At 37.1% G+C, this 57282-nt stretch carries 59 protein-coding genes, 1 tRNA gene and 9 pseudogenes; 29 read left to right on the top strand and 40 right to left on the bottom strand.

Annotation, left to right across the window (positions count from 1 at the left end; translation table 11 throughout):
• Positions 1-4 precede the first annotated feature (4 nt).
• Both PNK_RS12795 and PNK_RS13570 read right to left on the bottom strand, forming a co-directional pair.
• A complete protein-coding gene (locus PNK_RS12795; RefSeq protein ID WP_059060995.1) occupies positions 5-184 on the bottom strand; it encodes a hypothetical protein in 180 nt (59 codons plus the stop codon).
• A 40-nt stretch (positions 185-224) separates the two neighbouring features.
• Positions 225-389, bottom strand: coding sequence for a hypothetical protein (locus PNK_RS13570; RefSeq protein WP_158021837.1), 165 nt, complete (start codon positions 387-389; stop codon positions 225-227).
• Positions 390-1302: 913 nt separating this feature from the next.
• Between PNK_RS13570 and PNK_RS12790 the strand changes: the two genes are divergently transcribed.
• Positions 1303-3240 carry a hypothetical protein gene (locus PNK_RS12790; RefSeq protein ID WP_059062640.1) on the top strand — a complete coding sequence of 646 codons (1938 nt, stop codon included), beginning with the start codon at positions 1303-1305 and terminating at the stop codon, positions 3238-3240.
• Positions 3241-3419: 179 nt separating this feature from the next.
• Positions 3420-5282, top strand: coding sequence for a coiled-coil domain-containing protein (locus PNK_RS12785; protein WP_059062638.1), 1863 nt, complete (start codon positions 3420-3422; stop codon positions 5280-5282).
• A gap of 384 nt (positions 5283-5666) precedes the next feature.
• Here PNK_RS12785 and PNK_RS12780 read toward each other — a convergent pair whose 3' ends face one another.
• A complete protein-coding gene (locus PNK_RS12780; RefSeq protein WP_059062636.1) occupies positions 5667-6917 on the bottom strand; it encodes an IS256 family transposase in 1251 nt (416 codons plus the stop codon).
• Positions 6918-6950: 33 nt separating this feature from the next.
• Complete coding sequence (locus tag PNK_RS12775) at positions 6951-7586, bottom strand: hypothetical protein (protein WP_059062634.1); 636 nt, start codon at positions 7584-7586, stop codon at positions 6951-6953.
• A gap of 292 nt (positions 7587-7878) precedes the next feature.
• Here PNK_RS12775 and PNK_RS12770 point away from each other — a divergent pair, with 292 nt between their 5' ends.
• Positions 7879-8508: a hypothetical protein gene (locus PNK_RS12770; protein WP_059062632.1), complete on the top strand. Its 630-nt coding sequence runs from the start codon at positions 7879-7881 to the stop codon at positions 8506-8508.
• Positions 8509-8627: 119 nt separating this feature from the next.
• Here PNK_RS12770 and PNK_RS12765 read toward each other — a convergent pair.
• The 5 genes and pseudogenes from PNK_RS12765 to PNK_RS12745 all read right to left on the bottom strand — a co-directional run.
• Positions 8628-9328: pseudogene (locus tag PNK_RS12765) on the bottom strand (IS256 family transposase); the annotation flags it as partial.
• Positions 9329-9560: 232 nt separating this feature from the next.
• Positions 9561-9824, bottom strand: coding sequence for a hypothetical protein (locus PNK_RS12755; protein WP_059062626.1), 264 nt, complete (start codon positions 9822-9824; stop codon positions 9561-9563).
• A gap of 41 nt (positions 9825-9865) precedes the next feature.
• The gene (locus PNK_RS13245; RefSeq protein ID WP_079992981.1) at positions 9866-10219 is read right to left on the bottom strand and encodes a hypothetical protein; all 354 of its coding nucleotides are present in this window, start codon (positions 10217-10219) and stop codon (positions 9866-9868) included.
• Between the two features lie 36 nt (positions 10220-10255).
• Positions 10256-10327: transfer RNA gene (locus PNK_RS12750), tRNA-Thr, on the bottom strand.
• Positions 10328-11106: 779 nt separating this feature from the next.
• The gene (locus PNK_RS12745) at positions 11107-11727 is read right to left on the bottom strand and encodes a DNA/RNA non-specific endonuclease (protein ID WP_059062624.1); all 621 of its coding nucleotides are present in this window, start codon (positions 11725-11727) and stop codon (positions 11107-11109) included.
• Between the two features lie 139 nt (positions 11728-11866).
• Between PNK_RS12745 and PNK_RS12740 the strand changes: the two genes are divergently transcribed.
• Positions 11867-12910 (top strand): F-box-like domain-containing protein, encoded by a 1044-nt coding sequence (locus PNK_RS12740; RefSeq protein WP_059062622.1) that lies wholly within the window; start codon positions 11867-11869, stop codon positions 12908-12910.
• A 3-nt stretch (positions 12911-12913) separates the two neighbouring features.
• On the opposite strand, the gene PNK_RS12735 is transcribed toward PNK_RS12740, so the two are convergent.
• The 3 genes and pseudogenes from PNK_RS12735 to PNK_RS12725 form a co-directional block, all read right to left on the bottom strand.
• Complete coding sequence (locus tag PNK_RS12735; RefSeq protein ID WP_059062620.1) at positions 12914-13447, bottom strand: hypothetical protein; 534 nt, start codon at positions 13445-13447, stop codon at positions 12914-12916.
• 57 nt (positions 13448-13504) lie between these two features.
• Positions 13505-13932: pseudogene (locus PNK_RS13240) on the bottom strand (IS1 family transposase); the annotation flags it as partial.
• Between the two features lie 70 nt (positions 13933-14002).
• Positions 14003-14365, bottom strand: a complete 363-nt coding sequence (locus PNK_RS12725; RefSeq protein ID WP_059062618.1) for a transposase — start codon at positions 14363-14365, stop codon at positions 14003-14005.
• A gap of 175 nt (positions 14366-14540) precedes the next feature.
• Here PNK_RS12725 and PNK_RS12720 point away from each other — a divergent pair, with 175 nt between their 5' ends.
• From PNK_RS12720 to PNK_RS13235, 3 genes and pseudogenes are all read left to right on the top strand, one after another.
• Positions 14541-15701, top strand: coding sequence for a hypothetical protein (locus PNK_RS12720; protein WP_158021836.1), 1161 nt, complete (start codon positions 14541-14543; stop codon positions 15699-15701).
• Between the two features lie 256 nt (positions 15702-15957).
• Entirely contained in the window at positions 15958-16836 is an 879-nt protein-coding gene (locus PNK_RS12715) for an F-box protein (RefSeq protein WP_059062613.1), read from the top strand.
• Positions 16837-17320: 484 nt separating this feature from the next.
• Positions 17321-17509: pseudogene (locus PNK_RS13235) on the top strand (IS1 family transposase); the annotation flags it as partial.
• Here the strand turns inward: PNK_RS13235 and PNK_RS13945 are convergent.
• The 4 genes from PNK_RS13945 to PNK_RS12700 form a co-directional block, all read right to left on the bottom strand.
• Complete coding sequence (locus PNK_RS13945) at positions 17498-17689, bottom strand: transposase (RefSeq protein WP_059062611.1); 192 nt, start codon at positions 17687-17689, stop codon at positions 17498-17500. The pseudogene PNK_RS13235 and the gene PNK_RS13945 overlap by 12 nt on opposite strands.
• A gap of 107 nt (positions 17690-17796) precedes the next feature.
• Entirely contained in the window at positions 17797-18072 is a 276-nt protein-coding gene (locus PNK_RS14085) for an RNHCP domain-containing protein (protein ID WP_079992977.1), read from the bottom strand.
• 367 nt (positions 18073-18439) lie between these two features.
• Complete coding sequence (locus PNK_RS12705; protein WP_059062709.1) at positions 18440-18979, bottom strand: dihydrofolate reductase family protein; 540 nt, start codon at positions 18977-18979, stop codon at positions 18440-18442.
• Between the two features lies 1 nt (position 18980).
• Entirely contained in the window at positions 18981-19439 is a 459-nt protein-coding gene (locus PNK_RS12700) for a MarR family winged helix-turn-helix transcriptional regulator (RefSeq protein WP_059062609.1), read from the bottom strand.
• A 157-nt stretch (positions 19440-19596) separates the two neighbouring features.
• On the opposite strand from PNK_RS12700, the gene PNK_RS12695 reads away from it, so the two are divergent.
• Positions 19597-20190: a type IV toxin-antitoxin system AbiEi family antitoxin domain-containing protein gene (locus PNK_RS12695; RefSeq protein WP_059062607.1), complete on the top strand. Its 594-nt coding sequence runs from the start codon at positions 19597-19599 to the stop codon at positions 20188-20190.
• Positions 20187-21056, top strand: coding sequence for a nucleotidyl transferase AbiEii/AbiGii toxin family protein (locus PNK_RS12690; protein ID WP_059062605.1), 870 nt, complete (start codon positions 20187-20189; stop codon positions 21054-21056). The genes PNK_RS12695 and PNK_RS12690 overlap by 4 nt, the downstream gene beginning before the upstream one ends.
• On the opposite strand, the gene PNK_RS12685 is transcribed toward PNK_RS12690, so the two are convergent.
• Both PNK_RS12685 and PNK_RS12680 read right to left on the bottom strand, forming a co-directional pair.
• A protein-coding gene (locus PNK_RS12685; RefSeq protein WP_158021842.1) for an IS1 family transposase occupies positions 21045-21772 on the bottom strand; the annotation gives its coding sequence in 2 pieces (ribosomal slippage) (positions 21045-21304 and positions 21304-21772; 729 coding nt in all). The two genes, PNK_RS12690 and PNK_RS12685, sit on opposite strands and share 12 nt — an antisense overlap.
• 388 nt (positions 21773-22160) lie before the next feature.
• Positions 22161-23063, bottom strand: a complete 903-nt coding sequence (locus tag PNK_RS12680) for a hypothetical protein (protein ID WP_059062603.1) — start codon at positions 23061-23063, stop codon at positions 22161-22163.
• A 343-nt stretch (positions 23064-23406) separates the two neighbouring features.
• Between PNK_RS12680 and PNK_RS13565 the strand changes: the two are divergent.
• Both PNK_RS13565 and PNK_RS13215 read left to right on the top strand, forming a co-directional pair.
• Positions 23407-24604 (top strand): annotated as a pseudogene (locus tag PNK_RS13565) (IS3 family transposase).
• Positions 24605-24644: 40 nt separating this feature from the next.
• Positions 24645-24809: pseudogene (locus PNK_RS13215) on the top strand (transposase); the annotation flags it as partial.
• Positions 24810-24841: 32 nt separating this feature from the next.
• Here the strand turns inward: PNK_RS13215 and PNK_RS12665 are convergent.
• The gene (locus PNK_RS12665) at positions 24842-25354 is read right to left on the bottom strand and encodes an IS5 family transposase (protein ID WP_059062596.1); all 513 of its coding nucleotides are present in this window, start codon (positions 25352-25354) and stop codon (positions 24842-24844) included.
• Between the two features lie 72 nt (positions 25355-25426).
• On the opposite strand from PNK_RS12665, the gene PNK_RS12660 reads away from it, so the two are divergent.
• The 3 genes from PNK_RS12660 to PNK_RS12645 all read left to right on the top strand — a co-directional run bounded on the left by PNK_RS12660 (position 25427) and on the right by PNK_RS12645 (position 27776).
• Positions 25427-26154, top strand: a protein-coding gene (locus PNK_RS12660; RefSeq protein ID WP_158021841.1) for an IS1 family transposase whose coding sequence is annotated in 2 segments (ribosomal slippage) — positions 25427-25895 and positions 25895-26154 — 729 coding nt in all. Because the reading frame shifts where the segments join, the coding sequence is not laid out codon by codon here.
• Positions 26155-26260: 106 nt separating this feature from the next.
• The gene (locus PNK_RS12655) at positions 26261-26668 is read left to right on the top strand and encodes a transposase (protein WP_079992975.1); all 408 of its coding nucleotides are present in this window, start codon (positions 26261-26263) and stop codon (positions 26666-26668) included.
• A gap of 589 nt (positions 26669-27257) precedes the next feature.
• Positions 27258-27776 (top strand): hypothetical protein, encoded by a 519-nt coding sequence (locus PNK_RS12645; RefSeq protein ID WP_059062592.1) that lies wholly within the window; start codon positions 27258-27260, stop codon positions 27774-27776.
• 140 nt (positions 27777-27916) lie between these two features.
• Here PNK_RS12645 and PNK_RS12640 read toward each other — a convergent pair whose 3' ends face one another.
• Both PNK_RS12640 and PNK_RS12635 read right to left on the bottom strand, forming a co-directional pair.
• On the bottom strand, positions 27917-28177 hold the full coding sequence (locus PNK_RS12640; RefSeq protein WP_059062590.1) for a hypothetical protein: 261 nt from the start codon (positions 28175-28177) through the stop codon (positions 27917-27919).
• Positions 28178-28796: 619 nt separating this feature from the next.
• Positions 28797-29021 (bottom strand): hypothetical protein, encoded by a 225-nt coding sequence (locus PNK_RS12635; RefSeq protein ID WP_059062588.1) that lies wholly within the window; start codon positions 29019-29021, stop codon positions 28797-28799.
• Positions 29022-29333: 312 nt separating this feature from the next.
• Between PNK_RS12635 and PNK_RS12630 the strand changes: the two genes are divergently transcribed.
• The 3 genes from PNK_RS12630 (at position 29334) to PNK_RS12620 (ending at position 31184) form a co-directional block, all read left to right on the top strand.
• Positions 29334-30374, top strand: a complete 1041-nt coding sequence (locus PNK_RS12630) for a site-specific integrase (protein ID WP_079992974.1) — start codon at positions 29334-29336, stop codon at positions 30372-30374.
• 206 nt (positions 30375-30580) lie between these two features.
• Positions 30581-30922, top strand: a complete 342-nt coding sequence (locus PNK_RS12625; RefSeq protein WP_059062587.1) for a type II toxin-antitoxin system RelE/ParE family toxin — start codon at positions 30581-30583, stop codon at positions 30920-30922.
• On the top strand, positions 30912-31184 hold the full coding sequence (locus tag PNK_RS12620; RefSeq protein WP_059062585.1) for a hypothetical protein: 273 nt from the start codon (positions 30912-30914) through the stop codon (positions 31182-31184). Before PNK_RS12625 ends, PNK_RS12620 begins: the two co-directional genes overlap by 11 nt.
• Positions 31185-31425: 241 nt before the next feature.
• Here PNK_RS12620 and PNK_RS13820 read toward each other — a convergent pair.
• Positions 31426-31572, bottom strand: a pseudogene (locus tag PNK_RS13820) (toxin-antitoxin system HicB family antitoxin); the annotation flags it as partial.
• Positions 31573-32054: 482 nt separating this feature from the next.
• Here PNK_RS13820 and PNK_RS12615 point away from each other — a divergent pair.
• Together PNK_RS12615 and PNK_RS12610 are read left to right on the top strand one after the other, a co-directional pair.
• Positions 32055-32318 (top strand): hypothetical protein, encoded by a 264-nt coding sequence (locus PNK_RS12615; RefSeq protein ID WP_059062583.1) that lies wholly within the window; start codon positions 32055-32057, stop codon positions 32316-32318.
• Positions 32315-32613, top strand: a pseudogene (locus tag PNK_RS12610) (Tn3 family transposase); the annotation flags it as partial. The gene PNK_RS12615 and the pseudogene PNK_RS12610, both read left to right, overlap by 4 nt.
• 606 nt (positions 32614-33219) lie before the next feature.
• On the opposite strand, the gene PNK_RS12605 reads toward PNK_RS12610, so the two are convergent.
• Complete coding sequence (locus PNK_RS12605; protein WP_059062581.1) at positions 33220-33669, bottom strand: DUF4158 domain-containing protein; 450 nt, start codon at positions 33667-33669, stop codon at positions 33220-33222.
• A 160-nt stretch (positions 33670-33829) separates the two neighbouring features.
• Here PNK_RS12605 and PNK_RS12600 point away from each other — a divergent pair, with 160 nt between their 5' ends.
• The 3 genes and pseudogenes from PNK_RS12600 to PNK_RS13555 all read left to right on the top strand — a co-directional run.
• Positions 33830-34396 carry a recombinase family protein gene (locus tag PNK_RS12600; RefSeq protein ID WP_059062580.1) on the top strand — a complete coding sequence of 189 codons (567 nt, stop codon included), beginning with the start codon at positions 33830-33832 and terminating at the stop codon, positions 34394-34396.
• A gap of 426 nt (positions 34397-34822) precedes the next feature.
• Positions 34823-35533, top strand: a complete 711-nt coding sequence (locus PNK_RS12595; protein ID WP_059062578.1) for a hypothetical protein — start codon at positions 34823-34825, stop codon at positions 35531-35533.
• A 74-nt stretch (positions 35534-35607) separates the two neighbouring features.
• Positions 35608-35925, top strand: a pseudogene (locus tag PNK_RS13555) (Tn3 family transposase); the annotation flags it as partial.
• Between the two features lie 17 nt (positions 35926-35942).
• Here PNK_RS13555 and PNK_RS14080 read toward each other — a convergent pair.
• Together PNK_RS14080 and PNK_RS12590 are read right to left on the bottom strand one after the other, a co-directional pair.
• Positions 35943-36053, bottom strand: a pseudogene (locus PNK_RS14080) (PIN domain-containing protein); the annotation flags it as partial.
• Positions 36053-36511 (bottom strand): helix-turn-helix domain-containing protein, encoded by a 459-nt coding sequence (locus PNK_RS12590; RefSeq protein ID WP_059062575.1) that lies wholly within the window; start codon positions 36509-36511, stop codon positions 36053-36055. The pseudogene PNK_RS14080 and the gene PNK_RS12590, both read right to left, overlap by 1 nt.
• Before the next feature lie 502 nt (positions 36512-37013).
• Between PNK_RS12590 and PNK_RS12585 the strand changes: the two genes are divergently transcribed.
• The 3 genes from PNK_RS12585 (at position 37014) to PNK_RS12575 (ending at position 38668) form a co-directional block, all read left to right on the top strand.
• Positions 37014-37679, top strand: coding sequence for a tetratricopeptide repeat protein (locus PNK_RS12585; protein WP_059062572.1), 666 nt, complete (start codon positions 37014-37016; stop codon positions 37677-37679).
• Positions 37676-38251 carry a hypothetical protein gene (locus tag PNK_RS12580; protein WP_059062570.1) on the top strand — a complete coding sequence of 192 codons (576 nt, stop codon included), beginning with the start codon at positions 37676-37678 and terminating at the stop codon, positions 38249-38251. The genes PNK_RS12585 and PNK_RS12580 overlap by 4 nt, the downstream gene beginning before the upstream one ends.
• Positions 38252-38359: 108 nt before the next feature.
• Positions 38360-38668 carry a nucleotidyl transferase AbiEii/AbiGii toxin family protein gene (locus PNK_RS12575; protein ID WP_231909316.1) on the top strand — a complete coding sequence of 103 codons (309 nt, stop codon included), beginning with the start codon at positions 38360-38362 and terminating at the stop codon, positions 38666-38668.
• On the opposite strand, the gene PNK_RS12570 is transcribed toward PNK_RS12575, so the two are convergent.
• From PNK_RS12570 to PNK_RS12560, 3 genes are all read right to left on the bottom strand, one after another.
• Positions 38652-38882 (bottom strand): hypothetical protein, encoded by a 231-nt coding sequence (locus tag PNK_RS12570; RefSeq protein WP_059062566.1) that lies wholly within the window; start codon positions 38880-38882, stop codon positions 38652-38654. The two genes, PNK_RS12575 and PNK_RS12570, sit on opposite strands and share 17 nt — an antisense overlap.
• A gap of 581 nt (positions 38883-39463) precedes the next feature.
• Positions 39464-40177: a hypothetical protein gene (locus PNK_RS12565; protein WP_158021835.1), complete on the bottom strand. Its 714-nt coding sequence runs from the start codon at positions 40175-40177 to the stop codon at positions 39464-39466.
• Positions 40178-40263: 86 nt separating this feature from the next.
• Positions 40264-40608, bottom strand: coding sequence for a hypothetical protein (locus tag PNK_RS12560; RefSeq protein WP_059062562.1), 345 nt, complete (start codon positions 40606-40608; stop codon positions 40264-40266).
• Positions 40609-40954: 346 nt separating this feature from the next.
• On the opposite strand from PNK_RS12560, the gene PNK_RS12555 reads away from it, so the two are divergent.
• The 4 genes from PNK_RS12555 to PNK_RS12540 are packed head-to-tail and all read left to right on the top strand — an operon-like array spanning position 40955 to position 43598.
• Complete coding sequence (locus tag PNK_RS12555; protein ID WP_059062560.1) at positions 40955-41608, top strand: tetratricopeptide repeat protein; 654 nt, start codon at positions 40955-40957, stop codon at positions 41606-41608.
• 41 nt (positions 41609-41649) lie between these two features.
• Complete coding sequence (locus tag PNK_RS12550) at positions 41650-42228, top strand: hypothetical protein (protein ID WP_059062558.1); 579 nt, start codon at positions 41650-41652, stop codon at positions 42226-42228.
• 58 nt (positions 42229-42286) lie between these two features.
• A complete protein-coding gene (locus PNK_RS12545; RefSeq protein ID WP_059062556.1) occupies positions 42287-42694 on the top strand; it encodes a hypothetical protein in 408 nt (135 codons plus the stop codon).
• A 25-nt stretch (positions 42695-42719) separates the two neighbouring features.
• Positions 42720-43598, top strand: a complete 879-nt coding sequence (locus tag PNK_RS12540; RefSeq protein ID WP_059062554.1) for a hypothetical protein — start codon at positions 42720-42722, stop codon at positions 43596-43598.
• Positions 43599-43936: 338 nt separating this feature from the next.
• On the opposite strand, the gene PNK_RS12535 is transcribed toward PNK_RS12540, so the two are convergent.
• The 12 genes from PNK_RS12535 to PNK_RS12480 all read right to left on the bottom strand — a co-directional run bounded on the left by PNK_RS12535 (position 43937) and on the right by PNK_RS12480 (position 57279).
• On the bottom strand, positions 43937-44608 hold the full coding sequence (locus PNK_RS12535; protein ID WP_059062552.1) for a hypothetical protein: 672 nt from the start codon (positions 44606-44608) through the stop codon (positions 43937-43939).
• Entirely contained in the window at positions 44587-45276 is a 690-nt protein-coding gene (locus PNK_RS12530) for a tetratricopeptide repeat protein (RefSeq protein ID WP_059062551.1), read from the bottom strand. Before PNK_RS12530 ends, PNK_RS12535 begins: the two co-directional genes overlap by 22 nt.
• 76 nt (positions 45277-45352) lie before the next feature.
• The gene (locus PNK_RS12525) at positions 45353-48616 is read right to left on the bottom strand and encodes a tetratricopeptide repeat protein (protein ID WP_059062548.1); all 3264 of its coding nucleotides are present in this window, start codon (positions 48614-48616) and stop codon (positions 45353-45355) included.
• Positions 48617-48968: 352 nt separating this feature from the next.
• Positions 48969-49187 (bottom strand): hypothetical protein, encoded by a 219-nt coding sequence (locus PNK_RS12520; protein WP_059062547.1) that lies wholly within the window; start codon positions 49185-49187, stop codon positions 48969-48971.
• Entirely contained in the window at positions 49159-50505 is a 1347-nt protein-coding gene (locus PNK_RS12515; protein ID WP_059062545.1) for an RHS repeat domain-containing protein, read from the bottom strand. The genes PNK_RS12520 and PNK_RS12515 overlap by 29 nt, the downstream gene beginning before the upstream one ends.
• Before the next feature lie 52 nt (positions 50506-50557).
• Positions 50558-50797, bottom strand: a complete 240-nt coding sequence (locus PNK_RS12510; RefSeq protein WP_059062543.1) for a hypothetical protein — start codon at positions 50795-50797, stop codon at positions 50558-50560.
• 8 nt (positions 50798-50805) lie between these two features.
• Positions 50806-51174, bottom strand: coding sequence for a hypothetical protein (locus PNK_RS12505; protein ID WP_059062541.1), 369 nt, complete (start codon positions 51172-51174; stop codon positions 50806-50808).
• Positions 51156-51875: an RHS repeat-associated core domain-containing protein gene (locus tag PNK_RS12500; protein ID WP_269446533.1), complete on the bottom strand. Its 720-nt coding sequence runs from the start codon at positions 51873-51875 to the stop codon at positions 51156-51158. Before PNK_RS12500 ends, PNK_RS12505 begins: the two co-directional genes overlap by 19 nt.
• 206 nt (positions 51876-52081) lie before the next feature.
• Complete coding sequence (locus PNK_RS12495) at positions 52082-52402, bottom strand: hypothetical protein (protein ID WP_059062537.1); 321 nt, start codon at positions 52400-52402, stop codon at positions 52082-52084.
• A gap of 82 nt (positions 52403-52484) precedes the next feature.
• Positions 52485-52784: a hypothetical protein gene (locus PNK_RS12490; protein WP_059062535.1), complete on the bottom strand. Its 300-nt coding sequence runs from the start codon at positions 52782-52784 to the stop codon at positions 52485-52487.
• Positions 52785-52787: 3 nt separating this feature from the next.
• The gene (locus PNK_RS12485; protein ID WP_162264048.1) at positions 52788-56111 is read right to left on the bottom strand and encodes an RHS repeat domain-containing protein; all 3324 of its coding nucleotides are present in this window, start codon (positions 56109-56111) and stop codon (positions 52788-52790) included.
• Between the two features lie 445 nt (positions 56112-56556).
• Positions 56557-57279, bottom strand: coding sequence for a helix-turn-helix domain-containing protein (locus PNK_RS12480; protein WP_231909318.1), 723 nt, complete (start codon positions 57277-57279; stop codon positions 56557-56559).
• Positions 57280-57282: the final 3 nt, after the last annotated feature.

Below are 57282 nucleotides of genomic sequence, written 5' to 3'. Positions count from 1 at the left end.
TTTCTCAGCTTTTTAGCGCGCCTATTCTTCTATAAGGAATAAAAGGAAAAATTTTCCTTTCAAGTAATTTATCTCTAAGCTCTTCAGCATCATATCTTTTATGTGCTTCAAAAATAGGAATCAATCCGTTTAGCACATATCTTTGATGAGTAAATTCTTCAATCCCATCTAGGAGCTTATCCACCTGTTGCCTTTCGTCCCCTTTAGCTGAGGTCACTTCAAAGTTAATGAGATTCTGTCAGTAGATGAGTTGTAACGCCTTTTCCTTTATAACCATAATCAATCAACCGGCCTCCTCTATTGCCTGCTGAAAAAAAACCATCTGCAGCTAGTCTTTCAAAATTGAGCAGACTTTGAAGCTCCGCTTGCTCTCTAACAGTCGCAAACATCTTTTCTAGTGTCCCATTTGCTTACCAAATTCCTAACCATCTATGAGTTGCTGATCTTGAAGCCCACTGATCTGCTTTTAGCAAATCGCATCACCTCGCTCCATAATCAAAATCCATAGAAGGCTTATTGCACACCTCTCTCCAGGGAGTATGAGGCTTACCTTTTCCTCTATTTTCAGGTTTTCTAGGCAAAAATATTTCTAATACTTGCCATTGATCGTGACTCAATCCTTCAAATCGATTCCCTTCATCTCTTCCTCTGATTTTCAACGAAAATAAGAGAAAGATAATCTATTCCTTAAAAAATTGCATTATCGGGATAGGTTCACTGTTTTATTTTCATGAATTGGAGTAAAATTTAAACTTACTGAAATTTTTTGCAAAGGTTGAAAAACAGGTAGTGATTTCAAATTATCATTATAATCACAAATAAAGATCTTGATCAGTAAATACCCTCTAGAGATACCCTTATCTATAAGAGATCTTCGAATTCTTTTTTTGGAGCCTTGTGAAATAATTTTATTTTGAGGATCTTCGAGAAATTGCTTTAAACAAGAAAGACATTGAAATTTCTCTTTTCCTTGAGAAGTTGATCCATTTTTCGAGCTGTGAGTGATTGGCTGTAAGGACAGATATCTTCATAAATGCTCCGATGGTAGAGCTATATTTACTCGCCTAACGTCTTAAAATCAATACCTATTTAGGACTACCGATTTTTGGGGTTTATCTAACAAATTTTCTTTTTAAATAAAGATATTTTATTTAGGATAGCTTTCTTTGTTATTTCTGCGTTATCAAACCTGGTGCTGTATAAATGAACTTAAGCCATTGATAAGATGTGATAAGCTTTATTGATTTCCAAAAATTTAAGATATTTTTTTCAATTTAGTTAGTAAATTAAAAGGATAAGTGTATGGTAGATACTATAGGGACTAGAATTAAAGATGATTATCTTAGCACTAGCAACGAAGCTGAAAAAGTCCCTCCTACAAGTCGTCGCTTAATTGAAGGAGTTGAGCAAACGCAGGAGATCGTTTCTCAAGATGGATTAATATCAAAGATTGGATTATCACTAGGAGATCGAATCGAATCTTCGGCTAGTAATAGTGAGGGAGCTTTAAAATCACGTGGTATATATCTTTTTGAGCAATATAGTGATGATGAAATAAATGATGTAATTTCTTGTAGTACTACAACAACTGAATTAAGTGAGGGGATAGAGCAGTCGCAAATTTCTTTCAAACAAGAAAATTCTTTTGACATCGCTAGCATAATGAAGCAGATGCAGGCTAGTATGGATGTTTCTATGAACGAAAAATTAAAGAAGCAGAAGAAAAAAGACAAAGAGAAGCGAAAATTAAGAGATAAAGAAAATTTTGAATCCAAAAAGATACTAGAAGAATCGATTCTACAGCTCCGTAAAGATCATAGTCAACTTCATAAAGATTTTAGTCAACTTCATAAAGATTTTAGTCAACAGCAAAATCAATATCAGCGATTAGAAACAAATTTTAATAAGTTAGAAAATCAAAATAAACAAATTCTCAATGACAATACTGAGTTGAAAAATCGAAATGAAAAATTAGAGAGCCTAAAGCAATATTTAGAAAGCGAAAATCTGAAGCTAAGTAAAGATAACATTGAATTAAAAGAAAAAGTTGCTTCTGATGCTAACACAATAAGCAATTTGAATCTGGAGATTGTTGATAAAGATACTAAAATAGGTAATTTGAATAACGAAGTTGATAATCTAAGCCAACAGAACACAGCTCTAAGCCAACAGACTAGAACTGATGCTAACACAATAAGCAATTTGAACCTGGAGATTGTTGATAAAGATACCAGAATAGGTAATTTGAATAACGAAGTTGATAATCTAAGCCAACAGAATACAGCTCTAAATCAACAGAACACAGCTCTAAGCCAACAGACTAGAACTGATGCTAACACAATAAGCAATTTGAATCTGGAGATTGTTGATAAAGATACTAAAATAGGTAATTTGAATAACGAAGTTGATAATCTAAGCCAACAGAATACAGCTCTAAATCAACAGAATACAGCTCTAAATCAACAGAATACAGCTCTAAATCAACAGAACACAGCTCTAAGCCAACAGACTAGAACTGATGCTAACACAATAAGCAATTTGAACCTGGAGATTGTTGATAAAGATACCAGAATAGGTAATTTGAATAACGAAGTTGATAATCTAAGCCAACAGAACACAGCTCTAAGCCAACGGAATACAGCTCTAAGCCAGCAGACTAGAACCGATGCGAGCACAATATATAATTTAACTTCGCAAGCTCTAACAGATGCTAGGACTATGCTTGATTTTAATAATCAAATAATTGCTTTAGAGCAACAAAAATTAGAACATACTGCGACAATCAATAATTTAACTACGCAGAATGCAAATTTAAACCGTCGACTAATTTCTGAAACTAACCGAGCAGACGTTTTAAACCGAAGAGTAGAAAATAGAGATGAAAGAATAGAAAATCTTACATCTGCTAATCAGGCTCTAATAGAACGCAACCGAAATACGAATCTTCTATTGAATATCGCTCTTGAAACGCAAGATTTAAATGTAGACCAAATACTACAAAGTTTTGGCCTTCAACAAGATGCATATATCAATCTTTCTCACAAAGACAAATTAGACAAAATTATAGATGCCTACAGCCTAAGAATTAATCAGGCTTTGAAAGAAAATGGTATTCCTTTTGATCAGTATCAGAACTTAACAAACGAGCAAAAAGTAGGTTTACTGACATCTAAAGTAAATTCAATGACGCAACCTTCATGGTTTTGGAGTTTATTCAATATTTTTGGACGAAGAAGATAAAAGATTAATTTTATTCTTTGCTAGAGTATATTGAAATGGCTTTGTTGAATAAATCAATTTAAAATTGTGGATATGAGTGAAAAAATTACAGATTATCAATAACTTAAGTTGATTTATTTAACACAGAGCCATAAATTTAATGATAAAATTTTTATATAGTTTTCAAATGGAGTCTATTAATGCGTAACAACTGTGCTATAGAAGCTAAGCGCTTTTATAATTCTGACTATACACAAATGAGTTATGAAGACTTCATGAAAAAATATCGAGATTCTGATGATAGGTCTTGTATTGATGCAAGGCGGTTTACAGAATTAGCTGTTCTCATTATCTCTTCTTTTTCTAAATCTTTTTCACAATTAAATGTAGCAATTCCTGCATTATGTGAATCAATAGCCTCTTCTAAAAGATATCGTAAATTTAAAAAAATGAATTCAGCTCATATAAAAGAGATGAAAAGAAAAGAAATCAAAAAGCGGCAAGCAATAAATGACGTGGTTTCTTGTAGTACTACAGCAACTGAATTAAGTGAATTTATAGAGCAGCCGCAAATTTCTTTTAAACAGGAAACTTCTTTTGACATCGCTAGCATAATAAAGCAGTTGCAAGCTAGTATGGATGTTTCTATGAACGAAAAATTAAAGAAACAGAAGAAAAAAGACAAAGAGAAGCAAAAATTAATAGATAAAGAAAATTTTGAATCCAAAAAGATACTAGAAGAATCGATTCTACAGCTCCATAAAGATCTTAGTCAACAGCAAAATCAATATCAGCGATTAGAAAAGGCAGAAACCGAGCGTCGTAGAGAGATGGATGAATTAAAAAGCGTGCAAGCCTATATTCGTATAGAGCAAACTGAGCGTCGTAGAGAGATGGGTGAATTAGAAAACGCACAAGCCGAGCGTCGTAGAGAGATGAATGAATTAGAAAACGCACAAGCAAAAAATAGCATAGGCATTAGGCAATTAGAAACAAACGTTCATGAATTAGAAACAAACATTGTTCAATTAGAAACAAACGTGCATAAATTAAAAAGCGCACAGAATGAATTAGAAAACGCACAAGCAAAGAATAGCATAGGCATTAGGCAATTAGAAACAAACGTCCATGAATTAGAAACAAACATTGTTCAATTAGAAACAAACGTGCATAAATTAAAAAGCGCACAGAATGAATTAGAAAACGCACAGAATGAATTAGAAAACGCACAAGCAAAGAATAGCATAGGCATTAGGCAATTAGAAACAAACGTCCATGAATTAGAAACAAACATTGTTCAATTAGACACAAACGTGCATAAATTAAAAAGCGCACAGAATGAATTAGAAAACGCACAGAATGAATTAAAAAGCGCACAGAATGAATTAAAAAGCGCACAGAATGAATTAGAAAACGCGCAAGCAAAAAATAGCATAGGCATTACGCGATTAGAAACAAACGTCCATGAATTAGAAACAAACATTGTTAAATTAGAAACAAACGTGCATAAATTAAAAAGCGCACAGAATGAATTAAAAAGCGCACAGGATGAATTAGAAAACGCGCAAGCAAAAAATAGCATAGGCATTAGGCAATTAGAAAAAGCACAAGCCGAGCGTACCATAGCGATTAGGGAATTACAAACAAACATCAGTAGATTAGCAAACTTACAAGCCCAGAATCCTATAGAAATGAATCAATTAGAAGCAGATATCAGGCCTATAGAAGAGCAAATTTTTGTAGAACTAGAAGAAAATATTGGAGTAGTTGAAAGAGCAAAAAGAGCTCTTCTGCTTAAAGTAGAAGAAAGTGATGACACAGAGCAGGAACAAGTAAACGAAGAAGTGATTGTAACAGACATTCAAGTAGAAAACCTTGAAGTAAAACAAGAAATTTCTGTTAGACAAGAACCTTTTGTATCTGAGCCACATTATCCTTTACAAGCGCCAATACAAACCAAAGAATCAATATCTATTCTCCATTATCTATTCAAAATCTTTTCTCGATTTCCCTTGGAAAGTATGAATAACTTATTCAACAGGTTAATTAATTTAAAAAAATAGAGATATGGCAAGAGAGTGGCTAGTTGCGATTGTCCCGAGTCGCTTATAAAATCAAAAACCGCTAGCCTGAAAGATCGCGTTGCTCTCGAAAAAATCTTCAAAGGGTATCTAGGTGATCATGTTACTTTTTAAAGCAACTGCTAGATACCCTCTCAGACTAACGGATAGTACTAAGCTGGCACGTCCTGTCCAACGATGTCAGGATCTGATGAAACACCAGTCCGCTGGACTAATGGTGGGATAACAATTTCCTGATCAAAAAGCTTACCTATTGCTTTCTACATTAATAACTTTCGCATTTTCATCGAATTTACCCTCGTGTTTGTAATTGGCAGAGATATTGTCAAAAGTTGTGTATGAGCGTTCCTCAATTTGTTTTGATTTTTACGCTATTTGCTCTTGATCTTTGACTTCTTCTCCGTCCTTAAATGGCACCCCTTTGATGACTTTGCTAATTAATTCATGACCTTTTAATCGTTTCCAATGCTTCTCTGCTGAGATTGCTAGTTTATAGACCATTGTAAGAGTTGCTAGTCTTGATCCACATCCTTTCGTTTGCCTAGTTCGATGCCGAATCGTCGCAAATGTCGACTCAATTGGGTTCGTTGTTCTGATATGTTGCCAATGCATGGCTGGAAAATCATAAAAAGTCATGAGCTCTTGCTTATCTTTTAATAAACACTCGCAAGCTTTCGGATATTTTGCCTCATAAACCTTGATAAAAACATCAAATGCTCTTAAGCCTTCTTGTTTGGTTGGGGCCATATAAATATCATGAACCAGCTTTTTAGCGTGTGTTTGCACTCGCTTAGGCATCTTATCTAAAACATTGGCTGTTTTGTGCACCCAACATCTTTGCTCGCTTGTTTCTGTGAATTCTTCTTCTAGAGCTGCCCAAAATCCTAACGCTCCATCTCCTATCGCTAGCTTAGGAGGAGTACTTAACCCTCTTATCTTCAAATCCTGCAACACTTCTTTCCAGGACAGCTTGCTCTCTCTTACCCCATCATGAATGGCAACAAGCTCTTTTTTACCATTATCTAACGCCCCAATGATCACAAGAAGGCAAGGACGATCTTCGCTTAAGCGAATGTTAAAATAAATGCCATCTACCCAAAAATAGACATACTGCTTCTCTCTTAAATCTCTTCCTTGCCATTCCTTAAAGTCTTTTTCCCAGCCTTCCTTTAATCTAACAATATTAGTTGGCGACAGCCCTTTAGCATTTTCTCCAAGGATAGCTTCTAATGCTTCCCCAAAATCACCTGTTGAGATTCCTTTAAGGTAAAGTGCTGGAATCAAAGCATCTAAGCTTGATGTTCTCCTTAGATAAGGCGGCAAAATCTGACTGCTGAACTTCTGATCTTTTCTTTTATCTCGAACTCTTGGTTGTTTAACTAAGACTTCGCCAATGCCCGTTTGAATAAAGCGCTCTGGTAGATAACCGTTACGGGTAACAACTCTTCTATTCTCTTCTGTCTTAAGTCCTTTAAATTGTTCGATATAATCTTGAATTTCATTTTCAATCGCCTGCTCTAGAAGCTTTCTAGCTCCTTCTCTTAGCACTTCCTCTAAAGAATTTTTAAATTCAATTGATGGTCGATTTTTATCTTCTAAAATGAGATTCTCTTTCATGAGCGTTCCTCTTTTGAAATTTTTGATTGGTACTCAAAACTTCATTGAGGTTACGCTCATCTTATCTCCAAATCCACAACTTTTGATAATATCTCCTTCAACCCCATCTAAACTCATGAAATGCTTTTCAATTGCTTGGTTTAAATGATGCTCATCTATTTCAATTCCATGTCTAGAAGTATAATTAACCATATCATCTTTCAATTCTGAAACATCGTTGCGTATCTGTGCCAGGTTTTGCGCATTGTTAGCTGTATCTTGTTCAACTAATTCACTAATGTGATCATGGGAGATTTCTTTTTCTTGAACATTGTCTTGATCCTGACTAGCTATTTCGTTATTCGTCTCTGATTCTTCATTAGCAGCAAAGACATCGTTCCATAAATCATCTATAGTATCATCAATTGGATCGCCATTAATTCCAACTTCGTCTAGCTTACCTTCTTTGTAAACGTGTTCTTTACCGGGTTTGATTGTATCATCAACTTGCGAAGGAATTTCTGTTAACGAGAGAAAAAAAGATCCTGGGTGATGAAGAAGGTTGGCAATATTGTCTTTTGTAAAGCTGGCTTTTTGATTAAGAGAACCTAAAAGATTGGATGTGGATGAGTGACCTGAAGAATCATCTGGTAGACGGAAGCTATTCGAACCAATATTATTAATATTCATAAACAAACTCCTCCTCACCATTAGAAATCTAAGCGAAGTTTTTTATGCTATAAGAGGTGTTTACAAAATATGATCAAGTTTATTTACTGCTATAAAAATGGTCTCTTTTAATCGGAGAGCACTTTAATGATTATAGCATTTTTGACTTTTATTCGTAAAAAAAGCAAAGCATTTATTTTAATTAATTTTCTTGACAAATAAGATCTAGGCTGGAAAACTTCTTAATCAAGAATAGGTTAAGAGTTTATATTTAAAAAACATCTAGCTTTCACTAATTAACAAGGAAATTGTTATGTTATCTTCAACTGTTGGTAGTTATGGCAGAACTCAAGTAGTAGTTCCTGAGGATGAACTTAATGAACTTAAAACTAAAATGAAAGGAACTTTGCGTTCTTACCTGATTCACAAGAAGGAACTCGAAACAAATTTACAGAAACTATCGCTTCATACACAACAGAAAGAACAAGCTGAAGCAGAACTCAAACTGGCTAAAGAAAGAGCTCTTGCTAGCCAAGAAAAAGCAAAGATTAGTAAAGCAAATTTAGACACAAAAACGTCTGTATTGATTACAGGTCTTTTTGCTGCCACATTTGGTAAAAAAATAGATCCAAGTAAAGCTAGTGAAATGGTATCTCAATATTGTTTAGATGAGGCTTTTACTATAGAAATAGAAAAAAAAGCTTGCCATGTTATTTCTACATCACCCTTCGTTCAATATTTAAAAGCAAATTCAGATGTTAAAACCTGTGATTTCCGACGTTTTGCGACAATTACAGATGTTAAAACTTTAGCTGACTACCTACAAAGTTCTTCTTCATCGGTCACATCAGTCATTATCAAACAAAGTATTTCTGCAAACGATAAAGACATTTTAGACAAAGCTGCTTCTATTAAAAAAACTATGAAAGTTCAATACGCTTAAGTTTTATCAATCATTCATGTCGATCAACAGATAAACTAGTTGATCGATATTCGTCTCTTGATAAATCAAATAAAAATTTAAATCCTAGCCGAGTATGTCAATTTTTCTGTGTAAATCGTTTAGCTATTAGCTATACCCAGCCTATCCCCATAAGCAAGCGCTAAATGAGAAATAGCCGTTTCACATTCCCTATTCGGCATAGTCCCTTTCTTAGAGATATCTCTGGCAGCTAAAAAAAGCATTTTAAATAAAGCTTCATCAGAGGGAAAAACAGCCTTATTTTTAGTGACCTTTCTAAATTGCCTATGAAGGGATTCTAGAGCATTAGTGGTATAAATAATACGACGAATTTGATTAGAAAATTCAAAAAACGTTTTCAGATTTTCCCAATGAAATACCCATGGCTTGACTGCTAAAGGATAGCTGGCGTCCCATTTTTGCTGCAATCGCTCAAGATTGTGTTCAGCTAAATCCAAAGTAGTGGCTCCGTAGATAGCTTTTAGGTCGTTCATGAATTCTTTTACATGCTTTGTTGGAATATATTTGATAGAATTACTAATCATATGAATCACACAAAGCTGAATTTTCACCTCTAGAAAAAGAGCTCTTATTGCATCTGGAATAGCTTTTAAGCCATCTATGCAAGCAATTAGGATATCTTTTACTCCAAGGCTTTGCAACTCAGTGCACACCTTAAGCCAAAATTTAGCTCCTTCTGATTCTCCTATCCAAAGTCCTAAAATATGCTTTTTCCTTCTATGTCTATTCCTAAACAGGTATAAGCCGACTTTGAGACAACCTTACTTCCATCTTTAATCTTATTTGACCCATTCTTATAAACCTTTGTAAACGTCTTTCCTTGCATCGACATCAACAATTAGTATATAATGCGATATTTACCACATCTAACACGATACGAATCTTCTACTCCCTTTAGTTTTTTCACCTCGTGAGGACGAGGATCTTTTGATAGAGATTTAATCTTAATTACTATTGAATCCTGATCACGTTTAGGAATTTTTGCCATTATTTTTTCAAGATCGCAATCGTAATTAATCTTGTACATCTACATCATCCCAACCTAAACGTTTCATCATCTCTTCATGAGAGATAGTTTTAGAGCCATTTTTAACAAAACGTTCGTGCGCTGCTTTCGCATCTCTACAATCTTGTTCGTATTCTAAAGCTTCTAATTTTTCACGTATTGCAATTGTAGCAAGCTCTGTTACGCTCATTCCTTGGTCTATTGCACATTTTTTAAGGCAAATATGAATATTAGAAGGAAGATTAAAATTAATTCTGCTTGTTTTTTCCATATTAACCCCCCTTGGTTACTTTTATCATAACATATATATATTTACGTAAATACATATTTAGTATAACCTTTTGGTAAATACTTAGATTCTTCTGGAACATAGTATTCACATAGACATTTATACGTCTCTAAGTCAGGAATTTTATCATTTGCCCATAGCCAATGACGTGCATAATCGTCAAAATCCAGCTCGTAGCCGACACAATATTCTCTTCCTTTGATCTTTTTAAGTAATGTTTTAGTGTTTTTTAAACTTTCAATTGATTCTCGCGCAGGCCAGTAATGAGCAAGAATAATACGATGAAGATATACCATTGCTTTTTGATAAAGATGTTTCGCCTTACTTAATTCCTCATAACCTATTTGCTTAAGTTTTTCTCTTTCTTTGTACTCCATATTATCAGACCCGATCTGAATGCTTTTCGAATAATTTGCTTATTGAGGGATTTGAACCCCCAACCTTCAGTTTACAAAACTGCTGCTCTACCATTGAGCTAAACAAGCACCGGGCTTAGAGAGAATCGAAATCTAGTATCTTCTTAGACAGAGAAGTATCTTAGCCACTAGACGATAAACCCTTAGTCAATTCTTCCATTTTTTGCCAAAGTCTTGGATATCTCATTTTGATCGTACAAAACTTTCCCGCATAACGTTCTGCAATCTTAGAAATCAAATAAACCGTACGAATTATACGCACGTTTTGAGTATTTTCTTTTCCTACTTCGTTTGTAACCGGCTGTGTTGAAAAAATTACTCTGAAGAGTTGAGAGAAATGCTGAAAAAAAAGAAACTCCTTGTTCCTCGGCCAAGAGAAAACAAAAGAGTTTCGGATGCGCGAACGCAATTGGTCTTATTATAACAAACAGCTGGTTCAAAGGGGAAGCTTAACTTTTCTAATCGATCCAAAATATTCAAATCCTTAAATGCTCCAGCTAAAAAGAAGCGAAAAGGAAGGCCTATTGAATTCTCTCATTCCTTAATTTTGCTGCTTATTATGGTCTAGATTCACTATAGATTGAGGGTTGGCCGGGATTCTGAGGAAAGGCTTTGGCTTGCCTGTACCTTCTCGAATCATAGCTCCGACTTAAGCTCTGATTTGGCCATTTTCCTCAGATCCCGGCCAACCCTCTGATAAAACAAAAATTACAATCTATCAATAGAGCTAGATAAGTTACGTAAATAATGCACATTAATTCCTATGGTGAACATGTTTATATTATCAGACGTTTGTGGCGCATTGAGATTGCTTTTAAACTTCACTTCTCTTAAGGAAGTACTCTAATTTACTTTCTCATGTTGTTATACTGTTGCGTTAGATCCCTGACGTGTTTCTCTAATTTAGACCAGTATCCCCGATTGAGTTCTGGGCATTGGGGACACATATTAGTCATGAAGAATGTGTGACACAGAGCTCTTTCACTTGATCTATGATCCGCAGCGGGTGCCATATGGCCACGATCAAATCCACAGCCTCTATAATCGACCAAAGTTGCTCTGAGATGAGGTGGAATATTATCATCTTCTTTGAAATTAGCATGAGAGCGATTTGCGTTTCCTTGAATACTATCTGTTGTAAGATGTTCGTATACCCATTGTGGGTTGCGGCGACTGGCATCGTAAGCCAAAGCATAGCCCGATCTGTCGATACGAAAAAATGATCTAGGTTGATTCATTGCAGGTTGGTATCCAGTTTCACCATTTGGCTGAAAATGAGGAGCTGAGGTTGTTTCAACTTCTATCTTTTTGATAACGGTATCGGTATATGCACTAAAAGTTTGAATATGTTGACTTATGACACCTAAAACGAAGCCACAGCCAATCAAAGGAATCCATGATGCTTTAAAAGATAAGCCTAGATTTTTCGATATCACGAATTTTCCCTTCAATTTTTTTTGAAATTGCATTTTTGTATTTTGAACCTATTTATTGATTAATATTTATTCATTGCAAACCTTCATTCACAATGATACTAGTAATTAAAAATTGACTTATTATTTATTTTTGATAAAATATTGAAGTATTTTATAAATAAGGATGTTCTAAATGAATAATGTCTCTACAACTGTTACAATTCATACTCTTCCATACGAAGTTCTAGAGTCTATATTATCTTATACGAACTATCCCTCTGCAATTTCACTCGTTTGTAAAGAGTGGTACGAGATTTCTCAAAATCCTCAAACAGCCCTTGCTCTTTTGAAAGATCGTAAAATTCGATTGGGGATCGAAGAGGTTTTTGAGAAGAGTAAGTATACAGATAATAAAGATAGAGTCACTGAGATACAAACACTTTTTCTGACTAGGCTCCGCCTGACTTTGAACGAATCCTTAATTACAGACGAGCAATTTAATCTTTTCAAATCATTACCCCCTTCTACCGGCACATTTTTGCATTTTAATGAATTGGAGCAAGATTTAAACTTGTTGAAATTGTTTGCTGTACTTGAAAAGCAAGTAAAGGATTCACTGATAAAACCTCAAAATTCCGCTGAAGAAAAAGGATCTGTTCATCAGCAAGCTAATCATATTCGTGAGATTTTAAAACAAAATCCAGCCGCTTTGAAAACAATTACTGAAATTGATTTATCTCAGACTGGGATGACAGTTGTACCTGAAGAACTTAATTTATTGACAGAGGTGACTTCTGTTTCTTTGGACAATAATAACATTCACATGCTACCAACCAATTTCGGATCAGCTTGGGCTAAGTTGACGAGTTTACATCTGGGATTCAATCGAATTGAGCGCCTCCCTGCAAACTTCGGCCAAGAGTGGGTAGAATTAAAATCGTTGAATCTATCACATAATGCTCTAACTTCTCTTCCAGATCAATTTGGTATGACTTGGTCAAAGATCTTTAAAATTGGACTAGAAAAAAATAAGATAGCAAGCATCCCTTCCAAGTTTGGCGCGGCATGGAATAATGTTAATGTCATCAATCTATCCAGTAATCTTTTGGACCACTTGCCGGAAAAATTTGGAGCAAATTGGATAAAGCTTCAATGCTTTGAAGTTCACAAGAATCATTCAGTAATCGATGTTGCACAATTAAAGAAACAGTGGCCAAGGATTATCATTTGCAAATAAGTGTTATCCTCCTTGAATCAACCGGCGGCATTGACTTTTCAAATCCTTGAAAAAAACAGAATCAGAAGCGACTAAGCAGATGGTTCCGTGTTCTGTCTCAACAGAGTTTAGCGATTCTAAGATACTTAAGCATTCTTCAGGTTTAAGATGACCTTGATTGATTTGCTCGCGAAGCGTATTTTGGAGCGTCTTCATATCCCCTTCATTCATTTTACCTTGAGTATTTTGGGAATTCTTATTGAATTGGCATGTAATTGACAATCCGTTCATTAAAGGAATTGTAATGGTCCCGGCTGTTTTGGAAGGGCGTCCGCCATATCCCATTGCTTGTGAGACTACGCCGAAAGTATAACCTCCCCAACCAGTAGAGGTAGTATTATAAGTGACTTTTATTTCACTTAAATTTGACGTCTTTTTGACTACACCAATTTCTTCATTTGTGAAATGATTTTGAGCAAATTTGTAAATTCTTCTGCTATAGTGAGTAATTGCAGCTACTGCAAATCCAGTAGGAACGCTAAGGACTCCCGCTCCCAATGGAATGGCTAGGGTAGCAGCGCTAGTACCAACAAAGATAGAGGTATTTCGGTAGCCCTAAATATGTAGTGATTTCAAATTTTTGTTATAATCACAGATAAACATTTTTATCGCACCTATGTGGTTCTCAAGTTTCTTTGAAAATGACAAAGCTTTTCTGACTAATCTTGAACATCTCTGTCTGAGCGTGCAATTAAATCTTTCAATGTAACTTGTCTTCCCAGATTCTTTGCCGACAGCACTATGTTGCGACCATGGGATAACTTCATAGTAAACCGAGAACTTATCTGTGTAAAAGTGGGCTTTTTTTTTAATTCTTCGGGCAGCTTTGCCATTAGAGCCTCTCCCGCAGCCTTATTCCGCTTACCGACATGGAATGCCAAAATCTGCCGAGTTGAAGAATGCATAACAAGCCATAACCATTGATCATTACTTTTGCTTCCCACAAAACTCCACATCTCATCTCCTTTAGCCGAGGTCACTTCAAAGTTAATAGGGTTGCCATTGCCATCTGTCAGTAGATGAGTTGTAACGCCTTTTCCTTTATAACCATAATCAATCAGCTGACCTCCTCCTTTTCCTGCTGAAAAAAAAACCATCTGCAGCCAGTCTTTCAAAATTGAGGAGACCTTCAAGCTCAGCCTGCTCTCTAACTGCTGTCAACATCTTTTCTAGTGTCCCATTTGCCTGCCAAATTCCTAACCATCTATGAGTTGCTGATCTTGAAGCCCACTGATCTCCTTTTGGCAAATCGCACCACCTAGCTCCATTAATCAAAATCCATAGAAGGCTATTGCATACCTCTCTCCAGGGAGTATGAGGCTTACCTTTTCCTCTCTTTTCAGCTTCTCCGGGCAAAAATATTTCTAATACTTGCCATTGATCATCACTCAATCCTTCAAATCGGTTTTCTTTCATATCTTCCTCTAATTTTCAACGAAAATAAGAGAAAGATAACCGATTCCTTAAAAAATTGCATTATCGGGATAGGTTCCTGAGATAGTTTCATAGGTTCTTTTTTAATTTACAAAGAATTTGTTTTGAATTAGAATTGATTGAATTAATTAACTATTGATTTAACAGCGAGGTAATTTTGCAGCAAACTTGTCATAATGCGATATGGAATTCGAATGTATTATCTGATTGGTACGCTAATGAAATTAACGAATATGCACAGACAGACAATCCTTGCTTTAACCTATTCAAGGCAAGAGTGTTAGCTGCTACGATGCCTGCTTTTTTAGCCTTACAGCTTTCATTTGAATTATTGCTGGTTAGCATTCCAAGAGCCTTCTGTGAATGCGTAGTCGTTTTATCTAAAGCTGTTGTACAATTAGCCAGTTTTCCAGAAACGTCCCTGAAGGAGAATTCTTCATTAATTGGAATCGAACCCGAAGAAGCTGTTTCTGTCAATTACACAGCTGGATTCGATGAGACTCTTCCCCCCGAACGATTGATTCAAAGATTGACTCAAAATAATGCATTGCTTGAGAGTATCCGAACTCACAGGTTTGACAATCAAGCTAGTTGGAAGACGATAACTGATCGAACGTGGGAAACAAATGAAAATTGCACCAGACTAAAACGCTTAATCTACGAAGACACAAACAGATTTTATCTAGAGCTGGGCAGTCCAGAGTTAGGCAGCCATTTTTTCTATGAGTGTTTAACTTATCCTTGGGGAAAGGCTTATTTAGAATTCTTAATTAGAGAAACTCCTAAGCACTTTTTAGATAAGCTCGTAAAAAGAAATGCGTATGCCGAATTGGGAACTATTCTACCTAATGACCAGGCAAATCTTCATGATCTTTTTTTGGGAAATGCGCAAGACCCTAGATATCAACATCTCTCAGAAGATTCATTATTAGATTCAATCATTAAACAGTCTCCTAATCCCGAACAAAGCGCTAATCTGCTTCGTTTATTTGAAGAATGCATTCCCGATCTATGGATGCGGCTTGTTTTTCGCCATGGATATCAGCTTCCTATTCCGATTGCAGAGATTCAACCAAACGTAGAAATGAGCCTTGAAAAGAGGCTTGAGCATGCGATCATCATGAAATCAGTGGATCTATTAAAAGAGCTTTGCCAACAAATGAATGATGCTTCTTTCAAACTGGCGATGAAAAGGCTGCGCAATAGATATCCAGCTTTTAATGCAGAAATACTGGAGCTTGAGCAACAAGTATCTCCTCGCTTTGGACTAGGTTTTTTTGATGGTTTTGTGGATATTGATTTGGTTTTTCAAGCTTGAGGATTTTGGGTGCGTGAATCACATAGCGCACCTAAAAATCAAATATCTAAGCCTTACAACCTTTAGGTCAATGCTGAAAGAACAGTGGCTTTTTTAGTAAACCTGGCGGGTGATACACTGCATAGAAGCGCTGGAAACGATTAAGAGGTCATAAAATCATGATTTGGTTAGATAAATTAATTTGCCGATAGGTTCATAATTACATCTTTAGGACTACCAACAATTTGCTAATTAAATTTAACAAAAAGGTTTAAAAATGTCTCTGATAGTAGATCAAATAATTGGATATAGTTATAGTTGTCAAAATGTTAATAAAACAAAAAAAGATTTTATTAATATACTCCCAGATCATATTTTCTCAGAAATTTTTTCTCACTTAAATATCGCTACACTTGGAGTCATTTGTTGTGTTAGCAAAAAATGGAAACAATTAGTAAGTGAACCTATTGTATGGAAGATGGCTATTTATAGAGAAATTGCTTTCGGAAATGATAAATGGGCTAAATATTTTGGGGAAGATGTTGTAAAAGACGAAGATAACAGAGAAGAGCTTTTTTCTTTACCCGCAGATGATTTCATTACGGATTGCAAAAAATTCAAAGCCATATTTCCTGAAACAAATGTCAAAGATACTCTTATGCTTGTAAGGCTTCCTAAAACTTTGAATGGTGGGCTTACCTTAAAAAGCTTGGGTCTGCTTGCAAGGACAAAACGCTTCGTTAGAGTGACTGATACAGGTTACAGATTTTTTTATGGTGCTCAACGTGATGATTACAAATATCGGTCAATCGATAAATCTCAATGGGTGTTAATGACAAAAAATATCATTCCAGAAAGCGTAAATAAAAGTTATGTTGAGCAACAAAAAGTTGTCGCTGATTTAGCTCAAAAATCTCTAATCAATTATGAAGTTCCTGGGACACTAGAAGCGGTAACTTGTATTTATTCAGAACTTTTTAAGTCAAACACACGCTTATTTCACTGTAATACAAAGATTTATATGCGCTGTAATGATATTGATGAAACATATCGTGAGCAAGAAGTTATTGGGGGCTTCGGCATAGATGGCATCCGCATCACTAAGGCAAGCAATGACCACCCCAGGCTTGGCGTTGCGGCCATGCGGAAGTTCTAAAGTCACTGGTTCTTGATTTAACGATTTTGGAAGTAAAAAACCAAGGCAATTCAATCTGATTAAATTTTATTTTTAACATGTATATTTTTACTCAGATTGACTTCTTAACCCATAAGCATTTTTTGTAGCTAGAGATAACGCATGTTTTCGCTCAGCAGGCATTAGAAACGATTAAAAGGTCATGAATTAATGAGCAAAGTCATCAAAGGAGTGCCATTTAAGGACGGAGAAGAAGTCAAAGATCAAGAGCAAATAGCGTAAAAATCAAAACAAATTGAGGAACGCTCATGCACAACTTTTGATAAAATCTCTATTGTCAGAAGAGAATAAATTGTGTATGCTTTTAGTTTTTGAATATACTTTGGTAGTCCTAAACATGTAATGCTGAGAAAAGATTTCGTTTGACTTTTTGATGTCGTTTGGGTTTTCGTCTTTGGTTTATAACCCAGGAAAACAATGCTTCTAGAATGTCCAGCTTGCTCTTCAACATCGACCGGTTGGAAAAGAATCAGGTAAAACAAGCTACATTGAAAGATTTAATAATACCCTCAGACAAAGATGCTCTCGACTGGTGAGAAAGACTCTTTCTTTTTCGAAAAAACTAGCAAACCATATAGGTATGCTAAAATATTTTATTTGTGACTACAATCAAAGGCGAGCATTACATCTTTAGGACTACCGTTTTCCAAGAACCAAATTCTTTTGGTAAGTCTCTCCAAGGAACCCCTGTGCGCAAAGCCCAAAAAATTCCCTCAACCGTTAACCGTATATTCTTCGGTGGTCTTCCCTGTTTTCCAGGTCCACCAGGAAGCAAAGGAAGGATTTTTTCCCAATCCTTGTCCTTTATCATCATTCTTGTCATCCTAATCACCATTCTTTTTCAAATAGTGATAACTGATTTGATGTTTTAGGGACAGCCCCTAGTGCTCTTGACTAAGTTTAATTAATTTTTCCCAATCGTCAGGTTGGGGAACCTTCTGCAATTTTATTTGTCTTTTCGACGCCACATCTTTGACATCGATGGATGATCTGCCATCCCTTTTTGCCATTGTAGTTCAATCGACAAGCTACCATTACGCCATTGCACGTGCTATTTCTATCGCTAGGACTATTGTCTACGTGAATAGACCCCAAGCAAAATGGACAATGATTTCGATAACTCTCATTCTCCAATGCCCTCACATGTTGACTATAAATAACACAAATAAAAGGCGTGTTTTCTTCTTTTTTGCCCATTTCCTACCCTTCTTGAAGTTGTTTGAACAATCATCAAGAAAGTAGGGTTCCGTTTAGGTCTTGCTGTTTGGCTTATCGTTAAACAGCCATCGGGCTTGTCTAAACTAGTGACACATTCACCGCTGTTCCTTTAGGGTTCGCGATTACTTTCAGCTCCAGCTTCATTAAGGCTTTCATTTCATCCTTAAATCCGAACCTCTGCCAATTTTCTTTTTTGTATTAGCCACTGTAAGGCGGACTTGAAGCCACCTTCCGCTGATATGTGTAATTTTAGACTCACCGATCTTTGGCGTCGTCCCCTAGAAATGAGCCTTTAATCTCCATTTAATTTCGTTCATAAATCCTTGTTTTTACGAATATGGTTATTCTATTTTTTTAATTTGTAATATTCCTGGTGCACTCCAGAGCCATAATCAATCGATTTTTCTCTGATAAGTTCATCAGCCTTCAAAGCTTTTTGTAGAGTTTTGAAAGGAATGCCAGCCTTGAGAACCTTCGGAAATACTGTCACGATAAATTCATCTACAAAACCCTCATCATAGAACGCTTCAATCAATTCAGAGCCTCCTACCATCCAAAGGTTCTTTACCTTCTCTTCTTCGATCGCCTTCATAAAATCAGGAATACTTTCTGAAACAAATTTAACATCTGGACGTTGAGTTCCCCTGGGACAATGGGAGAAAATATAGGAGGTTTTTCCTGGATAAGGCCAATCGCCAAATCCTAGAATTTGATCGTATGTTTTTCGCCCAATTGCTATTGCATCTACGGAATCATAAAAGGCATGATAGCCATAATCTTCGCCGCCTGTTTCCTCCTCAGTCTGAGGCAACCAATCCACACTTCCCTTTTCATCGGCAATGTATCCGTCTTGGCTTGTTGCAATATAAACAATCACTTTTGTCATGTCAGATCCCATTCTCATTAACTTTTAAACTGTTTAAGACATCTACAAGGTTTCTTTTGTGTTTGTTGATGCAATCGAAGAAACGTCCATCCACCTGTTCAACAATTTTTAAGGCTTCTGCTGCTAAGGCTCTCCCCTTCTCCGTTAATGAGAGAGAAAAAGCTCTAGGATCAGAAATCCCTCTTTCTCTTTGTACTAACCCTTTTGTCTCAAGAGTGCGTATCACCTGCGATGTCATCATGACATCAGCCCCTACATGTTTACTTAATGCCGCTTGATTTACAGTTTCTTTGCGATCTTCTAAAAACCCAATGCCAGCGAGCAGAGCACATTGGACGTGAGTTAAATTCAATTCGGACAGGGCCTTTCTCTGGATTTTTTGCCATAAGTTAGTCACCTGCCAAAGTAGAAAACCTGGACTTTGATCGGGATAATCAAAACTTATATCAGCCTGTGCCATCTCTCTGATCCTTTTTAGAGTGTGAAACCACTTAGCTTACAATAATTACGATTATTATAAGCGAACATATTATAGAAATGCAAGTGCTTTTTCCTAGGGTAAAATATACAAAATCTACCCACTTGACTTATTTGGGTAGATTTTGTAGAATTAGGGTATGAGACATTCAAAATATGAAAAGCAATTAGAGCCGTTTCAGCATGTTCCTTTCTTTACAGCTGAGCAAGCTGTGGATCGAAACGTGCCAAGGCATGCGATCACTTATTTAGTCAAAAAAGGGACTTTGGAAAGAATTTACCCAGGGACATATCGCTTCAGTGAATATGAACCTGAAGTCGACTTTCAATGGGAGAATTTAGGCCTGATAGCAGCGGGTATGCCGGAAGGAGTCATCTGTTTGATTTCTGCTCTTTGCTATTATGAATTAACAGATCAGGTGATGAGAGAAATCTGGATTGCTATTCCTCATGAATCTTATGCTCCTAAAAGGCCAAATACAAAAATCATCAGAATGCGTAACATTTCCCTTGGAAAAACCGAAATTTCTGTTGGGGAATATAAGGTCAAAATTTTTGATCAGGAGCGTTGCGTGGTTGATGCCTTTCGCTACTTAAGCAAGGAGATTGCTATAAAGGCCATTCAAAGATATTTCCAAAGTACAAATTATAAGCCTGATCCCAAGAAACTAGGCGCATATGCAAAGGCATTACGTGTAAACATTACCCCTTATATTTTATCGTATACAACATGACATCAGATTTAGAAAAATCCTTTAAAGCCAAGCTACGCGCAATCGCAAAAGAAAAAAATCGCGATCCGGCAGATCTTTGGCAAACTCTGACGCTAGAACGTTTTCTCGTACGCCTGGCTAAATCAGAGTACCGCAAGCATTTTGTTTTGAAGGGAGGCATTCTCCTATCAAAGTATATAGAAATTGGAAGGGAAACAACCGATTTAGATTTTCTTGCAAAGAAAATAAGCAATGAAGTCAACGGTCTCAAGATCGTTTTTGAGAAAATCACAAGCATAGACATACAAGATGGCTTTCTATTTCAAGAAATTAAAATCAGCGAACTTACCCACCCACATATGGGATATCCAGGAGTGGAAGTATCGATGATAGCTCATTTTGGAAAAACAAGGTTTAAAGTCGCAATCGATATTGGCTTTGGTGATATTGTCGATTCTATTGAATACTCGATTCCTCTTACAAAATCCTCTAAAGGCAGTCTTTTCGAAGGGAATGTTACGCTCCCCTGCTATCCAAAAGAATTCATTTTTGCTGAGAAGTTGGAGACAGTTATCCATCGCGGCTCATTCAATAGTCGCATGAAGGACTTTCACGACCTTTACTCCATGATCTCCTCTCAGCCATCCCTTGGTAACATTGAAGAGATTATCCGTATGGTATTTGAGCATCGAGAAACAGAGCTTGCTTTGCCAATTACTTATGAGGCGGATGAATTGAACCGATTACAGAATTTTTGGAATGAATACTTGAGAAACTTACGTGCAGAAAATTTAGCACCACTTCCAGAAAATATCGCTGATGTCATTGCTAAAATCAATCATTGGTTGCAATTGAATACTAGATTATTGGTAGCCCTAAATATGTAGTGATTTCAAATTTTTGTTATAATCACAGATAAACATTTTTATCGCACCTATGTGGTTCTCAAGTTTCTTTGAAAATGACAAAGCTTTTCTGACTAATCTTGAACATCTCTGTCTGAGCGTGCAATTAAATCCTTCAATGTAACTTGTCTTCCCAGATTCTTTGCCGACAGCACTATGTTGCGACCATGGGATAACTTCATAATAAACCGAGAACTTATCTGTGTAAAAGTGGGCTTTTTTTTTAATTCTTCGGGCAGCTTTGCCATTAGAGCCTCTCCCGCAGCCTTATTCCGCTTACCCACATGGAATGCCAAAATCTGCCGAGTTGAAGAATGCATAACAAGCCATAACCATTGATCATTACTTTTGCTTCCGACAAAACTCCACATCTCATCTCCTTCAAGCACAGCTACTTCAAATTCATCATTTTCTGCAATGATGGTTGCATTTAAATCTTCAGGAAGAGACTGAAATGTTTTTTCCATAAACCCTAATAACCAAGGCATGCTTACATCAAAGATTCGACAAATACCTTCCAACGAAACTCGTTCTAGAAGAGATCTTCGAATCCGCTCTTTAATATCATCTGAGATAATCTTATTTTGAGGCTCTTCGACAAATTGTTTATGACAAGCAAGGCATTTGTATTTTTGTTTACCTGAATGAATTGAACCATTTTTACGAACTGTTTGTGATTGACATTGAGTGCAGCAAATCTTCATGAGCTTTCCAATTTTTTCATCAAAAATACTGGAAATTCTCATAATCTTAAACTTTTAAATCACTACATGTTTAGGGTTACCCAAAAAGGGGTAGTCCTAAAGATGTAATGCTCGCCTTTGATTGTATGAGTTTTATAATAGTTTAGTTTAATAAATAATATTAAGTAAAGCAAAGAAATATTATCAAAAGTTGTGGATTTCCGGGATAAGGTGGCTGTGTTGAATAAATCACCTTAAGTGATTGGAAATCAGTAAAACCTATAACAGATTATCAATGACTTAAGTTCATTTATTCAACACAGCCGCCGAAGCCATAAATGTTTTAGTAAGCCGATTTATTTCTCAGCTAATTAGCTTAGATTTTTTTAATCAGCTTACCTTCTCACAAACATGAATTATATAATCGATTAAATGACTGTGATATTCTAAATTTTAAATCTGGATCTTGGTCAAATTTAGATAAAAACATCTGTTTATCTAAATAAGGAAGCTCTTCTATAGTAGCTGAAATTGTTTGCGAATATATAATTTGTAATTGTGAGGCATCTTCTTTTTTTAAAATTACTTCATAATGATTATAATTGACAGTGTGAAGATATTTTTTTTGTACAAAACCTGCAATAACCATAGGATCATCACAATGCTGAAGAGGCGTTCGTTTAGCATATATGGGAGCTCTAGATCCCATAACTAGTGTTTTTATGAGATTAACATCAGATTTTTTTGGAAGAACTGTTAAAAAAATACCTTGACAGCTTGAATCGCATTCATATCCAGAGTCGGGACTACCATTTAAAAATGATTCGATATGTCGTCTACCTCCACCATGGTGCACCATGACTGGTTCATTTTCCTCATAGACATCTCCATTATATCCGTTCCAGCCGTTAATTTTTTTAAAATTTGATATAATTTGATCTGACGGAATTTCCTCTTTTTTTAAATCTTCAAAAGCGTTTTTTATCACGTGACAGAGATCTGAAGAGCTAAGTTTTTCATCTAAAATCACATAGCTTAAACCTTTTGCAGATAGATTCTGCCGTCTAAATTTGTCGCATCTTGAACCTGAAAATAAAGCATACGCCAAGTCTTTTGCTTTTTTCTTATCTTTTAGGCACTCATTTAATATTTTATCAAAAATTTCATCACATTTACCCGCGACAATATTTTCTAGAGATTCATTTTTTAATATAGCGAGATTATTAGGCAAGGTCTGATCATCGAATTCAGTTGCTATTTGATAACATGGATTTATTTGTGAATAGCTTTCTGTTAATCTAAACATTATTAACTCCTTCATTTTAATTGTTGTTTAACATTCTGGATTTTAATAAAAACACAATAATAATTAAAGCATTTTCATTTTGGTTGAATAGGGCTGTGTTGAATAATTAGGCTGTGTTGAATAAATGACTCTGAAGAGTTGAGAGAAATGCTGAAAAAAAAGAAACTCCTTGTCTCTCTGGCAAGAAAAAGCAAAGGAATTTCTGATGCGTGAACCCAATTGCTCATATATCTATTAACTACATCATGTGTCTGGTCTCTGATTCTGCAAGTGACATTGCCCCTTAAAAAAGGTCCAACAGAAAGTAGAAAATCATGCTATCCTTTAAAAAAAGGAAAACAGCATGAAGAAAAGATTCACAGAAGAACAAATCATTAAAATCCTAAAAGAAGTTGACTCTGGAGTGCCTCTCGCAGAAGTTTGTCGTAAACACGGATTCAGTACAGCTTCTTATTATAAGTGGAAAGCAAAGTTTGGTGGAATGGATGTTTCCGAAGCTCAACGTTTGAGAATCTTGGAAGCTGAAAATGCTAAACTTAAAAGACTTGTTGCCGATCAAGCTCTAGATATTATAGCTTTAAAGGATGTCCTATCAAAAAAGTGGTAAGCCCAGCTGCTAAGCGACTTTGTGCTAAATGCCTGATGGACAATTATCGCTTTAGTCAAAGACGTGCCTTTAAATTATTGGTATTACATCGATCAGTTGGGCGATACATGTCGAAGAGACAAGGAGATAAGCAAGAGAAAGCACTCATTAAGACGGTGGCTCTTGAAAGACCTCGATTTGGCTATCGACGCATTCACCTTGTATTGAAAAAAAGAGGCCTTGAGATTAACCATAAGAAGCTTTTTAGGCTTTATCGGGAAATGGGCTTAAAAGTTAGAAAGAGAGGAGCTCGAAGACGTGGGGTTGGTATAAGACTTGCGAGAATAAAAGCTTCACAAGTCAATGAAGTTTGGAGTCTTGATTTTATGTCAGATAGGCTTGCAAACGGGAAGAAAATCAGATTGCTCAATATTGTAGATGAATTTACGAGGGAAAGTTTAAAAATGGTTGTAGACACATCTCTTTCTGCATTAAGGGTAGTCAGGGAATTGGAAGAGTTAATTAAAAGCAGAGGATGTCCTAGACAAATTATAAGTGATAATGGGACAGAATTCACAAGCATGGCTGTTTTAAAATGGTCAGAAAGAGTAAGCATTGGATGGGATTATATAGAACCTGGTAAACCAATGCAAAATGGGCTGTGTTGAATAAATCACCTTAAGTGATTGGAAATCAGTAAAACCTATAACAGATTATCAATGACTTAAGTTCATTTATTCAACACAGCCTGCAAAATGGAAGGATAGAAAGTTTTAATGGGAGAGTGAGAGATGAATTTTTAAACCAGCACTGGTTTAGTAGTTTGCAAGAAGCTCAAAGTTTAGCAAAAGAATGGAGGGAAGACTATAATAATTGGCGCCCCCATAGTGCGCTGTATGGTCTTTCACCTGAAGAGTTTAGAAAGGCTTATGATCTAAAAACAATAAATGCATAGATAGTGCGATTTTCTATTGAAGAATGGACCTAATTAAGGGGCAATGTCAGAAACTGTAAACTATCAGCTAAAAAACATTTCCCAGATAGAACATACTCGTCATAGGAGTGGAGGAAACTTTCTTGTGAATATCTTGGGAGGATTGGCTGCATATAGTCATCAGCCGAAGAAGCCATCATTAAATTTGGTGGAAGGAAAAACATAGCTTCCGATAGCTGCCTAAAAAAAACCCAAAACTCAGGTTGTTAATTCACAGCACACAATTTCCAGGGTTTCTGCATCTATTCCAATGTGAAATTTTCTCCATGTTCTGCGTTTACTCTTTCCGTGCACCTTTACTTTCCATTCCCCTTCTCCGTGTACCTTAAGTCCTGTAGAATCAAAAATGATATGCCGCGCTTGCTTTCCCTTCGTCAATTGACCGACTCTTTTATGAAGCGACTTCGCTCGCCTCGAAATCTGTGAATAGCTTGGTATTGGAAGATCAAGACCGATTGCTGTAAAAAGCGATTGAGCAAATCCTTGCAAGCTCCTTAGAGAGCGTTTATACACTTCTCTAAGAATCAACAGCATCAGGATAGCTTCATCAGAATATGTTGCAGGCCGTCCTGCTCGACAAGTATGATAGGAAGAAAACCAGTTTTTGATGGCTTTTTCATCCACCCAAACAGTTATGCTTCCCCTTTGGATAAGGGCTTTGTTATACTCAGCCCAATTTCGAATGCGATAAGTCGGGGTAACCCTAAACATGTAGTGATTTAAAAGTTTAATATTATGAGAATTTCCAATATTTTTGATGAAAAAATTGGAAAGCTCATGAAGATTTGCTGCACTCAATGTCAATCACAAACAGTTCGTAAAAATGGTTCAATTCATTCAGGTAAACAAAAATACAAATGCCTTGCTTGTCATAAACAATTTGTCGAAGAGCCTCAAAATAAGATTATCTCAGATGATATTAAAGAGCGGATTCGAAGATCTCTTCTAGAACGAGTTTCGTTGGAAGGTATTTGTCGAATCTTTGATGTAAGCATGCCTTGGTTATTAGGGTTTATGGAAAAAACATTTCAGTCTCTTCCTGAAGATTTAAATGCAACCATCATTGCAGAAAATGATGAATTTGAAGTAGCTGTGCTTGAAGGAGATGAGATGTGGAGTTTTGTCGGAAGCAAAAGTAATGATCAATGGTTATGGCTTGTTATGCATTCTTCAACTCGGCAGATTTTGGCATTCCATGTGGGTAAGCGGAATAAGGCTGCGGGAGAGGCTCTAATAGCAAAGCTGCCCGAAGAATTAAAAAAAAAGCCCACTTTTACACAGATAAGTTCTCGGTTTACTATGAAGTTATCCCATGGTCGCAACATAGTGCTGTCGGCAAAGAATCTGGGAAGACAAGTTACATTGAAAGATTTAATTGCACGCTCAGACAGAGATGTTCAAGATTAGTCAGAAAAGCTTTGTCATTTTCAAAGAAACTTGAGAACCACATAGGTGCGATAAAAATGTTTATCTGTAATTATAACAAAAATTTGAAATCACTACATATTTAGGGCTACCCCTTTTTGCGCAATATCTTTCACGTCAAATTTGAAATAGTATGCGAATAAAACAAGCATGGAGTAGGCTGCTTCTCACTACAGAACACAGAGACTACCCATGCAAACTGGACCGACTTATCGCATTCGAAATTGGGCTGAGTATAACAAAGCCCTTATCCAAAGGGGAAGCATAACTGTTTGGGTGGATGAAAAAGCCATCAAAAACTGGTTTTCCTCCTATCATACTTGTCAAGCAGGACGGTCTGCAACATATTCTGATGAAGCTATCCTGATGCTGCTGATTCTTAGACAAGTGTATAAACGCTCTCTAAGGAGCTTACAAGGATTTGCCCAATCGCTTTTTACAGCAATGGGTCCAAGCTATTCACATATTTCGAGGCGAGCGAAGTCGCTTCATAAAAGAATCAGTCAATTGACGAAGGGAAAGCAAGCGCGGCATATCATTTTTCATTCTACAGGACTTAAGGTACACGGAGAAGGGGAATGGAAAGTAAAGTTGCACTGAAAGAGTAAACGCAGAACATGGAGAAAATTTCACATTGGAATAGATGCAGAAACCCTGGAAAGTATTAACAGGGAATGATCGAGGAGATGCTGAGATAGCAGAAAACATGTTGGTAGATTTGCCATGCAGGGTAAAATCTGTGAGGGGTGATGGGGCTTATGACGCCAGTAGATTTCGTAAGAAGGTCTATGACAAAGGAGGAACTTGCATTGTACCGCAGATGCTACGCAATCAAAATTTGATTTTTTAGTGCATGATAAAACAAAAATTACAATCTATCAATAGAGCAAGATAAGTTACGTAAATAATGCACATTAATTCCTATGTTGAACATGTATATATTATCAGACGTTAGTGGCGCACTGAGATTGCTTTTAAACTTCACTTCTCTTAAGGAAGTACTCTAATTTACTTTCTCTGTTAAATGATTAATTTAAATCATTTCCGAGTAAAATTTCTAACGCCAAAAGTTTGTCATTTCGTAATCAACAGGCAAATCTCCAAAGGCTATCTAGGATAAAAAATAGTCTTTATCTATTATATATCCTATTGAAGTTCGACTTTATCATGTTTTAAGAAGGAAATATAGATGGTAGAAATATTACCTGGAGAATGTTTTGAACGTATTTATGCAGCAGTGAATAAGGAGATTGATCGATTAACAATTCCAATCGACCGATTTGATCCAGATCCAAAAAGTGATCGAGAACTCATAACTAGAAGAAAGTGTGGAGATATCAAGCACGCTCTTGACCGCTTATTTCAGGCAACAGTTGCGAAATATCCGGACCTCATAATCGATAATAAAAAGAGACCTTTCTTACCGGATGAAATAGACAAAAAACAGGTGGCTATATGGAATCTTTCGACAATCGATGAGATGCTTGACGCTCAGTTTAGTATATGGGAGACTGAAATCGAACCGTGGACTTCAGGAGATATGGATTTTTCTGGGCGTGAAGCAGGGTATAGAAAGCAAATTTCTTTGCGTACTGCCTTAAACATTTCCCGTAATAACATATTTAATTATATGGGTGAGTCAACTTGGGGACCTCTGTGGGGGAAAACCAAAGCATTGGAATTGGTTGAAAAAGAATTAGGCATCTAAATTTATTTAATGCTAATTTTTCTATTTATTATGCATGTCAACATAATGTTTTTAAGCATTATGTTGACATGCATCTGGTATCTCATAGATTTTAAGATTGTCTATAATTAATTTGAATAAGGTCGATAAGATAATCAATTTTATAAGGCATCCCAATCCACTCGCTTCATCATTTCGTCATGAGAAATTGTTTCAACTTCACCTTTTTCGTATTTGTCCATTAGGATGTGATATTTTTCTATTTTTTCTGCTTCTTCTTGTCTAGCAAGTTCCATCAATTTGTCTTCCAGAGCTTGGGTCCCACGCACGCTTAATCCTAAACGGATAGCTTGGATTTTTAATTCTTGGTGTAAAGGTGTAGGAATATCAAAATTAATACGGCTTTTTTCTACATGTTTCATAAAAACCTTCTGTTACTTTTATAATACCAAGTGGTGGGTTTTATATAAATGAGTGAAGATTATCAGAAGATTTATAGGTAGATGATAAACCTTCAGAAAACTTTGACATTACCCCTTAATTAGGTCTATTTTTCAATAAAAAATCGCACTATCAATGCATTGATTGTTTTTAGATTGTAGGCCTTTCTAAACTCTTCAGGTGAAAGACCATATAGCGCACTATAGGGAGCGCCAATTATTATAGTCTTCCCTCCATTCTTTTGCTAAACTTTGAGCTTCTTGCAAACTATTCAAACTATTCTGATTTAAGAGTTTATAAATCAGTGGGAGTTTCTATCAAGATTATCAGATTCATAGGTTTAAGAAATCTTAACGTGCTTAATCTGAGCTGACCCCATTTGGTAAAAGTTGACAGACATTGATGGCAATTAAATGATTTTTTATCTTAATTATATTAAAGTATGTCTCATATCTTAGCATTTTAGAAGCTTCTTTTGAGACTATCTCAATTTTTTCCGATATTCAGAACCCAAATAAGCATGTGTCGAGACGCTGTGTTGAAAGTCATTGATAATTTGTAATATATTTTAATGATCTTCAATGACTTAAGGTCATTTATTCAACACAGCCCATTTTCTCCACATTCTTTTTTGTACAATTCGATGAGCGCTTCACAAACAATTTGTGAACGTGCGGTTCTTCTATCAATTCTATTCTTCCTTAAACGATGGATATAAAGCTCAGTCAAAGCATTCTCAGCTTCTTCGTTTAAGTACGTAGTAAATTTATTTTTTACATAGCTTTTCTTCTTTGAGCCTAAATTATCTTCTGACTGTTCTTCCATTGCTCACTCATACCTCTTTAATGTTTTGATGTATTACCTCTATATCTACATATCTATGTTAGTGTAAAAATTCATAAATGTATAGAAGTAAATATTGACTTACCTATTTATTGACAAATTTAGTAAGCGGTTATAGGTGTTTAAAAGTTTTACCTTTTTATAAATATATATACTTTGCATTAATAATGCTAAAATGTTATTCTAACGTTCGATAATGTGTTCTTATCGAACGTTAGAAATTGGAAGTAAGATTTTTGAAAAATGGAAAAAACTGGCAAATTTTATTGGATCGAAAACAGTTGAAGGTAAGCCATGAATTCTTTGGATAAAGTTTTTCTTGAAGAGAATGGTATTGTTAATGGCAATGAAATTTTAGAGTCGCTGATTTATGCCTCTAAATTAGCTAACGACTATGCTAAAAATTCACGCTCTAAAAATACGGTAAAAAGTTATGGTTCGGATTGGAAAGACTTTAGCTTCTGGTGTCAAGCTAGAGGCTTGAGTACATTACCAGCTGATCCATGTACTGTTGCTTGTTATTTAGCAGATAGAGCTTCTCAAGATTATATAGACAGTAATGAAAATCAAAGAAGTCCTTTAAAAACATCGACATTAGCTCGTAGACTAAGCGCGATAAGTCAGGCGCATAAAGTTGCTGGGCTTGATTTTAATAGGAAGCATCCTTCAATTCAAGAAACTTGGAAGGGAATCAAGAATACTCATGGAACAGCTCAAAAAGGAAAAGAGCCCATTTTAATTGAAGACTTAAGACGAATGATTGACAGCATTCAACTTGAAACAGAAGGCGAGAGTAGATTAATAGGATTCAGAGATAGAGCTTTGCTTCTGCTTGGTTTTGCGGGGGCTTTTCGTAGATCAGAGCTTGTAAGCCTTCAATTATGTGACTTGAAGCTTGTTAGAGATGGTTATATTATCTATTTAAAGCGATCTAAGACTGATCAACAAGGGGAAGGAAGAGAAATTGCGATTCCTTATGGATCCAATCCAACCACTTGCCCTGTTCGGGCTTTGCAAGATTGGATTAATGTAGGATGCCTTCTGGAAGGCCCTCTTTTTATGCCCATTAATAGACATGGTCAAAAATCAACGAAAGCAATGAGCTCTCATGCTGTTGCCATTATAGTTAAAAAGTATGCAGCAACAAAGGAAATAGCAACTGGCATGTCTGGACATAGTTTGAGATCAGGCTTTGCTACCTCTGCTGCAATGGCTGGCGTTCAGGAATATGCCATTATGAAGCAAACGGGGCACAAAAGATCCGACACTTTAAAGAAATATATTCGCTCAAGAGATCTTTGGAGAGATAATCCTGCATCTAAAATAGGGCTCTAGTTGTATTTCTGACTCTTATTCAAATTGATTTTACTAGAAAAAAAGTGAGTTCTTTCATTGAGGCTTAGAAAAACCTAATCTTAGGAACATTTGCGCTTCATACACGAATCAGTTAATTCGCTAATATTTTTTGAGGTGAATGACTCTATCTATTTTATAATACAGTCAGCTTGTTATAAATGTACAATATATAGTACAATAAGGCTATGAATAGGTATGAAGTAGTCCAAACAGATAAATATAAAGAATGGTTCGACAAACAATCCTTGAAGACCAAAGCCGTCATTTCTAAAAGAATCAAAAATATTAAAGAAAGTGGCTATTTTGGAGATTTTAAGAATGTTTCTGAATACGATAAAGGTATAACAAAGAACTGCATTTTTGAATTACGTTGGGATGATGGCAAGCGTGTTTATTATGGAAAAGTAGGCTCTATTTATTTACTTCTTCTATATGGGGGTAACAAAAATGGACAAGACAAAGACATTAAAGAGGCAAAAAACCTCTTCACATACTACGTTGAAAAAGGGGGAGAAGTTGAGAATTAAAAAAGGGGGTAAAATAAGTGAATTCGAACCTGAAAAATATTTAAGCAAAGAGTTCATAGGTTCTGCTATCATGGAATGTCTTATTAATAATGATCCTGAGGGCGTGGTGGAATTACTTGAGATTTACATGGATGAACATAATAAAGTTGCGCTTTTTAAAGAAGCAAACGTAGCTAGATCTACAGCCTATCAAGCGTTTAAGCATAAGAACCCAACTATCAAGACCTTGGCAAAGATAGTTTCGACCGTCGCCATCTATTAATTTTTCGTTTAACTTTCTGAAAGTATTGTGAGCAATTTGAAGATTATATTCTAGCGCAACGCTCGAAGCTTTGCAAAGGCTTAATGTGACTATCTAAAATTGCATGGTTTTAGCGATGTCATGAAAGTCACTGGACTGCAAGCTGTGACAAGGAAAATATGGCTGATAATGCCAGCAATAAAGTTTAGAATGGTTGTTGGATTGACATTGCCTACTTTAAATTCCAGCCTGTTAAACTTAACTAGCCAACAGCTTGTTGTAGAGTTTGATTAATATAGTGATTAAGACCGATTCCACGGTATTTTGCATCAGTAGCAAGTTTTGCATGTAAATCAGGTTTTAATCGTAAATGAATATTCCCTGAGAAAAGTTTTTCTGGTTCCTGGCCGCGTTCCTTACACTAGCCTAGATAACCATCTAATGTAATTACATCACGCAAACCTATTATTTACTGACATAGGAATATGCCATTATGAAACAAACGGGACACAAAAGGTCTGACACGTTAAAGAAATATATTCGTTCTAGAGATCTTTGGAGAGATAATCCAGCATCAAAAATCGGTCTCTAGGGGGTCAGCTCAGAATTTGAAGTCACAATTCTGCATCGCATGATCAGAAAAAAACCAGCTCTGTTATGCTCTCAAAATAGACATTAAACGTTTTTTCGATACAGTTAATCACAAGATTCTCAAAACTCTCCTTCGAAAAATATCGCAGGTGAAAAAGCGTTAAAAATTATCGATACAATCATTGATAGCTTTCAAGTTAATAGCGGCCCTTCTGGGAGTGTGGGAATTCCTCTAGGAAATGCAACCTCCCAATTATTTGCCAACGTTTATCTTGCGGTAGGAAATCATTAAGGCAAGGAATGCCAACCAATCACGTAAAGCCCCAAAAGACATACCTACAGGCTTTGTATCCAAGCGTTGGGAGAAAATTTTTCTTTTCAGATGATGGAATAGATCGATGTTTTTATGAGTTATGTGTCTTATCAGAACTTAAAAATGCATTACGTTCAGGCAATCTTTGTATGCATGGATCGCGTCAGTTTAAAGATTTTGAAGAATATTTATTACCCACAGAAAAATCTGCTTCATTGAAAGAAGCTAAACAGTCTCCGATAATACTATGATAGGTGATGCTATCAATGTAAAACACATCAAGAGTCCTTGGGATGAAATTCTGTGTCTAGCAGCTTCCATTAAACAAGGGACTGTTACAGCCAACTCGGAAGTTACCCACATCAGAATGGCTTATCAATGACATTAAGAGAAATCGGGCGGATTGAACGCACTATTTTTAATCTGGCTTGGTTACAAAATGTTGAATTACGCCGTCGCGTTAAGGCTGGACTAAACAAGGGAGAGGCTAAAAACGTGCTGTCTTTTTCAATCTACTTGAGGGTTGGCCGGAATTCTGACGAAAATGGCCAAATCGCCATTTGACTATGGAATATAACTAGTAAGCTCATTGATAATTATTTGTGAGTGCATTTTTTCGGTTATAGAGGGCAAAATCCCTTATAGCTTCAATAATTGAGGTGTCGTTCGATGAGGATTGAATATTCAGCAAATCTACAAAATTTAACAACATTAGCCTCTGAGAGCGATAAGAACCCAACATAAAGGGAATATAATTATTTCCAGAATAGGCCATGTGTTCATCGCATTCCGTAACCAAACGTTCCGGATCGCCCCGAAGAGATGCAGAAATTCTTGTTATTCGCTCAAGGTCGCTTTCTCCCTCTCGATAGGCATGTAGGACATCCCTAAACTGGCTGATAAGGCCTTCAATTTTTTTGTATGCTCAAGATGGTACTGTTTGAGTCCCGATCTGCCCTATTGTGTAGTGAGCTCACCTTGCGCAATAAGATAGTTACGGCGTCATCCAGGGCCCTTTGGCTCAAATAAAATCAAGGTATAGCGCTTCTCCGGTTTGATCTTCTTCAAACAGCGCTCTGGCTTCAAAAACAAGTTGCCGCCATATCCCAACAGGAATGTGGCTGACGTCTGGGAGAAGACTAACCCACTCCTTTAACCAAGAGAGGTGGTTGAGATAAGACCTGGCTTCTTTATTGGTGGGCTTCTTAGGTTCTTTTTTGAGTTTGTGCCATTGACTCTGTCTGTCGCTTTGCACTCTTCGTCAAACGTTTTCAGTTTTAGATAGCTCCTGGCTAAATCGCGGAGACGGTGTCGAGCCCCAGTTTGCTCTAATTCACGAAGTTGCCTATTTTCAATGTTTAGGTGACAACACTTTGCAATGTGAGCAGTGATATTAGAAAAGACATCGGAAGGTGGAATGAAATAGCCTAGCCTTTGGCCAGTCTTGAGCAGCACTAGAAGCGAAAGTTTCTCTATTTGGCTATTCCCCTGCTCGTGAATAAATTTCAACTCTTCTTGAGACGGGGTGTAGATCTCATCCAGTTCTTGATCTGTTAAATTTGGTTTAAATTGAGGGTAGGCAGTTTCATGGATGCTACTCATAAATCTCGATGCAAAATTTAGAAATTTCCATAATGCCTTCCAGACGAGTAAAGAAAACGGACATTTTTTTAACTGCGCATTTTGCTATTTTCAGATCGCTCGCCTTCCTAGATTGAAGAGAGTAAAGAAACCTATTTTTTAACTAAAATGTGGCACCGAAATGCTAATTGGATATGCAAGAGTTTCAACAGATGATCAAAATTTGGATCTCCAAAAAGATGCACTCACCAAAATTGGGTGTGAGCGTATCCTTGAAGATCACCTGAGCGGAGCAAAGGATCAAAGACCTGGACTACAGAAGGCATTTGATTATGCAAGAGAGGGGGACACTCTCGTTGTGTGGCGTCTGGATCGACTCAGTAGATCCCTAAAAGATCTGATTGAAATGGTTAATCTTTTAGATGAAAAAGGGATAGGGCTGAAGAGCATCCACGAGTCGATTGATACGTCTTCAAGCTCAGGAAAACTCATTTTTCATTTTTTTGGCGCGCTGGCTGAATTCGAACGCAACCTCATTCGTGAAAGAACACAAGCCGGTTTACAGGCAGCCAGAGCAAGGGGGCGTAATGGAGGTCGACCTAAATCACTGAACGCTGACAAAATGGCCTTAGCAATAAAGCTGTACGATGAAAAGAAACATTCTATAGGTCAAATTTGCCGGATGGTGGAAATTTCCAAACCCACTTTGTATAAGTACATTAAAGATGGAAAATGCCATGTTTTGTAATAAAAGGTGAGCTGAAGCCGATTTGGACATTGCATCATATCCTACCAACCCTCAGGCCCTTCCATACTCATCAGTATTGCAACTATTTTGCCCCTTTTGTTGAAACTCCCTGGAAAATCTCCAATTGAGTTAAGGGTTGGCGGCATCTTGCCTAACACCACTCCTTCATCTTTCTTTTTTTCTGTCCTATAAATAATTCATTTATTTTTCCTGAACCTACAACTTCTTATTTAAAATTTAAGTTGGCTTCGTTATAAGCTTTCTGTTTATAAAAATTCAGCAAGAGTCGTTTATGCTTCACTTTACTAATACGGCTATCATTATAGCGATAGCTTTGTTGTTCTCGTCATCTTTACATAGGCAGGTTTTTGCATTTTTAGAAAAGATAGGAATTAAACCCAACAAAACAACAAAGCGAGCTGCATTATGGTTAGCCTTTATAAGTCTGCTACTTTTAACAAGCTACTTCTATCTAGTGTACTTGTTACTTTTTCGCTGGCCGTCGTAAACCCTTCCCCCGCTTACGCACAAATTAATATTGGGATGAATGATATTACCTTTGCTTTGAAGATGAAAGACTTGGTCGACAAAGCCTGGAAGTACAAAGACAGACAAGACGTCACTAAGTTATTGGATACCGTTTTTGAAATCAAAGTGGAGACTGAAGCGTACTCAGGTGTTAAAATCAATATTGACCAAGAGCTTGACAAAGCTGAAAAAGAGCTTAAAAAACAAGCTGGCAACAAGATTCCTAATAAAGACATTCAAGCTGTTAGGAAGTACATCAAGAAAAAAGAGAAGAAAGCTCATCAGCGCGCTATGTGCATGGCCGCGTACATTCAAGACTCTCCTCCTGGTATGACCTTTGAGGATTTTGAATTCTCTTATCTAGCAGCTCATGGTCATGACAAGGAAGATAAAGACGACAAAGAAATGAAAGAGCTTCCTGTTAAGCTGGCGGTTGGTATTTCCATGATGCTAGCTGGCGGATTCTTATGTGGTGTTGGTGTCTTACTAAAGATTCAACCTTGCATTACCTATGGAGAAGCTTTAGTGATTGGTGGCGTTAACTTCGCTATTGATGGCTATGCTTCCAAATCTGAAGAAGATAAGAACAAAGAAAAAGACAAGCGTTAACATAATTCTGGTAACATGGTTTTACCATACTTATAGTTTAACCGTGTTAGTAACCTGAGTTTGAAGTTTATCTAATTGGCGAAATGCGCGATCACAGCTTCGAAAACTAGCGTTATCGAACTTCTCATCTTAATCTTGTGATAGCTGCAATCGTTCTATGGAACACTGTATATTTAGAGCGAATAATCCAGCACTTGAAAGACAATCGTTAAACAATCAATGAGAGTCTACTCAAACATTTATCTCCACTTGGTTGGGAACACATAAATTTGACAGACGATTATGTTTGGCGACAAAGTAAGGTGATGGAAAAAGGCGAATTCAAACCTTTTATGATTGGCCAAAAAGAACTCGAAGATAATTCGTCTAAAATCCAAAATATCAGTTCTTAAATGAGATCCGATTTTCTAGTACAGCGAGTTCTAAATAAACCCCAAGAAGCAAGCTGTAGAAGTAAATCTCTTATCTGAGCCGGATATAGTACACAAGCATCAAGTATAACAGTGAAATTAGAATACATTAATAACCCATATCAAGTTCTTGAGCTTGATTAGTCAACTCTTCCAAAGCTTGTTGACTTGTTTTATCTGATTTTTCTTTAAACTCCTTAAGATCAGTAAATAAAACTCGTCTATGTGTACCGACAAAGTGAAAAGGAATTTCCCCTTTTTTTAATAGCTTAATTAAATAAGGGCGAGAGACATTCAATAGGTTGGCAGCTTCTTGAGTTGTCAATTCAGCATGAATAGGAATTAGGGTAACAGCATTACCCTCGGCCATTTCAGAAAGAATCCCAACCAACAGTTTTACAACTGAAAAAGGTAGAGTAATGCTTGATTCACTATTCTCTATCTTTATAGAAAGGTCCTTTTCTTTTTTTGGTAAAATAGCGGCTAGTTCACGGCTAGATTGTTTAGCCAAACTGATATCATGCTCTTTAGGTAAAACGGGGCTGGTTTCTTGTAAAAGAGTGGCCATATATACCTCCTTGCTATTATAGATGGTATCATAATTTAATTATACAACCTAAACGAAATAAACGAAACGAAGACGTGTGATATTAAGCTGCATGCCTTAACATACTACGTCTGATAATATTTAAAACGATTCCATCGTGCTTTTCCGAATTTCTCATTAATGGCATCGACAAAGCCCTCATAAAAGCATGCCTTTTAGGATGTGAAGACCCTTAAGAATAGGTCTGAAATAACATTAGATTTTGGAATCAAATCCAACAATACCCTCTCCCACTTTTATATCTTTCGCCTTCATGATAGATACGACCCAAACAACGTTTATAGTTTCCCTAGTATTAAAATACTGACGTAAAGGAGGTTGAGAATCAACCTGAGATTCCAAGAAGACAAGTAGGGGTCAGCTCAAAATAGTGCGGATCCCTTGCGAGTAAAATACTGGATGGGCGACATGATGAAGCATTGGAAGATGCTAAATATCTAGCAGAGAAGGGAGAGAAAATCGCATGGCTTCCTCTAGGTTATTTATACTTTATGGAAAGGATCTAGAACAAGCAAAATTCTGGCTTGAAAAAGCGGCTCTTGGAGGGCAAGCCAACTCAGATGAAGCTCAATTCTTCCTCGGTACGTTATATACCGACTATCACACCGAACACTTTGATCACATGCCAGTTGACTATGAAAAAGCTCTCTATTGGCTCAATAAGGCGTCGAAAAAAGATCATGCAAGAGCTCAGTTTTTCATATCACAATTATATTACACAGGTAGAGGAGAAACGATTCCTCAGGACTATTTAAGATGCGCTTATTGGCTCAAGAAATCAGCAATTGGGGGATATGAATCCAGTCAATATTTGCTTGGATTGATGTTTATGCAAGGAGAGGGAATCGACCAAGATCGTGAGCAAGGGTTTTATTGGATAAAAAAAGCCGCTCAACATGGTATGTCGCAAGCAGAGTATAAATTAGCCTTATGCTACATCGACGGGATTGGAACCAACAAAGATTATCGAAGGTTAGAACATTTATGTAAAGTAATGTCGCATGACAGATTGACAATGTTATTGTATTACAGTATTTCCCCAAATCGTCATTTGCATGATTTTTACATTAAAATTTTTGCAATATTCCGAGATTGTGGTATACTAAATTACAGGAGGACAACGAAATGACAGCATTACAAGAAATCAGAACTCACCTGAATCCTGGGCAAGTCTATAGACGATCAGATATCAAAAAATGGTCAAATGCTGTTGATCGGCATTTGAATCAGCTTCAAGAAGAAAAAGCTCTACTTAAGCTATCAGGTGGAATGTACTATTGTCCGAAAGAATCTCCGTTTGGACCCGTTCCTCCAAATGATGATGAACTTGTAAAAGCTTTCCTAAAGGATGATAGATTTCTTCTGATGACTCCCAACGCCTATAACAGCTTAGGAGTTGGAACCACTCAGCTCTATAATGAAACTATCGTATACAATCATAAACGCCATGGTGTCTTTCAATTTGGAATGCGAGATTTTCGGTTTGTCTTAAAACACCATTTTCCATCAGATCTCTGTGAAGAATTTTTACTGGTTGATCTTGTAAATCATATCGATCAATTGGCTGAAGATCGAGAACGGGTCTTAAGCCTTGTAAAGACAAAAGCACAATCAATGAATCAAGAACACCTTAAAAATGCGCTTTTAAAATATGGTGGAGTACGCGCAAAAAAAGAGCTCAAATCCATCGCGGAAATATAGACAATGACCGACTATTTGCATAATCACCCAAATTTCAACGACCTCATATTGATTTTATCAAATGAATTGTCCATCAGCCCTGTTCTTATAGTTAAGGATTATTGGATAATGCATTGTCTGTACGGACTTCAAAGTCAGGGTCTGGATTTTCAAATGAAGGGAGGGACTTCTCTTTCTAAAGGGTACAATCTCATCCAACGCTTTTCTGAGGACATAGACATACTCATAGAACCACCTAAAGAAATATCCGTTTATGTAGGACGAAATCAAAATAAAGACATTCATAGGGATAGTCGCCGACATTTTTATGATTGGCTTGCGCAAAACATCAAAATAGACGGAATTTTAAAAAGTGAGCGCGATACGGTATTTGATGACGATAAGTATAGAAGCGGCGGAATCAGGCTTTATCCCTAAACCCTATCAACCTTTCCTTGCCTCCCGATTCAATCTGTATGGCATCAACCATTCTTCTAAGATCTTCAATTAAAATAGGCTCCTTTCCTTTTTGAGCAGTCCCATGAGTGTTTCTAATACCCTTCCATGTTTCTTGAATAGCTGGATGTTTCCTATTAAAATCAACGCTTGCAACTTGATGTGCCTGGCTAATCGCGCTAAGTCTTCGCGCCAAAACTGGGCACCTATTCTAGAAAAACTGAGAAGCTGAGGCAGATTACAATGCTAGCAAATCCACATAATAAGCTTGGTACTATGACTATTCCTCAAAAACATCCATCATATCAGTTACACAATGCGAAATGTCATCTCTTAACTGGATATTTTGAAAATCCGCAAGAATTTCTCCTAAATTTTCATATAATGTTAGAGATGTTGCTTTAGCATTATCATAATTCCCAGCAAAAAGCTCCTTCTTTAAGCAATTTATACACGCCCTCAGTTGACCACATACAGATTCTTGTATCTCAAGATTCTCAATAGATTTAGAAAGAAGGCATGCTTTGTCCAGGTGTTTTATAGCTTCTAAAATACTCTTATCTTGATAACTTAAAGAGGCCTGATCATTTCAAATCACCATAAAATCACCTTCATTAGCAATAAGACTTGTTAAACCTAACGCACACATTAGCAAAAAGCCGAAACAAACAATCTTCATTTTTATTCCTTTTTATTTCATTTAAGATGTTTAGATCTAAACATCTTAAGATTTTTTAATTCAAGTAATCGCTGACGATCAAATCAAAGAAGTAGAACTCAGAAATTTTTACCGGTAAATTCAGTAATAGCTACTTCAAAGTAATGATTAGATCTAAATGTAGCTTTGATGTTTTGTTTAGCCTGCCTCAATGTTATTTTAATCTTTTCATTTTCCTTAGTGTTTGTCCCATTCTCAATACACACAAATCCTGGATTTAAAATTGAACCTAGTGGTTGATAGCTATTATCCAACTCGAATCTCTTTAAATTGAGGAAATAACATTTATGTTCGAAAGCCATCGCATTATTTCGACCATACCCAAGCAAAATGCCTAAAAGGGTAATGTTTCGCTTAATTAAATAGTCTTTAGTCTCATCAAAAGGAAAACAGACTTCATCAAGATATTCATCCGCTGATTTAGAGCTACTCGTTAGCTTCTGAAACAGATCTATGTTTTCTTCTATGACTCTTCTTGCCGCATTCTTATTAATCAGTACTAAGGTATTGTAGGCTTGCACATAACGGAAAACAAAACGAGTGGAAGGAAAATGATGTGCATATCTATTCCACGCCTCTATTCCCTGAACAAGCGTAGCGTACCCGTGATACTTAAAGAATATATTTACAGCATATCTGGAAGGTATTTTAGAAAGATTAGGAGCGGATTCTATAGAGCAGGGTTTATCGCCACACAAAGTATATCCCAGAGTGGTTCTCGTAATTAGGAGCTTGAAAAATCTCTCTAACTTCTCACGATCTTTTTCAGGCATATCCTGAATTTCTAACGAATAACAAGTCATCCTCACTAATGCGAGGATGAGAAGAAAATATTTAAACATCTATTCAACTTGTGTAATTAATCCCAGTGCTTAGTCGGGCACGCACCATTGGTACATACACCACAAATTGTTATATCGTGGCAAACGGGGCATTCACCCATGAAAATATCACCAGCACCAGCTTTTAATGCATCAATATAAACCCCTTTATCATCCACTTCAAGATGATTCACTCGAATTAAAGCTCCCTGAATATTTAAGAAAATGCCGTTATTTGCAATATGCACTGTTGTCGGCTTTAAATAGAGTTTATTCCCAACAATTTCTTTAACAGCTGATCTTTCTGATAGTTCATTTGCATATGTCAACGTTGAGATCAAAATGAAGAGAACATAAAAAAAACATGATAATCTTTTAAACATGTGGCTAATCCAATAAAAAATTTAAAAATTTAAAAATTTAAGTTTTATTGTAATTCTCAACAATAAAACTCATCTTGACTTCAAGGTCTTTGAAACGTTTTCCACAACGTACATTTCTTCAAAGAAAATTCTATTGTTTACGAAAAACATAAAAACACATACATTCCCATGTATTTAATCGATTCTGCATTATTTTACTATTTAAAAGGATGACAAGCTGTTTATGTATGCTCTTATTCTCCGCTTATGTTTGTTCGTATTTCTTTGCACATCATTTTCAGGATATGCTTACCCAAAATATCAAGTAAGGACCTACATCAAGTGCGGATCCCTTGCGAGTAAAATAATGGATGGGCGGCATGATGAAGCATTGGAAGATGCTAAATATCTAGCAGAGAAGGGAGAGAAAATCGCATGGCTTCCTCTAGGTTATTTATACTTTATGGAAAAGGATCTAGAACAAGCAAAATTCTGGCTTGAAAAAGCTGCTCTTGCGAAGCAAGCCAACTCAGATGAAGCTCAATTCTTCCTCGGTACGTTATATACCGACTATCACACCGAACACTTTGATCACATGCCAGTCGACTATGAAAAAGCTCTCTATTGGCTCAATAAGGCGTCGAAAAAAGATCATGCAAGAGCTCAGTTTTTCATATCACAATTATATTACACAGGTAGAGGAGAAACGATTCCTCAGGACTATTTAAGATGCGCTTATTGGCTCAAGAAATCAGCAATTGGGGGATATGAATCCAGTCAATATTTGCTTGGATTGATGTTTATGCAAGGAGAGGGAATCGACCAAGATCGTGAGCAAGGGTTTTATTGGATAAAAAAAACCGCTCCACAGGGTATGTCGCAAGCAGAGTATAAATTAGCCTTATGCTACATCGACGGGATTGGAACCAACAAAGATTATCAAAAAGCAAAACATCTACTAACTAAATTAGCAAAAGCTGGGAATCAAGACGCTATTGAAATCCTGGAAAGTCACAAATAATCAATCCATGCAATCAGTTAAATTCAACTCTTAAAGGTATCATGCATACATCTCTCATTATTTTCCCCTTTTTCATCTTGTTAAGCCTCTTATATGGCATTTACGCACAAAAACTTCCATCCTTTACCGTCGATGAGATAAAGCCATTTTTAGATCAAATTGACGCTAAGCACGAGAAAAGAGTCAGGAGAATTTGGTTAATATCATTTTGCCTCGCCATCGTGCTAACCGTAGTCAATACCCTTACTGGATTAATGGAGTTGACACTGCGCTCACAGACATTCAACATCTTTCTCTATCCTCTCATCATATTTTTGGCAGTAACACCGGGGCCTTGGATAATTTATCATTGTGCATATAAAAAGAAAGGCACTGCGTGGTTACTGGTGGTTATTTTCAGCAAAACAATCGTGCTAGTTGTGAGTATTTTCAAAATTCTTGGACAAGCAGCTTTGTTAGATTCATTAGACTGGCTAAATATTGCCTTGCCATTTTCTATTGATGCATTCTTTTGGGTCAGTTGCATAAAACTCTACAGAGTTAACTCTAAAATTGAGTACCAAATCGTACTTGCCTTAAAACACAAGTACGGAACAGATGCAAATGGTTTTTGCCTCTGAAGCCTCTTTTTGAATCTAAAAAGTTTCTCAAACCCATTTCAATTTTTAGGAAAAAATCATGACTAACATTTTCAAAAAATTTCTGTTTTTAATTTTAATCGCACTCTCTTCTCATTGCCCCACTTTGCTAGCCGATAATATTACTTTTCATCAGAAGAGAGCAAATTTGATAAATGAATTAGAAAAAGATCTTTCGAATATCGGTGAAATCATTGATGATAAGATCTACATTAAACCGGGCTCCATTTATGTATCTCAAAGCCACATTTTCTTGAATTTCAGAAGCATACTTATTCCCGTGTCCCACTTATTAACTGACGCAAATGGAGTATATATTCCTCTAGGGGACCTTATGGCAGGCTTTTGGGGAGATACGTGGATATGCCCCAATCCCGATTGTGGCTATGAAAATTATGAAGCTGTAAATTTTTGTGGTATCTGTGGAACTAGAAAACCAAGAAGATAACAAATATTAAATTCAAGAGGTAATAGTGAAAGGTATTAGAGTTTTATGGATCGTCATTATTACCTTATTTTTCAATAATATTTCCTATGCACAATCACCCATCAGTGAAAAATTAAAAACGATTCCAACACAAGATCTAGAAGCTCTGAAAAGAGCTTTATTCGAACTCATGAATAAAGACCATTTAATTTACACACTATTCGATGTCAAACCTATTTCATTTTCTGGCCATTTCACCGTTGCACCTCTTGGAAATTTTCTTAGTGGTTGCAACAAGGACGGTCTATTTTGCAAAAATTGGGAAACATGGGAAAAATATAAGAGCCTCTTTCCAATCAACCACTATGTTTTTTTCGAAGAAATCTCGTCTGAAAATATAAAAAGCATCGTTCTTATCAATAAGCAATTATTCATTGATACCGTTCAAATGCATCTAGAAACATTTAAAGAATATTTATGTCAGGATATCACGCCAACGGGTTTACTAAGCGAAATAGAAAAAAAGCAAAGCCTTTTCTCAACAATTAAGCACAACCCCCTTTTACTTGGCATTTTGCTTGGGTATGGAAAACATAATGCTGAACTCTTCTATCAAAGGGAAAAGGTAAGGCAATTCATCAACAATAAATACTTGCCAAGAGTCCCTTACCAAATAGCTAAACCATCAAAACCGTTTTCTTCTTTAAAAGAAGAATATGACTTTTACCACGCGAAACTCAAGCCGTTCGATGATTATCATTATTCGCCATTAATTGTAGATCCTGTTCATTTTGTGGCGGATCATCAAAATAGTGAAACAATAAAACTCAAGGAAAGGTATAAAAAAGCTCGGGGTCGAATATCAAAGATCTATTCCAAAGCCGATTTCTTAGAAGTCACACTATCTAAATTAATGGAGCTTTAAGCAAATTCTCATTACTTCACTTCGAAGTCGTAGGATTGAGTATATTTAGAGTTAATTTCTCGTGGGAAAATTAATTCGCTCAAGGCGAAAAGAACAGATAGATGTTAAAATATCAGTTCGTATTATTTGTATGAAGGGACCATAGAGTCTTATTGAAACAATCTGCGTCATAATTTGACTATTTTAAATTTGGAACGGTTGCAAATTTAAAAATAAATGCTATGGACTGTTAATAGATCCATGTTCTCCCACAAAAGCAATTAGAGAAGTGACGTTATTTCTTATAGATTGTCTGCCTTTTCTGAGGCGTGTGTGTAACGATTACACGTCCTTTTTAGTTAAAGAGAAAATATTGATGCTTTTCTAGGCGTCTCACCAATGAAAAGGTATCCTAAAAATTTTTTACCCTCCTTCACCTCTTTTTGCTTATTAAGACATAAATGATAGCCCGCCCTATAAAAAGCCTCTTCTAAGTCTAATTGACTCTCCCGATCACTGAGAAAAATACAAAACATTGGGTTTTTGATCATCGCTTCCCTAATTATCATAATTTCTTCATAGCTTGTTTCAGTCATATAAAGGTGAATGGGACTTTCACCTACAGAAAGGAGAGTAGATTTGAAGGTATCAAGATTATGATCGTCCAAATAATCGCTGATATCAATTTCTCTAGATTCTGGGTAAGTAATTTCTTCTTTAGTCAATGACTGGTACATTTCATATGCTTTTAATCTATTTTTTCCCCTTTCTTCCTCTGCAAGCAACTTCAGGCGGTTTTCTTCAATAAGGCTTGGATCATCTTCTAATAACACATTTCCTACCAATGAGCTATCTTTGAGATCGTTAGCTATAAACACACATCCCCATGTACCTCGACCCGTTGTTGGATTAACGATAGGTTTATAAGAAAGGTCTTTGCTAGGCTGATATCCCGCTAACTCAAAAGCTAGGAAAAGTCGAGATTCTTCAATCCCTTGGTACATGAAAGTCAAATGAGGATTTTCGACCATAGCCTCACAAACAATTTGAGCTTCTTGCCATGAGAAGCCGGTATTTCCAAAAAAATCGGTTGATGACCCCAACTTTCTAAGGTTCGCTTTAAAACAGAAAGATCTTGTGTCTCTTCATAAATACTAATATCGACAGATTGGGCAGAAGGATGGAGAATTCTAGGTTGCAGCGATTTAAAAGCGCCTACATGTCCTTTTTCAGCCGCTAACTTAAAATATTTGAAGGCTTCTTCAATTGAAGGGGTTAACCCACCAAAACCACGTAAATAATACTCGCCCAAATGGTATTGACATTTAGTGTGGTCAAGTTCAGCCCCTAAACGTAGATAGATGAGAGCTTTTTTTTGCAATTCTTGACAAAATTCTCCGTAGTGATAATGTTCGAAAAGCAACCAAATAGATTGCAAATGTTTCTGATGAGCTGCACGGTCAAAATAAAAAAGAGATTTTTCAGACCAGGGATTAATTGTTTGTTCATCTTTAGCCAAAAAATAAGAAGCTTCAGCATTTCCTTGATCAGAAGCAAGCTTAAAATAATCGTAAGATATTTGTTTAGATGCTTGAATCTGCTTTCCTGATAGATACTCTTTTGCTACCAATAATTGAGCACCAACGTCTTCTTGACTCGCCTTATTCTGTAAAAAAACAAATTGATGTTGCCTATGCATATGCATCACCCCATTAGGTATTAATTTAGCTTAGGAATATTTTTCTCAATCAACCAACAAGTGAACTCAATAAAGATCAATCTTTAAAAAAGCCATCACGAGGATCTTTGTCTTTAGATATTTGATAAATAGATTGAGCCAACTCTTTTTCGCACTCCTGAATATAAATTTGCACAGTATTAGGCCTATAACCCCGTTGTACTAGTTCTCTAAAACAGCTAAGTGCTTTGTGTAGATCTTTGGGAATCATTCTTCCCCACTTATAATAACGCCCCACCTGGAAAAGAGAGTCTAAATCTCCTGCCCGCGCTGCCAAACAGTAATATTTAAATGATTCGTCATAAGAATGCTTAATATATAAATCATCCTCATAAATCGAAGCTAACTGAGTGGCAGAAAAGACATGTCCCTGATCTGCGGCAAACTTTAAATAGAGCATTGCCTGCTGAATATCTCTTTTAGTCCCTTTCCCTTGCAGGTAAGCAATCCCAAGATTATAGCAAGAACTCAAATCACCTTGATCGGCAGCCAACTTGAAATAATGAAATGACTTTTCAGCAGACTTTTCTACTCCCTGCCCATCGCCATAACACCTTCCCAAGAAATACTGAGAAGTCGCATCCCCCATCAATGCAGCAACATGAAAATGCAAAAAAGCCTTCTTATAGTCTTGAAGATCAAAATAGAAATAAGAAGCTGCCTTTACTTGCTCAGATATGATGATATGGTGATTGACTCCAATAAATAAAATACCTATTAATCCATCAACGACTGGTAAGGATTTAAGATCCTCTCTAGAATAGCCACCTTCTTCAAAAACGAGGTAAAGATTTTCAGCCTCTTCCTCTGGACAGACAAACGTCAGCCTTGGGTTTTCTATCATCCCTTCTTTAACGACATTCAATTCTTCACCTGAAAGGTGGTGGCCTTCCAATATCAGACGAGAATGCTTTGACCGTCTAAGAACCTTTCTGAGTGTTGTTAGATTTCGATCCTTTAAATAGAGGCAAATGTCTAATTTTTTCGCTTCAGGGAAAATCACTGAATGGCTTGGAAGCACAGAACAGGATTGATCAATTTCCTTTTGTTTCAAAAGAAGCTTTTTACAAAGACTAATCTGATTTTTAAGGAATGAAACTTTAAGCCATGGTTTAGATGCAATCCACGAACCAGATGGGCAAGATAAAATCGATTTAATAGCAGAATCAAAATACCCTATTGCTTCTTCCAAAGAATAAATAGAATCACTGCAAACCCTTCCTAAACGATAAAACCGACCCACATGATACATGCCTTCGTCATAACCTAGATCGGCAGCTAACTTAAAATAATCAAAAGCGTGTTCTAGTGATCTTTCAACATAGCGCCCCAGTTCATAATAAAGGCCTAATGCACATAAGGCCCGACCAATCCCTGAATCAGCAGCTATCTTGAAGTATTCGAAGGCATAGGCATAAGAACGATCAATCCCTCCAAATCCTTTATCGTAATAAGTCCCGAGTTCATACAGACTATTTGGACATCCTTGGTCAGAGGCAAGCTTAAAATAATGAATCGCCTGCTCATGCGATCTCAAGCATCCTGTCCCTGACTGAAAATATCTCCCAAGATGATATTGAGCGGAAATAACCCCTTGGTCTGCTGCTTTTTTGAAATACTCAAACGCACGATCCCACATCGACTCCTTAGCATAATGAACACCTAATCGATAGTATTGATCGGCCTGAAGTTCCTCAAACTCATCAGCTATTTCCAAGCAGATTCTCTCCGCATCCCAAGTGATCTGTCTTAATTTTAAAGGCGTATCATTAAGGTGAACACTTATTTGACGTGCAATATAAGCAAATTGCTGGCCCACTGAACAGCTTACACATGAACTAAAATCTATTCGAAATTGATGAATATATTCTTTTTTTAACAAGCCAACGAGGTCATTTGAGAAAGAAAGAGATGGTCTATTTTTTACCCACTGCAAAAAGTAAATTTGTGCCTTAGCTAAAGATTGAGATACCCCCCTTCCCTTCAGGTAGCAAAGAGCTACCTCATAATAATTATCCTGCTTTTTGAAAGCCTCAAAAGCATTTTTATGTGATTGTTCTGTTCCTATTCCATTCAAATAACAACGAGCCACTTGAGCATAGGCATTCTCTATTCCATGGCTTGCTGCCAAGTTATAATACTCAAAAGCCTTATCTAACGATTTAGAAACTCCTTTCCCTTGCTCAAACAACTCAGCAAGTCGATATGCACTATGGCCATTTCTGTTCAATTCAACGCCTTTTTCATAGCATTTGACAGCCTGATCTAAATTGTTTTGCTCTTCAAAACATTCACCCAACTCATAAGAAGCAGATCCGTAACCATGGTCTACAGCAAGTCGATAACAATCGATAGCCTTTTCGAGAGATTTTTCAACCCCAATCCCATGCCTATAGCAATATCCAAGCTTAATCAAACTAGAACAACAATCAGTCTGCTTTTCTACCTCAAACGCCTTTTGATAGTATTTGAAGGCTTTCTCTGGATCAGACTTTTCATATTGCCCTGCAATCGAATTGACAGGCCCTAAATGTCTCCCTAAAAGATAATAATGAATACCTAAATTTTCATTCTTCCCAACGCCTAACAGCCCCTGAAGATAGATATCGCCCAATCGAATCACAGATAATTTCATACCCAAACTTGCAGCCAGCTTATGATAATATAGCGCAGCCTCCGGATGATTTCCTAATGATCCATCTTCAAACAACTCAGCGAGCTGATTGAGCTGCCACGCCCGCTCTTTCTCATGTTGAACCAATAATGCCTTCAAGAAACGAGTAAGGACAAACTTTTTGATGCGTAACTTCAACAGACTCTCAGCAATGACTTTCAAGTCGCAAGGATAGCCAAAATGTGCGGCCTGTTGATAGTGATGAAGGGCTTTCGTAAGTGATTTCTGTACCCCAACACCTCTCAGATAGCACTGAGCCAAGACATAATAGGCCAATGGATTGTTTTGAGTTTTAGCATACTTTAAATGATTGATCGTCTCTTCCAGAGACCGGTCCATCAAACGCTCAATAAAACCTCTAATCACAATGTGGTTTTTATTATGTCTAACCATTGGAGCAGCCAATCCATAATAAAAGAGCGCAAAGGAAAAATCACCCACCTCTTCGTAAAAGCAAGCTACTTTTAATTGGAATTCGGTCGATCCTTTATCTGCTATCTTTCTCCAGCAGGAAAGATCTCCGATTGGGATTTTAAGAATAGGTAAGAGATAAAAATTAAGATGGGGTTGATAAATGACTAGTTCACGAGATTCATCATTTTTTTGATCTTGAATAGTAATAGACATCGCTTACTCCGACTTTTGATCATCTATTTTCAGCCGAAACCAGCTCGAATATTTCCCTAAAGTTTGAATTTTCAAAACAATGTCGCCTTAAATTTATTATAAAAAATAAATTTTATATTTAAAACAAACAATTAACTATAATATGGTCCAATAATTTTTTATCTGAAAGATCGGACTTGTTGCGCAATATCTCTGACGTGAAATTTGAAATAGTATGCGAATAAAAAAAGCATGGGGTAGGCTGCTTCTCACTATAGAACGCAAAGACTACCCATGCAAACTTGGACCGACTTATCGCATTCAAAATTGTGCTGAGTATAACAAAGCCCTTATATTTAAAAAGTCCAGAATTCTAAGGAGAGATAAGATGATTTTTTGCGTAGGATAGAGCTTGCTGGAAATCTTCTAAAGGAATAGCCCACCATTTGTTTTCTTTTAGGGGGTAAATTTCTAAAAGAGGATGCTCAGTTTCTTGAGTAATTTCTGCAATTAATTCATCTTTATAATAGATTTCATAAGCTAATTTTTCTCTTTCTGTGGAGCTAGTTATTACAAAGGTAAAATTTTCCATATTTAAAATCGTTGTCTTTAAATCCAATAAAATTACCAGTAGTTGAATATCTAACTCCAGGACCGTTATTTATTTGTATGTCTACAAAATCGCCATATTTTAAGTTGCTATCCGACTTAATCCTTTGATCAGGGTGGGTCAAAATATTATATAGAATATTTTGTCCTTGCAAATTTACTTGTGAAATACTTCCTTTAGCTTTAGTAAAAGCACTATTAGACCTATCAGCATGTTTTTGTAAAGCACGTCCTGCTTTAGTCAGCCCGCCTCTATCAATAACTTTTCCAGCTTCGGAGAGTTGATCTGATGTTAAATGAGAAGGTAATTTCCCGCTAGAAGTTGAATTTGAAGCGGATACTAGTTTTTTCGATTCTTTAACTTCTTGTTTAACTAAGCCTTTTGCCATTTTAGCTTCAAGCATTCCAAGCCGCGCAGCTTTGACAACTCCAACAGCTCGTTTGGCGAGTCCATAGCCTCCCATTGCTAGTGAAGCGACTTCTAACGTTGTCGTTGTTCCGCTTCGAAAGGCTTGATAGATGGCATTATTAGCATCGACTCCCATAGTTTGTTGGACGAACGCATCAGTTGCTGCTATCTGATTGCTCTGAGAAATCGCGAAAGCTTGCTGGATTTGGATCTTTTCTTCTAACGAACACTCTAAATCATCGCAGCCTGCTGCAAAGGCCAGCGATTGAAAAAGATAAGCATGGCTAGTTAGGAAATCGAAACAACCATGAACACAACCGGCAAAGGCTGCATAAAGGTTCTCTTTTGTTTCTTGCCATTGAACACTAGCCCATGCATCATTACCGGCATTATCGCCAAAAACAGGCGAGTATTCATTGGAAATACCATCAAAATAGTTGGGATTGGTTGCCGCATTGCAGCCATCGCGGTACGCTTCGCCGACGAAGCCATAGGCATCAAAGGCAGAAAGGGGACTGTGATGCAAGTAGGCATAGAGGTTGGGGCCATCGGCAAAACTGAGGGGATCAGTTGTTGTCCAGCGTCCGTTGCTTGGATCATAAAAGCGTCTGCCGAAGTAGACCCAGCCTGTTTCCGGATCGACCCGCTTGCTTGCAAAGCGCCATGGATTGCCCACTTCAGAGGTTTGAATGATAGCGCCTTGCGCATTGATTAGAGTTTCCTCACCAAACGTGGTATAGCGATAGGCTTCGCAAGGTTTGCCTGTAGTGGCATCAATGAGGCCAACGACATGGCCTTGATGGTCATGAGTGGGCGCGAAGGCGCGTCCTTTGATTTCGATGGCAACGGCAGCGCCAAGCTCTGCTCCATGGCATGTTCCAAGAATACGCAATTCTTGAATTTTTTATTACGAACTAATATACGTTTGAATAAAAAATTCAAGTCTACTGATCATTTAAAATTATATTTATAGATCTTTCATTAAACCCTTTTAAATTGTTCTCATCATAGATACAAACTGTGATTTCTTTTTCAAAGTCATTACTAGGTATATGAGAGTGATTATTTAATGGTTTGTTTATGACATCCTCAAGACTATCTCTTAATTCTTGGGCTTCTTGTGATGTTAAGTACAATATTATATTATTTAACGATTGATCGGTCTCTTGATCTAGAATGCGCATTTTTACCTCTAATTATGGGGAACATCAACTGGATAAATCTGACCAGATTTATTCCATTTGTTATTAATAATTTCTTCGAGATGCATATGGGAATTATTATGTGGATTTGGTCTGTTAAAATCAAATCTTACTCTTCTCGTCTCATCTTTGGAAAGAAAAACTGAATCACCAGCTTTATTTCTAATCATTTTAGTATCATTTCCTAACCAGTTATTGATTTCTTCTACAAGTTTGGAAATAGAGTTTTTGGGACCACTAATTATAGGCCTTTGAGTAGATAAGCTAGGCTGTTGTAGAGCTTCAAGAGCAGAAAAGACAGGTTTATTTATAGGATGACATGTAGTCCTTATTTCCTGCTTTAATAAGCATTTTGCCATTTTGGCTTCAGAGGCGCTAGTCTACTAAGTCTTGCACAATAAGTAACAGCCTTGACAGCTCCAGTAATAGCTACGGCTAAACTTGCTAATTCTAAGCCAAGTAAACTTGTATCTCGTGCTGCTTGATAAGTGGCATTTTTTGCATCAATACCCATGGTTTCTTGCACAAATCCATCGAGAGCAGCTATTTGAGTGTTTTGTGAGGTAATATGGGCTTGATAGATGAGTAGTTTTTCCTCCATAGAAACATCTAAATTGTCCATGCCAATAATTAAGAATAAAGAGTGAAAATCTTGGCAAGTATTAGCAACAAAATTAACGCAGCCATGTACAAAGCCAGCCACTGCAGACTCAAACCATTCCTGTTTTTGTACGTTAAGCCATGCATCATTACCGGCATTATCGCCAAACACAGGCGAGTATTCATTAGAGATACCATCAAAATAATTAGGATTGGTTGCTACATTGCAGCCATCGCGGTACGCTTCGCCGACAAGACCATAGGCATCAAAGGCAGAAAGGGGACTGTGATGCAAGTAGGCATAGAGGTTGGGGCCATCGGCAAAACCGAGGGGATCAGTTGTTGTCCAGCGTCCGTTGCTTGGATCATAAAAGCGTCTGCCGAAGTAGACCCAGCCTGTTTCCGGATCGACCCGCTTGCTGGCAAAGCGCCATGGATTGCCCACTTCAGAGGTTTGAATGATAGCGCCTTGCGCATTGATTAGAGTTTCCTCACCAAACGTGGTATAGCGATAGGCTTCGCAAGGTTTGCCTGTAGTGGCATCAATGAGGCCAACGACATGGCCTTGATGGTCATGAGTGGGCGCGAAGGCGCGTCCTTTGATTTCGATGGCAACAGCAGCGCCAAGCTATACTGAAATTCTCATGGATATTTTCTAAAGAAAAATCAGCAATCGTCTTCAGGAGATTTGATTGTTTTTAATTGATCTTCAATAAGCGTTTCAAGTTTATGAAGAGCTTCATCGATGATTCTAATGTCTTTTTGATCTAAATATTCTTTTTCATCGGCAAGAGCAAATGCGTAGACTTCTTCTAAATCAAGCCAACTAGTTCCAAGATCTGCTTTCCAATCTTGATTGGGATCCTCTAGTATATTAATTAGAGATTCTACATCGTTTATAAGCCAAGAAAGATAAGATTTGCCATTTTTATATTCATTAATCTTAGTCATAATTAAATTTAATTGTCTGAAATCAAAATCGCTCATTGTTTTCTACTGTTTTAGGTAAACATGGACTAGTCTAAAAATTTAGGTAAACATGGACTAGTCTAAAAAGATTTTTCTTTTCTCATTCTTCGTTAAGCTTTTTTTGATACCTATCATCAATTTTTTTGAGAGGATCATCTTCACCATTAATAAGCATGTCTGCAAGTAGCCACAATTCATCTTCCGAATATTCAAATTGAGGGTCATCTTCCATACTTAATAAGCTTATCAATACTTTCCTGGAATAGGGTGTTAGAGCTCTTAGATTATTTGATTCAATTTTAAGAGCCCAACGAGAAAGCCTTAAAACATCAAAACCTTTTTTTAGTTCCGATTTTAAAGCTTCCCCTAATAATCGTTCGTCTATTACTTTACTTTCCATTAATTATAACCTAGTTTCCGCTGCTGTTGGAGGATAATGTTGGCACGAAACTTCTTGTCCGTTGATTTGTTTTGGATGCACTCTATTTACATTACTAGAATGGTCATAACATTCCATCCATGTTCTTGTATTTCCATTCTTAGGATTATATTCCGTTACATAGCCTCTTCCTCTAGTAGCACCTTGGTTTCTAGCCGGTACTTCTATTTCATAATAGCGAGTTCTACCATCTGCCAATTCTCGCACTTTCACAGCGTTTTGTTGAGCTGTTTCTAATCGAGAAAGCTTTTTATTTAAATTAATACCAGCATTAACACTTTCAGCGCCACGATTAACATTAACAGGTATTCCAGGTTTGGAAATATACTTGGCTTCTTGTTTTAAAGCTTGGCTAGCCATTTTAGCTTCAAGCATTCCAATCCGCGCAGCTTTGACTACTCCAACTGCTCCTTTGGCTAGTCCATAGCCTCCCATTGCTAGTGAAGCGACTTCTAACGTTGTCGTTGTTCCGCTTCGAAAGGCTTGATAGATGGCATTATTAGCATCGACTCCCATAGTTTGTTGGACGAACGCATCAGTTGCTGCTATCTGATTGCTCTGAGAAATCGCGAAAGCTTGCTGGATTTGGATCTTTTCTTCTAACGAACACTCTAAATCATCACAGCCTGCTGCAAAGGCCAGCGATTGAAAAAGATAAGCATGGCTAGTTAGGAAATCGAAACAACCATGAACACAACCGGCAAAGGCTGCATAAAGGTTCTCTTTTGTTTCTTGCCATTGAACACTAGCCCATGCATCATTACCGGCATTATCGCCAAACACAGGCGAGTATTCATTAGAGATACCATCAAAATAATTAGGATTGGTTGCCACATTGCAGCCATCGCGGTACGCTTCGCCGACGAAGCCATAGGCATCAAAGGCAGAAAGGGGACTGTGATGCAAGTAGGCATAGAGGTTGGGGCCATCGGCAAAACCGAGGGGATCAGTTGTTGTCCAGCGTCCGTTGCTTGGATCATAAAAGCGTCTGCCGAAGTAGACCCAGCCTGTTTCCGGATCGACCCGCTTGCTGGCAAAGCGCCATGGATTGCCCACTTCAGAGGTTTGAATGATAGCGCCTTGCGCATTGATTAGAGTTTCCTCACCAAACGTGGTATAGCGATAGGCTTCGCAAGGTTTGCCTGTAGTGGCATCAATGAGGCCAACGACATGGCCTTGATGGTCATGAGTGGGCGCGAAGGCGCGTCCTTTGATTTCGATGGCAATGGCTGCGCCAAGCTCTGCTCCATGGCCTGTTCCAAGAATACGCAATTCTTGAATCTGGCCTTTCGCATCGACCATGCCGATTTCATTTTGCCCTTGGTAGAAGTAACGTTCTGAGAGTTTTTTTGACGTCTTACTGAGGCGGCGATTTAAGGAATCATAGCGATAGTCAAACGTTCCTTGAGGCGACTTAACTTGAATGAGGCGATTTAATGCATCGTACTTATAGGTGGTTGTTTGACGCCCTTGCTTCTTCTGAATCAAATTGCCATCGAGATCATATTTGTAAGAGCTATCCTGATCTTTTAAAAGCTGATTCAGGTGATCAAGGGTATAACTCTTTTGATCTTTAGAGAGGCGATTATCAATGGAATCGACTTGATAAAGATGTTTGCGATGTCCTTGTTCGCTTTGAAGCTGATTTAAAGGTGTATAGCCAAAGCGATAGTCTTGCTGTCCTAACAAATCATCTATGTGTTTCACACTCAAACGACCAATTTTGTCATAGCCATTATCGGGAATGGTTTGTGAATAGCCGGGTGTTTGAATCGTTCGCTGTCTTTTGGAAAGATCGTATTGGTAGTTTGCTTGACCAGCTTGTCCAATCAGTTGTGAATGCAGAAGGCTGCCAGCCTGATCGTAGGTTTCATAACTATGGTTATAAAGAGGAGTTCCCAGTTTAAGACGCGTCACGCTGCGCAAGTAAGCTGCGTCATACTGATAGTCGATAGTGGAACCATCTGGTAGCTGAATGACACTGATGCGTCCCGCACGATCATAGTGATAACCCACGCTAAGTCCATTGTCTAGATTTTCCTGAATCAATTGCCCAAGCTCATCATAGTGGCGCTTGGTCGCAGTTTTATTATTAAGATCGCGAACTTCGGTCACGAGGTGATTGCGGTTATAGCTATAGGCGTAAGAAAAGGAGCGATCGTTTGCACTAAAGTGGCTCAATCGTCCTTGAGAGTCATAGTTGTAAAGGATCTTGGTGCCGCTTGGCTTGATAGTTTGATCTTTTTGACCAAATGAATTGTACGTGGTTCGTGTAATGCGTTGCTGGGGAGTTCCAAGCGCTTCAATCATCGCTGTCTCTTGACCCATGACATTGTGATGCCAAGCATAGCAGTATTGGCTTTTAACAGTTCCTTCAATGATGACATCTTCAACGACTTTTTTTAGGTTACCGGATGGGTCAAAATAGCGTTGCTGATTGGATATCACGGCTCCAAATGCATCTTTACTTGTGACTGTGACAACCCGTCCCATGGCATCGTGAACGTTTTCTACGCTTTTTCCTAAGGCATCGGTTTGAGTGGTTTTTAAAACCATCTGACCCCATGCATTGTGATGGGCATAGTCATAGGCAATATAAGACTTATTTCCCTCTGCATCGGTAAAAGTAATCGGCTTGCGATCGCTATTATATTCGGTATGGGTGATGCTCGGGCCAGCTTCTGTCATTTGTGCAACAGTGATGCGATTACCGAGGCTGTCATATTCATAAGAGGTGTGCTGTAAAACGGCTCCATTGCCATCGGATAGCTTTTCTTCTATCACGTGGCCGAGCAGATCATAGGTAAATTGTTGAATGGACTTGTCTGTTTGATTCTCGCCAAACCAGATTGTGACTGTTGAAAGACGGCTTAAAGAATCATAGGCTAATTCTTTGCATTGATTTCCTTTCATTTCTGATATGAGTCGACCGGCCCCATCGTAGCGATAATGAGTAGTCAATCCTTCCGGATCGGTTGAGGAAACAAGGCGGAATCCTTCATAGTGCTTAGACTGCGAACTGAGAAGCTTGCTATCAGCCCAAACCTCTTCAACTACAATACGCCCTAGAAAATCTCTTTGATAACGAGTTTCTGTGCCATTGACAGCAATAGATTTGGCAAGGGTGCCATCTAAATTGTATTCAAATCGTTCTTTTGTGCCGTCGGGATGTAACACGCAAACTGGTTTACCGCGTGCATTGTAGCTCGTTGTTGTAGTCTCCCCATTGGCATTGGTGGAGCTGACAGGACGATTAAATGCATTAAAAGGCATAGAGATATGGTGCAAGTTAACTGGCTAAGCCAAAGATCTTTACTAGAAACTGCGTTCTTTTGTTTTAAAAAGTGCTGTGAAGATTAGTTTTTTCTTAAACATTTAACCATCAATGACTTTTGGTGAAATATCGAAGGTTAAGCAAACGCTATGAATATCGCACAACAATTGGTGAATCAATGATTTACCTAACAGGAATCAGGAACATGCTTAGGAGAATAAGCCCCTATGTGCAGACTTTCCAGACAATCTCTTAAGAATTTTAGAATGATAAATGCAATACGACCAAATCAAAATCTGTATATATTTAATCAAATTAATTTTTAAATCATAAGTTTATGATGAAAAAAATTAGAGAATATGTTTCATTCGTTGATTAATTAAACTCGTCAATTAAAGTGAAATTCATATTGATTGCTATTAACCTAAATTCAAAAAAACATCCTATACCCAAGGAAATTCAAAAATTGGCAGCAGGAGCTTGAATAGGGTGAAATTTATCCCTGACTCGACCTCTTAACATCTGACCCAAAACTGAACCTACAGTTACAGACGATAGCACAGTAAAAAATCCGAAGACGGCCTCTCTAAAATCGTCAACGTGCTCATAATAAGTATTATAAATCACCCCCTTCTTAATCCACCCGTAAGCAGGCTGTACGTTATGTGTTGGGTGCACGCCATCGATAAAGCAGATCGTTTCATCTGGAGGAAGCTCTTGTCGAAGTTTATTGTACTCAACCAACCACTTTTCTTGCTGTTCCTTGTTGGCCTTTCCGGGTACAACAGCGGGTTTTTTGTAAGAAAACCCATGTCTTTGTAGCCAATCCCTCAGCTCACGAACGGTGTAGGCGATTCCAAAAACAGCTTCTACATATGCTACAATATCCTTGACATAGAGGTAAGTATGTTTTTGAAGGTGAAGTTCAAGTTTCTCAGATTGCACTCTAGAAAGCTTCTCTTTTGATCCGCCACCCTCTGGGCATAATTTTCTAGAAGAGTCATAGTCTTGAATGTGATTGCGAACAGCCTCGTCAGAGATTAATAAGGCCTCTGCGATCTGTCGAAGAGACCATCCTTTGTCGTGAAGTAAGACCGCTTTGATCCGATCACGTATCCGACCATCTCGTTCTTGTTTATGTTGTGATGTGAGCTTTGCCCGTTCTAAGTCGCCTAGTGTCATGAG

Source organism: Candidatus Protochlamydia naegleriophila (genome assembly GCF_001499655.1).
GTDB classification, from domain to species: domain Bacteria; phylum Chlamydiota; class Chlamydiia; order Chlamydiales; family Parachlamydiaceae; genus Protochlamydia; species Protochlamydia naegleriophila.
Note: the sequence above shows the minus strand (reverse complement) of the source record. Positions and strands in the feature narration are given on the sequence as shown.

Coding starts and splice junctions, on each gene's coding strand:
- PNK_RS12530 (WP_059062551.1), bottom strand. CDS start 45,276: ATGCATAGGCAACATCAATTTGTTTTTTTACAGAATAAGGCGAGTCAA.
- PNK_RS12560 (WP_059062562.1), bottom strand. CDS start 40,608: ATGTTTAAAAGATTATCATGTTTTTTTTATGTTCTCTTCATTTTGATC.
- PNK_RS12600 (WP_059062580.1), top strand. CDS start 33,830: ATGCTAATTGGATATGCAAGAGTTTCAACAGATGATCAAAATTTGGAT.
- PNK_RS13570 (WP_158021837.1), bottom strand. CDS start 389: ATGTTTGCGACTGTTAGAGAGCAAGCGGAGCTTCAAAGTCTGCTCAAT.
- PNK_RS14085 (WP_079992977.1), bottom strand. CDS start 18,072: ATGGGCAAAAAAGAAGAAAACACGCCTTTTATTTGTGTTATTTATAGT.
- PNK_RS12615 (WP_059062583.1), top strand. CDS start 32,055: ATGCCAACCAATCACGTAAAGCCCCAAAAGACATACCTACAGGCTTTG.
- PNK_RS12715 (WP_059062613.1), top strand. CDS start 15,958: ATGTCTCTGATAGTAGATCAAATAATTGGATATAGTTATAGTTGTCAA.
- PNK_RS12555 (WP_059062560.1), top strand. CDS start 40,955: ATGGATGGGCGGCATGATGAAGCATTGGAAGATGCTAAATATCTAGCA.
- PNK_RS12535 (WP_059062552.1), bottom strand. CDS start 44,608: ATGGTCGAAAATCCTCATTTGACTTTCATGTACCAAGGGATTGAAGAA.
- PNK_RS12520 (WP_059062547.1), bottom strand. CDS start 49,187: ATGGAAAATTTTACCTTTGTAATAACTAGCTCCACAGAAAGAGAAAAA.
- PNK_RS12490 (WP_059062535.1), bottom strand. CDS start 52,784: ATGGAAAGTAAAGTAATAGACGAACGATTATTAGGGGAAGCTTTAAAA.
- PNK_RS12695 (WP_059062607.1), top strand. CDS start 19,597: ATGAGACATTCAAAATATGAAAAGCAATTAGAGCCGTTTCAGCATGTT.
- PNK_RS12725 (WP_059062618.1), bottom strand. CDS start 14,365: ATGAAAGAAAACCGATTTGAAGGATTGAGTGATGATCAATGGCAAGTA.
- PNK_RS12690 (WP_059062605.1), top strand. CDS start 20,187: ATGACATCAGATTTAGAAAAATCCTTTAAAGCCAAGCTACGCGCAATC.
- PNK_RS12740 (WP_059062622.1), top strand. CDS start 11,867: ATGAATAATGTCTCTACAACTGTTACAATTCATACTCTTCCATACGAA.
- PNK_RS12635 (WP_059062588.1), bottom strand. CDS start 29,021: ATGGAAGAACAGTCAGAAGATAATTTAGGCTCAAAGAAGAAAAGCTAT.
- PNK_RS12745 (WP_059062624.1), bottom strand. CDS start 11,727: ATGCAATTTCAAAAAAAATTGAAGGGAAAATTCGTGATATCGAAAAAT.
- PNK_RS12640 (WP_059062590.1), bottom strand. CDS start 28,177: ATGAAACATGTAGAAAAAAGCCGTATTAATTTTGATATTCCTACACCT.
- PNK_RS12510 (WP_059062543.1), bottom strand. CDS start 50,797: ATGCGCATTCTAGATCAAGAGACCGATCAATCGTTAAATAATATAATA.
- PNK_RS12775 (WP_059062634.1), bottom strand. CDS start 7,586: ATGAATATTAATAATATTGGTTCGAATAGCTTCCGTCTACCAGATGAT.
- PNK_RS12585 (WP_059062572.1), top strand. CDS start 37,014: ATGGCTTCCTCTAGGTTATTTATACTTTATGGAAAGGATCTAGAACAA.
- PNK_RS12655 (WP_079992975.1), top strand. CDS start 26,261: ATGCAAACTGGACCGACTTATCGCATTCGAAATTGGGCTGAGTATAAC.
- PNK_RS12700 (WP_059062609.1), bottom strand. CDS start 19,439: ATGGCACAGGCTGATATAAGTTTTGATTATCCCGATCAAAGTCCAGGT.
- PNK_RS12565 (WP_158021835.1), bottom strand. CDS start 40,177: ATGCCTGAAAAAGATCGTGAGAAGTTAGAGAGATTTTTCAAGCTCCTA.
- PNK_RS12790 (WP_059062640.1), top strand. CDS start 1,303: ATGGTAGATACTATAGGGACTAGAATTAAAGATGATTATCTTAGCACT.
- PNK_RS12645 (WP_059062592.1), top strand. CDS start 27,258: ATGGTAGAAATATTACCTGGAGAATGTTTTGAACGTATTTATGCAGCA.
- PNK_RS12505 (WP_059062541.1), bottom strand. CDS start 51,174: ATGGCAAAATGCTTATTAAAGCAGGAAATAAGGACTACATGTCATCCT.
- PNK_RS12630 (WP_079992974.1), top strand. CDS start 29,334: ATGAATTCTTTGGATAAAGTTTTTCTTGAAGAGAATGGTATTGTTAAT.
- PNK_RS12550 (WP_059062558.1), top strand. CDS start 41,650: ATGCATACATCTCTCATTATTTTCCCCTTTTTCATCTTGTTAAGCCTC.
- PNK_RS13945 (WP_059062611.1), bottom strand. CDS start 17,689: ATGATGATAAAGGACAAGGATTGGGAAAAAATCCTTCCTTTGCTTCCT.
- PNK_RS12665 (WP_059062596.1), bottom strand. CDS start 25,354: ATGTTTAGGGTTACCCCGACTTATCGCATTCGAAATTGGGCTGAGTAT.
- PNK_RS13245 (WP_079992981.1), bottom strand. CDS start 10,219: ATGGAGTACAAAGAAAGAGAAAAACTTAAGCAAATAGGTTATGAGGAA.
- PNK_RS12605 (WP_059062581.1), bottom strand. CDS start 33,669: ATGAGTAGCATCCATGAAACTGCCTACCCTCAATTTAAACCAAATTTA.
- PNK_RS12680 (WP_059062603.1), bottom strand. CDS start 23,063: ATGTTTAGATTAACAGAAAGCTATTCACAAATAAATCCATGTTATCAA.
- PNK_RS12785 (WP_059062638.1), top strand. CDS start 3,420: ATGCGTAACAACTGTGCTATAGAAGCTAAGCGCTTTTATAATTCTGAC.
- PNK_RS12705 (WP_059062709.1), bottom strand. CDS start 18,979: ATGACAAAAGTGATTGTTTATATTGCAACAAGCCAAGACGGATACATT.
- PNK_RS12495 (WP_059062537.1), bottom strand. CDS start 52,402: ATGAGCGATTTTGATTTCAGACAATTAAATTTAATTATGACTAAGATT.
- PNK_RS12625 (WP_059062587.1), top strand. CDS start 30,581: ATGAATAGGTATGAAGTAGTCCAAACAGATAAATATAAAGAATGGTTC.
- PNK_RS12595 (WP_059062578.1), top strand. CDS start 34,823: ATGGTTAGCCTTTATAAGTCTGCTACTTTTAACAAGCTACTTCTATCT.
- PNK_RS12580 (WP_059062570.1), top strand. CDS start 37,676: ATGACAGCATTACAAGAAATCAGAACTCACCTGAATCCTGGGCAAGTC.
- PNK_RS12545 (WP_059062556.1), top strand. CDS start 42,287: ATGACTAACATTTTCAAAAAATTTCTGTTTTTAATTTTAATCGCACTC.
- PNK_RS12525 (WP_059062548.1), bottom strand. CDS start 48,616: ATGTCTATTACTATTCAAGATCAAAAAAATGATGAATCTCGTGAACTA.
- PNK_RS12575 (WP_231909316.1), top strand. CDS start 38,360: ATGCATTGTCTGTACGGACTTCAAAGTCAGGGTCTGGATTTTCAAATG.
- PNK_RS12755 (WP_059062626.1), bottom strand. CDS start 9,824: ATGGAAAAAACAAGCAGAATTAATTTTAATCTTCCTTCTAATATTCAT.
- PNK_RS12770 (WP_059062632.1), top strand. CDS start 7,879: ATGTTATCTTCAACTGTTGGTAGTTATGGCAGAACTCAAGTAGTAGTT.
- PNK_RS12480 (WP_231909318.1), bottom strand. CDS start 57,279: ATGACACTAGGCGACTTAGAACGGGCAAAGCTCACATCACAACATAAA.
- PNK_RS12780 (WP_059062636.1), bottom strand. CDS start 6,917: ATGAAAGAGAATCTCATTTTAGAAGATAAAAATCGACCATCAATTGAA.
- PNK_RS12590 (WP_059062575.1), bottom strand. CDS start 36,511: ATGGCCACTCTTTTACAAGAAACCAGCCCCGTTTTACCTAAAGAGCAT.